The following is a 53,115-nucleotide window of genomic DNA, read 5'->3' as shown; positions in this document are numbered from 1 at the left end:
GGCGGGTCAAGTGCGCCCCGCACATGCAACGCCACATTGCATGCCACCCCCACTTCGGTATAGGGCGCAGCCATGCGCACGGCCGAAATTCACCGCAACACTGCGGAAACGCAGATCGACGTGACCGTCAATCTCGACGGAACGGGCATCTATACCGTCTCCACCGGCATAGGCTTTCTCGATCACATGATCGAGCAGCTGTCGCGCCATTCGCTGATCGACATGACGGTCAGCACGGTAGGCGACCTGCATGTCGACCAGCACCACACGACCGAGGATACGGCAATCGCCATCGGCGAGGCCGTGGCAAAGGCCTTGGGCGACAAGCGCGGCATCACCCGTTATGGCAGCGTCTATTCGCCGATGGACGAGACGCTTTCGCGCGTGTCGCTCGACATTTCGGGCCGTCCCTGGCTGGTGTTCAACGCACCCTTTACGGTGCAGCGCCTCGGCGAATGGGACACCGAAATGATCGAACACTGGTTCCACAGCTTCGCGCAGGCTGCCGGGATCACGCTGCACGTCGAAAATCTCTATGGCAGCAACAATCACCACATCGTGGAAAGCTGCTTCAAGGGCCTCGCCCGCGCGCTCCGGCAGGCGGTTGAGATCGACCCGCGCAAGGCGGACGCCATCCCGTCCACCAAGGGGATGTTGTGACCGCCCTCGCCCTCATCGATTACGGCGCAGGCAACCTTCATTCGGTCCATAATGCCCTGCGCAAGGCGGGGGCGGAGGATGCCCTCATCACCGCCAACCCTGAGGTGGTGGCGAAGGCTGACCGCATCGTCCTGCCGGGCGTAGGCGCCTTCCGCGCGTGCATGGATGCACTGTCAGCCATTCCCGGCATGATCGGCGCGATGAACGAGGCGGTGGGCCAGCGCGGTACGCCGTTCCTTGGCGTGTGCGTGGGCATGCAATTGCTCGCTGATGCAGGCGAAGAGTTCGGACGGCATGAAGGATTGGGCTGGGTTCCCGGCACGGTTCGGCGGATCGAGCCGACCGATCCCGCGATCAAGGTGCCGCACATGGGCTGGAACAAGGTCGTGCTGAACGACGCTCCGCCCCTGCTGGAGCCGGGCGAGGCCTATTTCCTGCACAGCTATCATTTCGAAGCTGCCGACCCTGCGCATGTCGCCGCCATCACCGATCATGGCGGCCCGCTGGTCGCTGCCGTCGCCCGCGACACGATCATTGGTTGCCAATTCCATCCGGAAAAGAGCCAGACCTATGGCCTTTCCTTCCTCTCCCGCTTTCTCGAGTGGCGTCCCTGACCCGCTTCAACGGATGTTGATATGTCTTTGATCGTCTTTCCCGCAATCGACCTCAAGGGCGGACAGGTCGTCCGCCTGGCCGAGGGCGACATGAACCGCGCCACCGTCTATGGCGACGATCCCGCCGCGCAGGCGCTTATCTTCGCGGAGGCAGGGGCCGAGCATCTGCATGTCGTCGATCTCGATGGCAGCTTCGCAGGCCATGCGGTCAATGCCGAAGCAGTGGAGCGCATCGTCGAAGCCTTCCCCGGCCATGTGCAACTCGGCGGCGGCATCCGCAATCGCGAGGCGGTGGAGCGGTGGTTCGACCTTGGCGTGTCGCGCATAGTCATCGGCACGGCCGCATTAAAGGACCCAGCTTTCGTCAAGGCGGCGGCGCGCGACTTTCCGGGTGGGATCGTGATTGCCGTCGATGCACGGGACGGTTTCGTCGCGACCGATGGCTGGGCCGAAAAGTCCGACATGCCCGTCGCGGACCTCGCCCGCCGGTTCGAGGATGCGGGCGTCGCCAGCCTGCTCTTCACAGACGTGGGCCGCGACGGCTTGCTCAAGGGCTGCAATATCGACGCGACCGTCGAGTTGGCGCGCGGCACGGACATTCCCGTGATCGCGAGCGGCGGCGTGGCGGGGATCGCGGACATTCGCGTACTCAGCTTGCATGCGGATGAAGGCATCGAAGGCGTCATCACCGGCCGCGCGCTTTATGATGGACGGCTGGACCTGAAAGCCGCGCTGGCGATCGCGAAGGCTGCGGCATGATAGTGTCAGCATCCGTTCGTATCGAGCGAAGTCGAGATACGGGTGCAATCGTGGTTCTCGACTGCGCTCGAACCGAACGGGAGAAGGTGCGCCGCTCATGACCGTCTGCACCCGCGTCATCCCTTGTCTGGACGTCGCCAACGGCCGCGTGGTCAAGGGCGTGAATTTCGTTGACCTGCGCGACGCGGGCGACCCAGTGCAACAGGCGCGGGTCTATGACGCGGCTGGCGCGGACGAGCTGTGCTTCCTAGACATCACCGCCACCCATGAGGCGCGCGGCACCATATTGGACGTGGTGCGCCGGACCGCCGAAGTCTGCTTCATGCCCGTCACCGTCGGCGGCGGCGTGCGCAGCCCGGAAGATGCGCGAGCGCTATTGCTCGCGGGCGCCGACAAGGTGGCCGTAAACAGCGCGGCAGTGGCGCGCCCCGAAGTCGTGGCCGACATCGCCGACCGCTTCGGCAGTCAGTGCATTGTCGGATCGGTCGATGCGCGGCGCGTCGGCGACAACCGCTGGGAAATCTTCACCCATGGCGGTCGCAAGCCGACCGGCATCGACGCGGTCGAACATGCGGTAAGGCTGGCGCAACTTGGCGCAGGTGAGTTGCTTGTCACTTCCATGGACGGCGACGGCACGAAGCAGGGCTATGACCTCGCCCTCACCCGCACCATCGCCGACGCGGTGTCCGTTCCCGTCATCGCCAGCGGCGGCGTCGGCACGCTCCAGCATCTGGTCGAAGGCGTGATCGAAGGTCATGCCAGCGCGGTGCTAGCCGCCTCCATCTTCCACTTCGGCCAGCATACCGTAGCCGAAGCGCACCAGGCGCTTGCCGCTGCGGGCGTGCCCGTCCGTTCGCGATGAACAACTTTTCATTGACGCATTTGGCGGTGAAGGCTTGATGGACGGCATGCGCTCAACACTCTTCGATCTTGAAAAGACCATCCGGCAACGGCGGACAGCTGACCCGTCCCAGTCCTATGTGGCGAAGCTGACCGCACGAGGCCGGGGCAAGATCGCGCAGAAGGTCGGCGAAGAAGCCGTGGAGACGGTCATCGCCGCCATGGCATCCGACCATGAAGGTGTGATAGGCGAAAGCGCGGATTTGCTGTTCCACCTGATGGTTCTCCTGGCGGACCTCGACATTCCGCTGGACGTCGTGCTCGATGAACTGGACCGCCGAGAAGGCGTATCCGGGATCGCGGAAAAAGCTGCCCGCCCGCGAGATTGATACACAGCCGGAAAGAAATCCTCCCATCGGCGTTTCCTGATCTGCCTCAAGGCAAACAGGGAGGATAACGGCTTATGGTAAGGACGATCGCGGGCGGCATATTGGGCGGCTTCGCTCTTTTCGTGATCCGCTTCCTCTTTTGGCAGACGCCGCTAAGCGCTCTTGCCTTTCACCGCACGGGTGAAGCCCCCGGCGCGAACCTTCAGGCGGCACTGGCGCAGTCTCTGACGCAGACCGGAACCGGGGTCTATATCGTCCCCGATCCGGCGACCGCGCAGGGCACGATCCTGTATGGCAAGGGGCCAATCGCGACCGTCTTTTACAACAATAGCGGCTTTCCGGTGACGGACAGTGCCGCGCTGATCGGCGGGCTCGTCCTGGCCCTGATCACCGGGGTTCTCATCGCCCTCGCGCTGAGATTCGCGGCGGCGGACTTCGGCCACCGCGCGCGCATCGCGTTGCTCTCTGCGCTAGCGGCCGTGTTGTGGCTGGACATAGGCCAGGCCGTCTTCAATCACGCCCATTGGGGATATAGTTTCTACCTCGCCTTCAGCGACTTCATCGCGCTGGCCGCCGCCGGACTTATCGCGGCTCGGCTAATCGTGACGGCTCCTGTCGCATCGGCAAACGCTACGACGATGCACTAAGGCCCCGACCTCGCCTCCTCCGCCAGCCGGATCATGCAGGCGGCGTGACGCTCTGCCACCGCCATCCTGTCCTCGCCATAACCCCCACCCATGGTGCTGGCGAGCGGGATGCCCCGGTTACGCGCTTCCCGCATGACTGTGCGGTCACGCACTTCCAACCCCGCATCGCTCAGCGCCAATCGCCCCAGCCTGTCGTCGGCATGCGGATCGACCCCCGCCTGATACAGAATGAGGTCCGGGCCGAAGCTATCCAGCGTCTGGGGCAGCACTTCCATGAGCGCCGCGAGATAATCCGCGTCGCCCACGCCGTCGGGGAGCGCCACGTCCAGCGACGACCGCATCTTGCGCACGGGGAAATTTTTCTCCGCATGGACGGACAGGGTGAAGACGTCGTCCCGCCCCTCCATCAACTGCGCGGTGCCATCGCCCTGATGCACGTCGAGATCGAGAATCAACACCCGCCGCGCATCCCCTTCCCCGATCAGGCGATTCGCGGCGATGGCCAGGTCATTGAATACGCAGTAACCCGCCCCGCTGTCGTAAAGGGCATGATGACTGCCGCCAGCCGCGTTGGCGGCATAGCCATGAACCATCGCCAGCTTTGCCGCGGCCCAGGTTCCACCGGGAGACAGCATGGACCGCCGCATTACCCGTTCATTCACCGCAAAACCGATCCGCCGTTCCTTTTCAGGTGGGACATTCAGACTGGCTATCTGTTCGACATAGGCGGCATCATGCACGGCCTCGATCCAGTGGCGGGGCATGGCTGTGGGTTCATGGACGGTAAAGGCGGCGCCACTTACCCTAAGTGCTTCCATAACCAGCCCATATTTATCAAAACGAAAGCGGCTGCCGCCTGTGGCAGGGGAAACATAGGCAGGATGGTGAACGACATGGAGCATCATCTTTTTTCCGCGATCTCGAGTTTGAACGATGAGGGCTTTGCGCTATCTGGTCCAGCATGAACCGTCCCAATTTGATCCGTTTCAGCCTCAGCTCCCTCATGGGCCTTGCCGCGACACCCGTGTTCGCGCAGCCGCCTGCGGTTGTGCCGACGCTGCCCGCGCCCGCTCCGCCAGTCATCGCGCCGCCCGCCGTGGTGACGCCGCCGCCAGTGCCGATTCCGGTTCCATCGGCCGCGCAACAGGCTTGGCTGAACAACTGGCTGAAGGGCGGCGCTGAACAGGGACTGATGGCCCGCAGCAAGGCGACCGGCGTCCTGAGTGGCGACGCGTTGGTCACCGCCGTTCTGGACAGGGCCAAGGCGCTCAGCACCGGCAGGGTCGATACCGCCGACTTCCTCAATATCTGGGCTTTGCGCCCGGCAGCGGTCGATCAACGCCCCGGCCTTGCCCGCGCCATTGCCGAAGACCGCCTGCCGCAATGGGCGGCCGGCCTGACGCCGCCCTATTCTGGTTATGATGGCCTGCGCCGGGGTCTTGCCAATTATGAGCAAATCCGTGACGCCGGGGGCTGGCCGGTTCTCGGCGCGAAATCCGCGCCCGACGCGGTGCGCAAACGCCTCGCCATAGAGGACAAGAGCGTTCAGCCCGGCGAGAAGCTGTCCGACGCGCTTCAGCGGGCGCAGCGCCGCTATGGGTTGAACCCCACCGGCCTGCTGGACGCCCGCACGCTCAAAGAACTCAATGTTCCGGTGGAGGACCGCATCGCCGCCATCATGGCGAATATGGAACGCTGGCGTTGGATGCCGCGCCAGTTGCCGGTCAACCGCGTGCAGGTGAATATTGCCGCCGCCGTGCTCACCCTCTTCGAAGGCGACCAGCCCGTCACCTCGATGCGGGCGGTCACCGGATCGCCGGACAATGCGACGCCGATGCTGACATCCAGCATCCATTCGATCGTCGTCAATCCGCCATGGAATGTCCCCGCCTCCATCGCGAAAAAGGAATTGTGGCCAAAGGGTCGCGCCGCCCTGCTGCGCCAGGGCTACAAGATCGTCGGCACGCCCGAGACCGGGGAGCGGATCGTTCAGCCAGCGGGTCCCGGCAGCGCGCTCGGACGGTTGAAGTTCGACTTCAACAATCCCTTCGCCGTCTATCTGCACGACACGCCCGCGCGCGCGAAATTCTCAAGCTATGACCGGCTCGCCAGCCATGGCTGCATCCGGCTTGAAAAGCCCGTTCCGCTCGCGGAACTGATGGTGCAAAGCGACCCCAATCTCGCTGGCAAAGTGCAGTCACTGATCGACACTGGGAAGACCCAGCGCGTGCAATTGCCCAAGGAAGTCGCCGTTTACCTGCTCTACTGGACCGCCTTTGCCAGCAGCAACGGCACAATGAATTTCCGGTCTGATCCCTATGGCTGGGACAAGCTGCTCGCCCAGAAGATCGAGGCATCCAGCCGTCGGCTCGATCCCACTGCCGCCCCCGCGCCCACCATCGCATCGAAGGACTAAGACCCCATGCGCAAGATTGCCCTCGCCGCCCTCGCTGGCGCGCTCGCCCTCTCCGCCTGCGGGAAGAAGGAAGACGAAACACCCGCAACCAACAATCTGGTCGAGCCGCCGGTTGAAAATGTGATCATCGAGGAACCGGAAGCCCCGCTGCCGCCAGCCAATAATGCCGCCGCGCCGGAACCTGCACCGCCGCCAAGCATTTCCGAGCAGCAGCAGATCCAGGACGACGCCGAAGCGACTGGCATGACCGCACGGCTGGACCCGTCGGCCGAGGGAAGCAATTCGACCAATTGAGCCGAAGGCTGGCCGCCTTCCGACGAACGGCGGCCGCCCATTTGCGCCCTGCTCTTTAAGCGGGCGCAGAGCTTTGCTATATTGCGATTCATGGATCGCCGCAGTTTTACGAAGGCCGCTTTAAGCGGAATCGCCCTTTCATTCCTAGCAGATGGCGCCGGACGCGCCGCCCTGACGGCCACCCCACAGCCTTCCGCGCCGGTGCCGCCGCCCGTAACCCCGCATCCGGTTACGCCTTTGGCAAGTCAGCCCTATGCGCGGCTGCTGGACCGGGCAAAGGCGGCGCTGGACGAGCATGCGCATATGTTCGAGCTGCGCGACCGGGTCGCGCTGGCCGATTTCAACGCCCCTTCGCGTGAGTTGCGCTTCCACATCGTCGATCTCGTCGGCGGTCATTCCAGCTCCTATCTGGTGGCGCATGGCCGGGGGTCCGATCCGGGACATTCCGGTTGGCTCCAGACTTTCTCCAACGAGCCCAATTCGCTCGCCAGTTCGGCGGGCGCGTACAAGACCGGACAAATTTACGAAGGGCAGCACGGCCGCGCCATGCGACTGGCAGGCCTCGATTCGCAGAACAACAATGCCGAGATGCGCGCCATCGTGATCCACGGCGCCGACTATGTGAGCGAAGACCATATCGCTTCATGGGGCAAGATCGGCCGCAGCGAAGGCTGCTTCGCCGTCGCCCGCCACATGTTGCCGCAGCTGCTGGGGCTGCTTGGCCCGGGCCGCATGGTTTATGCGAACAAGCTCACGGCGATGGGGGCTTGAAGAGCCGCGCACGCGCTCTAATTAATCAGCTTTTCCTCACCCGTTCGCCCTGAGCCTGTCGAAGGGCTTTATTTCTTTTAAGAAAGTGGAGGGCTTCGACAAGCTCAGCCCGAACGGATTAAAAGGTGGTGCCGGTTAAATCCAACTCTGATCTACCGCGCCACCAACTCGCAGAAGCGTCGGGCCATGGCGAACTCATCCCGCCGTCTGGCTGATCGGGCAGCGGCTTCGGCATCCTCGCCCCACTGTTCGACTTCCCAGGCCTCATCTATTTCCGACGCGGTCCAGATCGCATCTGCATCATGCCCGCCCTCGACGATCGCCAGGCCGCAGACCAGCGAACCCGACAGGGTCACGAGCGTGGACAATCCCGCTAGCGTGAAAGGATCATAGGCTTTCACCGCAGCATCCAGCCGCTCCAAAGTCTCAGGCGGCTGATCGACCGGAATGATGCCTTGGGTCACGCGAAAGGTGACGTCATAACGCCGCCGCGCCCAGTCCAGCAGCGGGTCCCACGCCGCCGCCTCCCGCGACACCAGTTCCGCAGGCCCTTCGGCACGGTAACAGAGCAGGTCGCTGGTCCCATAATTGGCGATGCCCGAAGCGAAGCTCTCGCGATTGGGCGCGATCTGGTCGATGGCCCCGTTGGCAAGGCCGGTGAAAGGCATCGAGCGCGGATCGACCGTATCACCCTGCCCGCGCCATTCCTCAGCCACAGCCTCCGCCAACCCCGCGGTCGGCAGGGCCAGCGCCGCACGCGCGGGCGTCCGCACGGGACGCCCGTCCAACTGGATCTCATGCCCAGCCTCGCCGGAAATCACCGCGACATCCTTGTAAAAGCGCCTCATTGCGGCGGCCTCCGAAACAGGGCCAGCAGCAGACGCGGCACGATGATGAACTGGAACAGGCCGACCAGCACGAATATCATGCCCATCGCCTTGGCCTTGCTGCCCTGCACCCAGCTGAAACGCTCCATCAGGATGAGGAAGCCGAACATCACGAGCAGGGCACCCGAAAGGCGGAACATGCCAAGCGCGAAGTGACGCTGGCGCGCGACCTTTTCAGGATCGACGGGAGGGGGAGGAGGAAAGTCGGTCATGCTGCGCGGATATGGTTCCTGAGTTCATCGCTGTCCATCGCCACGGCATGCGCGCCAGCCGCAATGAGATCGGCGGGCAGGTGATAGCCCCAGCCGACCCCCAACGCCCTCGTTCCGGCGCTCAGCGCCATGTCGATGTCATAGCTGGTGTCGCCGATCATCACCGTCGTCTCCGGACTCGCGCCCGCTTCCGCCATGGCGGTCAGCAGCATGGACGGATGCGGCTTGGACGGATGCCGGTCGGCAGTCTGAAGCGTCACGAAATGCGCATCGATGCCATGATGCGCCAGGCAGAGGTTCAGCCCCCGATCCGACTTGCCCGTCGCCACGCCCAGCAGCCATCCGTCGGCATCCAGTTCCCGGATCAACTCGGCTATCCCCGGATAGAGCGGATCCGACACCGCATTGTCGCGGCGCATCTGCTGGAAAGCGCGCTTGTAGCTTTCCGACAGATGGTCGTGGAAATCCGCCTCCGCTTCCGGCAGCAGTCGCGCGATCGCCAACGGCAGCGACAGGCCGACCACGGACAGGATCGTAGTCCGGTCAGGCGCAGCCAGCTTCTCGCCTTCAAACGCCAGCGTCATGGCGGCGCAGATGCTGTGCTGGCTATCGACCAGAGTGCCGTCGCAATCGAAAACGGCAAGGCGGTTGCTCATTTCTTGCGGGGACTCCCGCTACCGCCCGATCCGCGCGACCGCCGTTCACCACGACGCTCCTTGCGCACTTGCTTGGCATGGGCGCGCGCCGCCTTCTTCTCATCCTCGCGGGTTGGCGCGCGAGCGATCTCCTCGTCCAGCGGCAGGTCACCCGCGTTGATGTCGAAGCCCAGTGAGATCAGGCTCGCCGCGAAATGCTCGGGCAGGTCGGCGCGCACATCGACGCGGCCACCATCGGGATGATCGACACGGATGCGGCGGGCGTGCAGGTGCATCTTCCGACTGATCGAGCCGGACAGGAACGCTTCCTTGCCGCCATATTTGCCGTCGCCGACAATCGGATGCCCGATAGCCGCCATATGCACGCGCAACTGGTGCGTGCGGCCCGTATGCGGTTGCAGCTCGACCCAGGCAGCGCGGTTTCCCGCGCGTTCGATCACGCGATAGCGCGAACGAGCGGGCAGGCCCTCTTCCTCATCGACATGCATCTTCTCGCCGCCGGTGCCGGGCTGCTTGGCGATGGGCAGTTCGATCATGCCGTCATTGATCGAAGGCACGCCCATGACGATCGCCCAATAGACCTTGCGCGCGGTGCGGCTGGAAAAAGCCTTGGCGAAATAGGCTGCCGACCGCGCCGTGCGGGCGACCAGCAACGCGCCGGAGGTGTCCTTGTCCAACCGATGGACCAGCTTGGGCCGCTGATCCAGCTCATATTCCAAGGCGTCGAGCAGGCCGTCGACATGCTCGTCAGTCTTGGTGCCGCCCTGCGTCGCCAAGCCCGGCGGCTTGTTGATAACGATCGCCTGCGCGTCGCGATGGATCACCATATTCTGTGCGAAACTGATCTGATCTTCGCTCAATTCCGGCCGGACGCGGCGCGGCTTGGCGGTCTCGACAGCTTTCGGTTCGGCGGGAGGAACGCGGATCAGCTGGCCCTCGGCCACGCGATCGCCCGGTGCGGCGCGCGCGCCATCGACCCGCAACTGGCCCGTGCGAGACCAGCGCGACACGCTGTTGAACCCGATGTCGGGCAAATGCCGTTGGAACCAGCGATCCAGCCGGATGCCATCATCATCCGCACCCACGCGGAACTGACGCACGTCCAGCGAAACGCCTTTTCCCGCAGCAGCAGCCTTCGGCGCAGCAGCCTTCGGCGTTGCGGCCTTGGCCGGAGCAGGCTTGGCGGCAGTTTTCGCCGGTGACTTGTGCGCATCAGGCTTGCGCGCCCGCGCAGCCTTTGCGCCACCACGGGCGCGGCCGGGCGCGCCACCGCCGGGCTTGCCCCCGCGCGAGGGACCGGAAGGCTTGCCGGGAGGACGCCCCTTCATGCCACGCTCCGCATCATGCCAAGGCCAAGGACCAGCGCGCCAACAGCGGCGATCACTGACAGGGCGGCATAGCTCATCGCCATGCCCAGCTGCCCGCGCTCGATCATCAGCACGGTCTCCAGACTGAAGGAAGAAAAGGTTGTGAAGCCGCCTAGGAGCCCAACCGCCAGCAACAGGCGCAGGGCTTCACCCGACGCACTGCCGAACCGCGCCAGCCAACCCGCAAGCAGACCCATGGCAAAACCGCCCAGCACGTTCGCGGCAAAGGTGCCCCAGGGCCATTGCAAACCCGGCAGCATGTGACCGGCAAAGCGGCCCAGCTGGTAGCGCGCCAGCGCGCCAACCGCGCCGCCGCCCATGACAAGGAGGATATTGTTCATCCCGCCCGCCCTAGAGGCAAATCGCAGTAAAGAAAATGGCGGCGCGCGCCTTTCTGGCGCTTACCGTCCCTTGTCGGCGATTATATCGACATTCGTCCGCCCGCCCGACGCATCGGTGAAGACGAGCAGGAAAGCGGCGCCGTCGTCCGCGCGCGTGCCGCCGAGCACATGATCCCCGCCCATCACCTTGTATTCGGCGTCAAATCCGGAACGCCGCGCCTGCGTATAATAATAATCCATGACGTTCTGGCGGGGCACCGGCGTCACAAAAGTGGCCGCACGCAGCGTGCAACCATTTTTGTCCGCGCCCGCCGCCTCCGTCAGTTCAGCGCCCGGGTAAACGCCGAAGGGATCGGGCAGTCGGCTGGCCCACTGCATGCCATAGGCCAGCTGCTTGCGGCAGAAGACATTGCCGCCGGGCTTGTCCTGATCCTGCGCGGCGGCGGCCAGCGCAGCCGCCGGTTCCTTACCCTCACCTGCTGTTGGAGCAGGGGTCGCGAGCAGCTTGCCGCCCGCCAGCTTCACCGATTCGGCCAGTGCCTTGGCCGCGTCGCCACTAAGCTTCGGCAGACCCGCGATGGCAGAGCGTCCGGATTGACCCGTCAATTTGGGATCGACCGTGATCTTCCCTCCCAATGCTTCCTGCAAAGCCGGGTCCACCGCATTGTTGGTCAGCTGGGCGTCGAGGGCGTTGAGATCAGCCTCCTTGTCCCCCTTCCCGCAACTCGCCAACGGCATCGGGAGCAGCACGGCAAGGGCATAGACAGAACGGAAAGGCGGCATGGCTTAACTCCTTTGTAAACAAGAGGTGAATGTCAGGAGTTAATTTTTCGTTAGTGATTTTGGTAAATCGCTAAATTTTCCGATGCCATTAAGATGCGAATGGCATCCGCGCCCATCTTGTCTCCGGGCGGAACAAGGCCCATTTCATCACGATGCTAAACGTCCTCTCGGTCCTGATCGGCCTTTTCGCCCTCCTGCTGATGATCCCGGCTTTCCTGCCGCTTCTGGGGATCGCCAATTGGCTGCTGGTGCCGATCGCACTGTTTGGCGCCGTGATCGGGATATTATCTACCCGTAACAGCGGCCGCAACCTGTGCCTCATCGTCGCGGCGATCGGTGCGTTCCGCCTGTTCCTGGGCGGAGGCATTTTCTGAACCCGCATGATCAGCAGCTAAGGACGGGCCTGATCGCTGCGGTGGCGGCCTATGGCCTCTGGGGCCTGCTGCCCATCTTTTTCAAGCTGCTCCACGCCGTGACCCCGGTAGAGGTCGTGGCGCAGCGGGTCATATGGTCGCTCGTCCTGATCGTCGGCGTACTCGCGGCACGGCGGAATCTGGGCGCGCTTGGGGCAGCATTGCGCGACAGGCGGATCGTCCTGCCCCTCACCGCATCCGCGCTGTTCATCGGCTTCAACTGGCTGGTCTATGTATGGTCGGTCAATAACGGCCACGTCATCGCTGCCAGCCTTGGCTATTTCCTCAATCCACTGGTCAATGTCGCGCTCGGCGTCCTGGTGCTGAAGGAAAGACTGCGGCGTGGGCAGGCCATCGCCATCACGATCGCTGCGGTGGGTGTCGCCATCATGGCGGCGACGGCCTTGACCACCCTGTGGATCAGCGTCGGTCTGGCGGTCAGCTTTGCCCTGTACGGCCTTGTCCGCAAATTGACCCCGGTTGCGCCAATGATTGGCCTGGGCGCGGAAACGCTGCTGCTTGCGCCGCTCGCTCTTGCATATCTGCTATGGCTGTGGGGCCATGGTGGCATCAGCTTTGGGCAGAACAGCTATACCAGCAGCCTTCTCATCTTCTCGGGCGCCTTGACGACGGTGCCGCTGATCCTGTTCGCCATGGCTGCGCAGCGCCTGCCGCTTACGACGCTCGGCCTCATCCAGTATCTCGCGCCCACGCTGCAATTCCTGTGCGGCGTGCTGCTCTATGGCGAGAAACTGACGCAGGGCCAGATGATCAGCTTCGCACTGATCTGGCTGGGCCTTATCCTGTTCGCGACGGACAGCCTCGCGGCCGCCCGCAAGAACAGGCTGGCGGCGGCGTAGGCCGGGACGTTCAGGCGAACTCGGTCGCCTCGAAGCGCACGGCTTCGCCCACCGCTTCATTGGCCAGCGTATCTTCCCACATGACCCGGTTTCCGCGCACGATCGTCCCCACGGCCTTGCCGGTGAGGTCCATGCCTTCAAAGGGCGACCAGTTACAGCGCGAGGAAAGCCAGTCGCTACCCACCGTCCACCGCTTCTTGAGGTCCACCACTGTAAAGTCGGCATCATAGCCAAGCGCGATCCGCCCCTTGCCGACAAGCCCAAACACCCGCTGCGGCCCAGAAGAGGTCAGCTCGATAAACCGCCGCAGCGACAAACGCCCCTCCGCCACATGGTTGAGCAGCAACGGCACCAGCGTCTGGACGCCCGGCATGCCGCTGGGCGATCCGGGATAGGCTTTCGCCTTTTCCTCCACCGTATGCGGCGCATGATCGCTGCCCAGCACATCGGGCACGCCCTGATTGAGCCAGTGCCACAGGCCATCGCGATGCGTCGCCGAGCGGATCGGCGGGTTCATCTGCGCGTAGGTGCCAAGCCGGGGATAGGCATCCTCCGCCGCCAGCGTCAGATGCTGCGGCGTCACTTCGCAGGTCGCAATATCCTTGTGCCCCGCGATATATTCCAGTTCCGCCGGAGTGGTGACATGCAGGATGTGGATGCGCCGCCGTGCCTTGCGAGCCAGGCCGATGATCCGCTTCGTGGCGATCATCGCGCTTTCATCGTCACGCCAGACGGGATGGGAGGAAGGATCGCCCTCCACCCGCAAATCCTTGCGCGCATTCATCCGCGCCTCATCCTCGGCATGGATGGCGACACGCCGCGTGCCGCTTGCCAACACGCGCGACAGCGCCGCGTCATCATCCACCAGCAGGCTGCCGGTCGATGCGCCCATGAAGATCTTCACGCCAGCGGTGCCGGGAATACGCTCCAGTTCCTTCAGCGCTTCGGCATTATCGGCCGTCGCTCCGACATAAAAGGCATGGTCGCACCACATGCGATGGTGAGCGCGGGCCAGCTTGTCATGCACACGTTCAGCGCTGTCCGTATTCGGGTTGGTGTTCGGCATCTCGAACACAGAAGTGATCCCGCCCAGCACGGCGGAGCGGCTACCTGATTCGAGGTCTTCCTTATGTTCAAGGCCCGGCTCGCGGAAATGCACCTGGCTATCGATGCAGCCGGGCAGCACGTCCAGCCCCGTGCAGTCGATCACCTCGCCCGCATCGCCTAGCGAAGACCCGATCGCCACAATCTTGCCGCCGCGCACGCCTACATCGGTCTGCTCGGACCCGCCGGGCGTATGGACGGTGCCGTTCTTCAGGATCAGGTCGAAATTCTGGGACATGATTGCTCGCCGCTTGGATATGGTCGGCGTCTGTCCTACCTAAAGCCGATGACCGGCACCACCCTATCCGACCGCGCGCTACTCAGAATTTCAGGCGAAGAGGCGCGGCCATTCCTGCAAGGCCTGCTCACCCGCGACGTCCTGACGCTCAAGGCGGACGAACCACGCTGGACCGGGCTCCTGACACCGCAGGGCAAGGCACTGTACGACTTCATTCTATGGGCCGATGGCGACGATGTGCTGATCGATTGCGAGGCGGCGCAGGCAGAAGCGCTGGCCAAGCGGCTCACCCTCTACCGCCTGCGCCGTAAGGTGACGATTGCACGGGAGGAAGCACTTGCCGTCCACTGGTCGCTCGCGGCCATTGACAAGCCCCTCGACCCACGCCTCGCTAACCTCGGCCATCGCTGGCTCGCTCCGCCAGCGTCGGACGACGCCTCCGCCGCCTTCCGCGCGCACCGCCTGTCGCTCGGCGTGTTCGAGGGCGCGGGCGAGCTTGGTCAGGACCAGACGCTATGGCTGGAAACCAATGCGGGGGAACTGCGTGGCGTTGACTTCGACAAGGGCTGCTATGTCGGTCAGGAAAACACCGCCCGCATGCATTATCGCAGCAAGGTGAACCGCCGCCTTGTCGCCGTGCCCTTGGCCAACGCTGACGAGAAGCGCCAACGCACCGCCCTCCCCGACCTTAGCCTGTCCATCGAACTGCGCCGCTTAGAAGACATCGATCCCGCGACCCTGCCCCCATGGCTCGCCGCCGTGATCGCGGAGCAAGCCGCCGGATGAAGCGCCTCTTGCTTGCCCTGATCGGGGCTCTCAGCATTGCAGTGCCCGCATGGGCCGATACGCCCTGGACGCTGGTGAAAGCCTATCCTCACGACCCCAAAGCCTTTACCGAGGGCCTCTTCTTCCACGACGGCGCCCTCTACGAAAGCACCGGCCTTGAAGGCCAATCGGAAATCCGCAAAGTCTCGCTTGAGGACGGCAAAGTCCTCGAAAGCCGTACCCTCGCCCCCCAATATTTCGGCGAAGGCATCGTCAACTGGAAGGACCGGCTGATCAGCCTGACCTGGCGCCATCGTCAGGGCTTCGTCTGGAAACTCAACGGTTTCTCGCCCATTTCCCAGTTTCGCTATGAAGGCGAAGGCTGGGGCCTGACCCAGGACGGCCACAGCCTGATCATGAGCGATGGCACATCGCAGCTTCGCTTCCTCGATCCCGAAACACTTGGCGAGACGCGCCGCATCACCGTCACGTTCAACGGCCGTCCGATCGAGCGTCTGAACGAACTGGAATATGTGAAGGGCGAGCTATGGGCGAACATCTGGTATGACACGCGCATCGCCCGGATCGATCCCGCAACCGGCAATGTCATCGACTGGATCGACATAGCCCCCCTCATCCGGGAAAGCGGCGTCGCTGATAGCGAAGCTGTGCCCAACGGCATCGCCTATGATCAAAAGCGCGACCGCATCTTTGTTACGGGCAAATATTGGCCAAAGCTGTTCGAGATACGCCTGAAAGCCAAGTAACGACGAGCGCTAACTAGCCTTCTTGCGCCGCGTCTCCCAACCCTTCTTCGCCGCCGCAGATCGATCCGCCGCCGACCGCCCAGCCGAAGCGGCGCCACCCTTTCGCCCGCCCTTGCGCGAGGAAACATGCGTATCAGGCTTCCCCCGCCCCGACCCGGACTTGTTTCCGCCACCTGATTCCTTGTTCACCGTCGCCCAGGCCCGCCGCTCCGCCTCCTTGCGGGAAACGCCGCGATCCTCATAGCCTTCCTCGATATGTTCAGCCTTACGCTTTTGCTTGTCAGTATAACTGTCCTTGTCGCCACGAGGCATGATCGATCTCCTGTCAGCAGCCCCCTCACCGCCCTCCAACGATCATCCGGCCATCGCGTTCACAACGCTGCGCTTGCGTCACGAAACCCGCGGAACGGAAGCTGATGGGCGGGCGTTCCCCGGCTATGGAACAGCGCACCCTTATCGAACGGCTGGCCCGCCATCTCGCCGCGCATGAGCCCGATCAGTGGCAGGCGCACGTAGCCGACGCGGCCAGCATCCTCGCCATCATGAAAGACCCTGACCCTGCCATGCGCGAGGCAGGTGACGAAGCCCAATGGCGCGCGATGATCAACGCCGCGCTTCGGGAAAGGTGGGCCGTCACCACTCACCCGGGGGGCGATCATGCCGAACCCGGCACCGACGAAGAAGGCGAATTTTCCCTTCACCCCCAGGGCGTCACCCAGGACCGTGCCGACTGGGTCCATGTTCATGACAGGCAGGAGAAATCATCATGAAGGGGTTGTTGAAGCTGGCATTTCTCGGCGGGCTGGGCGCCGTAGCGTGGCGTAGCTGGAAGGACCGGAAGGCCTCAGCCGAAATTGACGATCGCGCGCCGGTCGGATCGTCGGGAATCATCCGGGATGCCGGCCCCGCAGAACAGCATATCGCGCCAAGCGACTGGGACATGATCGACGAGCAGGTGGACGAATCCTTCCCGGCAAGCGACCCGCCCGGCAATTATCGCGGCGTCGCCTGACCTGCTCTGACCGCCGCAGTTGCCCCTGCCCCGCCCCGCCTCTATGAGACGGGGCCATAAAAGGCCGCGCGTCGGCATGACCTAAATAAGGGGAAATCCAGCAAATGCCTTCGGGTCTCATCGCGCTGCTCGACGACGTAGCGGGAATAGCCAAGCTCACAGCCACGTCTCTGGACGATGTCGCCGCAGCCGCGGGTAAGGCCGGGTCGAAGGCGGCCGGGGTCGTCATTGACGATGCGGCGGTGACGCCCCGCTACGTCATGGGCCTGACGCCCGATCGTGAGCTTCCGATTATCTGGAAGATCGCGCGCGGGTCGCTGCGCAACAAGCTGCTCTTCCTGCTGCCCGCCGCGCTGCTGCTGAGCGCCTTCGCCCCTTGGCTTCTCCCACCATTGCTGATGCTCGGCGGCGCATTCCTCTGCTTTGAGGCCGTCGAAAAGCTGCTGGAGGCAATTCAGGGCGGGCATGACGTCGCGCAGGAAGCGCTCACCACCCACAGTTCGCAGGAGCTGGAGGATCAGAAGGTCTCGGGCGCCATCCGCACCGACTTCATCCTTTCGGGCGAGATCATGGCGATCGCGCTCGGCACCGTGGCGGCAGAACCGCTTTGGGAACAAGCGCTGATTCTGGTGGTCGTCGCCATCCTCATCACAGCAGGCGTCTATGGCGTCGTCGGTTTCATCGTGAAGATGGACGACATCGGCCTGCACCTCGCCGAACGCTCCTCATCAACGACGCGCGCTGTGGGACGCGGGCTGGTCCATGCCATGCCCATCCTGATGAAGATCCTGTCCGTGGTCGGTACAGCCGCCATGTTGTGGGTCGGCGGCGGCCTGATCGTTCACGGGTTGCATGAGTTCCACTGGGATCTGATCCCCGGCGCCATCCACCATGTTGCCCAAAGCGTGGCGGCCACCGCACCCGCCATCGGGCCTTTCCTGGATTGGACCGTAACCGCGATCGGTGGAGCCATCGTCGGGCTCGTGATCGGCGGGATCATCGTCGCAGTGTTGCACCTTTTCAAAAAGCATTGAAGCACGCGGCACGCCGGACATTCGGCCAATGCAGACCTTAAAAATGCCCCAACTCCATTCACCCTGGCGTGCAGAGGCAGTCGCCCTACTCGCCCTCGCCCTGCCGATGATCGCGGGCAATGTCGCATGGGCAGGGATAGCCGCGACCGATCTATTGCTGATCGGCCGTCTGGGCGCGCAAAGCGTGGCGGCGGGCGCGCTCGCCATCAACCTGTTCCAGGCCCTGCTCATATTCGGCATGGGCCTTGTCACAGCCGCCGCACCACTGATCGCCAATGAGCGTGGCCGCCGCCGCCATTCCGTCCGCGACGTTCGCCGCACGGTCCAACAGACGCTGCGCGCCGCCTTTTTCTTCGTACTGCCCGCCTGGGCACTGCTCTGGCATAGCGAAGCCATTCTCCTCATCATGGGTCAGCAGCCCGACCTTGCCTATCAGGCCGGGGTCATGATGCGCGGGCTGCAATGGGCGCTGCTTCCTTTCCTCGCCTTCTCGACACTGCGCAATTTCATGTCGGCTCTGGAGCGGCCGATCTGGGCCGTGGTCGTCATGCTGCTTGCGATACCCTTCAACCTCTTGGCGGGCTGGGTCCTGATCTTTGGTAAGCTGGGCATGCCAGCCCTTGGCCTACTGGGAGCGGGCATTGCCAGCACCCTCTCCTCCTGTTTCCTTTTCTTGATCCTTCTGGCGGTGATCCTGATCGACCGGCGCTTCCGCCGCTATCGGGTGATGGGCCGCTTCTGGATAGGTGACAGGGACCGGCATCGCGCCGTCTGGGCGCTGGGCCTGCCGATCGCGATCACTGTGGGTTTTGAAACAACCGTCTTCAACGCCTCGGCCCTACTCATGGGCCTCATCGGCCGCGATTCCCTCGCCGCGCATGCCGTCGCGATTCAGATCGCCGCGCTTCTCTTCATGGTGCCCATGGGAATTGGTCAGGCCGCCACGGTACGAGTCGGCCTCGCTCAGGGACGCGGCGATGCTGCCGAAATCGGACGCGCGGGCTGGCTCGCCCTCCTGCTGGGCTTTGGGTTTGCATTCGCCGCCGCCATCCTGCTTATCACCGTGCCCCGTCTGCTGATCGGCGCCTTCCTAGACCTGAACGATCCCGCAAACACTCGAACGGCGGCGCTGGCCGTCAGCTTCCTCGCCGTGGCCGCGCTGTTTCAACTGGTGGATGCCACACAGGCGGTCGCCGCCGGTGTTTTACGCGGCCTGCACGATACGAAGGTGCCGATGATCTTCGCGCTGATCGGCTACTGGATCATCGGCGTGGGCGTGGGAACCGTCCTGGCATTCCCGCTCGGAATGAACGGCCTCGGCATATGGCTGGGCCTCGCCAGCGGCCTTGGTGCGGTTGCGCTGCTGCTACTCATCCGCTGGGCGATGCGGGAACGGCTGGGCCTCGTCAGCTCATCCTGAAAAGCGCCCGGATGCACTTTGCGTCGATATTGCGGCGCACAAAGCAATTGAAGACAGCCTGCGAATCGGTAATGACGAAAATCATGACTGCCCCGACGACCATTTTCGAAGCCATCGCGCTTCAGAAATGCCTGAAGGCGACCTACAATAAATTGGTCGTCAAGCTGGCGCCCCACATCCTTTACACGCGCCATGATGAGATGTTCATCGACGCCGTGACGGTGGAACGCGAAGGCGGTCCGCCACGCGAACTGAAGCTTGGCACATTCAAGCTGGCGGGCCTCAACGACGTCACCGTGCTCGATGAGACGTTCGAGGCGATGTACGGCCTCTATAATGAGACCGACGACAAATATAAGGGCGTGACCCTCTTCGCCGTCGCGCCCGAAAGCGCAGCCGCCTGAGAACCGAGGGAGCGGTCCGGGCGGGCCGCTCCTTTCATTTCTTCAGCCGATAGCCGGTACGGAATACCCATCCGATAACCGCCAGGCACACCGCCAGCATCGCGGCGATGAACAGCAGGCTGAACTCGATCCCCACATCGCCCCGGCCGAAAAAGGTCCAGCGGAATCCCGACACCAGATAGACGATCGGGTTGAACAGCGTCACCGTGCGCCACGGCTCGGGCAGCATATGCACCGAATAGAAAGCGCCACCCAGAAAGGTCATGGGCATGATCAGCAGCAGCGGGATAACCTGCAATTGCTCAAAACTCTGCGCCCAGATGCCCAGTATGAATCCGAACAGGCAGAAGCTGACCGCGATCAGCACCATGAACGCCACCATGGCAACCGGATGCTCGACATGGACATCGACGAACAGATGCGCCGTCACGAATATGATCATGCCCACGCTCAACGCCTTGGTCGCCGCCGCGCCGACATAGGCGATCACCGTTTCCGTCGCCGATACGGGCGCTGAAAGCAGCTCGTAAATGGTGCCCGCGAATTTGGGCATATAGATGCCGAAGCTCGCGTTGAAGATGCTTTCGGTGAACATCGACATCATGATGAGCCCGGGCACGATGAACGCCGCATAATCGATGCCGTCAATCTGCGTCATCCGCGACCCGATCGCGCCGCCAAACACCACGAAATAGAGCGAAGTCGTGATCACCGGCACCAGCAACCCGGTCAGCAATGTGCGGCTGAACCGGTGCAGTTCAAATTTGTAGATCGACCAGATCGCCCGATAATTAAACCCGCTCATGCCGCCTTCTCCTGATGGACCAGGCTGACGAAAATATCCTCTAGGCTGCTCTGCTGCGTGTTGAGGTCCTTATAGCCGATGCCCAGGTCGCCCAGCGTCCGCAACAGTGACGACACGCCGGTACGCTCGGCGCGCGTGTCGAACACATATTCGATCTCATGGCCTTCGGACTTGAGCGACAGATCCCATTGGCTGAGTTCCGCCGGAAGCTGGTGCAGCGGCTGGTTAAGCGCCACGGTCAGGCTCTTCTTGCCCAGCTTCTTCATCAGCGCCGTCTTTTCCTCGACCAGGATCAGCTCCCCATTGTTGATCACGCCCACCCGATCGGCCATTTCCTCGGCCTCCTCGATATAATGGGTGGTCAGGATGATGGTCACCCCGGTCTGCCGCAGCTCGCCGATCAGCTTCCACATGTCCCGGCGCAGCTCAACGTCCACGCCAGCGGTTGGTTCGTCCAGAAACAGCACGCGCGGCTCATGGCTCAGCGCCTTGGCGATCATCACCCGCCGCTTCATACCGCCTGAAAGTTCGAGCATCTTGTTGTTGCGCTTGTCCCAAAGCGACAGGTCGCGCAGCACCTTTTCGATATGGGCATCGTTGCGCGGCTTGCCGAACAGTCCCCGTGAAAAGCGCACCGTGTCGATCACCCGTTCGAACGCGTCGGTATGTAACTCCTGCGGCACCAACCCGATAGCCGAGCGCGATCCGCGATAGTCGCGTACGATGTCATGCCCGGCGACGGTCACTGTCCCACCGCTGGGCCGTACATTGCCGCAGATGATGGAGATCATCGTCGTCTTGCCCGCGCCATTAGGGCCTAGCAGGGCGAAAATCTCGCCCTCCTCAATCTCCAGATCGATGCCCTTAAGTGCCTGAAAACCCGATGCGTAGCTTTTCGTCAGCCCGGAAACGGTAATGATGGACGCCATGCGCGCAAAAGCCCCTTTTTATCTGCACGCCAAGATAGGGGCGCCGGGTTCAAGCGCAACCGGCCTATTCGCCCTGGCGATGAAAGCGGAACACTGTTGCGGGCGGAAAATTGCGAACCGTCTGTCCCACGCGCGCGACTTCCAGGTCCAGCGCATGCAGCACGTCACGACTGACCGGCGGCCGCGTTGAATAGGTGAACTGGATAAAGCTGCCGCCCGGCCGCAGCATGCGGAACGCTTCGGACAGAATGTCGGCATGCACATGGCGGTCCATCGCCAGCAGCGGAAGGCCGCTTATCACCGTCTGATATTGCCCCGGCTCACCTGCCGCCGCCGTCGATACGATCTGCGCTGGCGTTTCCAGCACCGACACATGCGGAAAGTGCCGCCGCAACCCGCGCGCGAACGCGGGATTGATCTCCACCACCTCCAGCTTTTCCGGCGGCAGGCCCGTCTGCAGGATCGCGCGGGTGAACACGCCAGTCCCGCCGCCCAATTCCATCACCCGGCCATCCAGCGGGTCGATATGCGCCACCATCAACCGCGCAAGATAGCGACTGCTCGGCACCACCGAAGCGGTTTGGCGCGGCTTCTTCACCCAGGCGGCCAGGAAATCCAGATATTCCGTCGCCCGCGCCCGGAATTCGCTCCGGGGCATGGCGACTGCCCGGCCACGTTTGGACTTATCATGCATGAGCGAAAGGTGACCAGGAACATGTCATCGCGACTCCCCTTAGCGAGCCTGACGCGCGCCGTCGATTGGGTTTAACATGTCTTTAGATGGCAAATTTTTCACTTGTGCGGCACTCGCCGCGATTCTGGCCGTAGCCGACCCAGGTGCTCCCCAGAGCAGACATGCAAGATCATCCTGAAGGTGATCGGCTCAACATCCTGCCTCAGATTATAAATGTAAAAATAATCTTATATAATCAACCGTTTACCTCGTTGCCGCAGGTTCATGCAACCTCCTCCAATATTAGCGGGTTCAGCAGCAAATCATTGTTTCGGAGGAGAATTATGCGCAAAGCCATTATCGCCCTGTCGGCCCTTTCGATGGCCATCCCCGTGTCCATGGCGGTCCCGACCGATGGGGCCAGCGCCCGGAAGCATCACCACTATCGCGAATGGCGTGGCCGCGACGGACGGACATATTGCCGCAAATCGGACGGAACGACCGGCCTTATCGTCGGCGGCGTAGGCGGTGCACTGCTCGGCCGCGCGATCGACACCCGCGGCGATCGCGCTACCGGCACGATCCTGGGCGCTGCTGGCGGCGCGCTGCTGGGCAAGGAAATCGACAGCAAGCGCCGCTGCCGCTAATCTGCGACAAATAAAGGGGCGGCTCCCGACTGGAAGCCGCCCTTTGCACATCCCTAAAGTACCGCCACTTACTCTGAGGAGGCTCCGCGAGCCTCATCGACCTTAAACGCAACCGGTCGGCCGCCAGACACGCCGGACACCTTGCCGTTCTTGATCGCCAGGTTAAACGCAACGGCATCCGGATAACGGCGGCCCGACACGAGCCGACCCGTCTTTGTATCCTTCACCTGATAGACATAGGTGTAGCCTTCGTGGGTGAAGCGCTGCTTGCCTTCTTCCGCATGGGCGGGGGCAAGGGCAGCGGCAGCGGCAGCGGCAGCGGCGACAGTGCCGACTGCACCGGTAAGAATGAATTTCGACAGCATTCGCATAGGTTTTCTCCTTGTGAATGCCGATCAAACACCTCTGCATTTCTGTTCTGTTGGTGTCGAACCTATGGGCCAGACACATGCGCGCAATCGCAAAAGGCGGATCACCAGTTGCGCCTGGCGCAACCGGCCATGCATCAAGCCTTCGACATCGCCACGATGTGACGGAACTGCGCCTCGGTCAGAGGGCACACCGACAGGCGCGATTGCCGCAGCATCACCATGTCGGCCAGCGCCGGGTCCGCCTTCATCGCCTTCAGCGTGACGGGCTTTTTCAGCTTTTCCTTGGGTGCGACATGCACCGCGATCCACTTGCCGCTTTCGTCGGTGCTGTCGGGCGCGGCCTCCTCGACAATCTCCATGATGCCGACCGCTTCAACGCCGATATTGCTGTGGTAAAAGAAGGACAGGTCGCCCTTGCGCATAGCCTTCATGTGAAGCTGGGCGGCATGGTTGCGAACACCATCCCACTCGGCCTTCCCTTTCCTGACCAGGTCGTCATAGGAAAAGGCATCGGGTTCCGATTTCATGAGCCAATAGTTCATGATCGCCTCCTTGCATCAGCCGCTTGGGCCGATCAAGGATCGGACGGCGCCAATTGACAGAAGGAAAGCCGAAACTTGCCGCACGCACCGCTGGAACAGGTTCCACTGCTGTCCCTCACCGCGATGGCAAAACCGGATTTTGCAACGGCGCTCGGCGATTCGTTCCGGCAATTCGGCTTCGCCATGGTGAAGGACCACGGCATGGACGCCGCCCTGATCAACGATGGCTGGAGGCTCGCCCGCGCCTTCTTTGGCCTACCTGATGATGTGAAGCGCCGCTACGATGCCAGCAGCAACGGCGGCCAGCGGGGCTACACGGCGTTCGGCCGGGAAATCGCCAAGGGCGCGAGCGAGAATGACCTCAAGGAATTCTGGCATGTCGGCCGCGACCTACCCGCAGGACACCCCTTGGGCGCCACCATGCCGCCAAACATCTGGCCCGAAGAAATACCGGAATTTCAATCCACTTTAAGCCGTCTTTATGCAGAGTTCGACCGCATAGGCGCCCAGCTTCTTGCCGCGATCGCCCTCTATCTCGACTTGCCCGAACATTGGTTCGACGAAGCCACCGAAAACGGCAATTCGATCCTGCGCCTGCTCCACTACCCGCCTGTTTCGCCCGAAGCCCCCGGCATCCGCGCAGGCGCGCATGAGGACATCAACCTCATCACCCTGCTACTCGGCGCCGAGGAAGGCGGCCTGGAGATGAAGGACCGCCAGGGCAATTGGCTCCCCGTCATACCTCCACCCGGCGCGCTGGCAATCAATGTCGGCGACATGCTCCAGCGCCTGACCAACTACCGCCTGCGATCAACCAGCCACCGCGTCGTCAATCCTCCGCCGGAACGGCGCGGCGTCGCGCGCTATTCCATGCCCTTCTTCCTGCACCTGAGTCCGGATTTCCTGATCGAACCGCTGCCGCAATGCGTGGATGCAGACCATCCCCGCCGCGATCCGCCCATCACCGCGCACGACTATCTGACCGAGCGCCTGCGCGAGATCGGACTGGTGAAGGGCTGAACGCCCGTCAGCTCACTTACGCCACCGACCCAGCGTAATGCCGATTTCCTCACCCTTCTCGCTCAGCGCCAGCTTGATGATCTTCACCTCGACATGCAGCACCTTGTCATCCTGAAGGAAGATGGTGTCGATGATATGGTCGGCCACGGCCTCGATCAGCGTGAAATGCTGCCCTTCCGGCAACGCGCTGGTAGCGGCATGCTTCAGGTCCATGTAATTTTTCGAACGGGATAGCGGCGTATCCAGCTCATAATGATCGGCGACCTTCAACCGCGCGCGGATGGATATGCGCAGCGGCTGCGGCAAATGGGTTTCTTCCGAATAGATGCCCGTCAGGACATCGACGTCCAGATGATTGACCTCCAGCGTCAGAAAATCGTCAAATCCGCGGTCCATGGCTTTCCTGCTGCTGGCGATGGCCAGAATAGACTTTAATTTTGCGGAACAGGCGTTAATCCCGCCGCTCCGGCGCGGTCCATGCGCCATTGACGGCGGATCGGCAAGACGTGTCTCATATTGTGCCCCTCAACATCGTGGCGGAAGAGGCGATTGAGCAACTGCTCGACGCCGCCTTTGGCCCCGACAGGCACGGCCGCACCGCCTATCTGATCCGCGACGGCATGCCCTGGGTGCCTGAGCTGTCCTTCGGCATGATGGATGAACATGGCGAGCTGGCCGGTTCGCTCCAAAGCTGGCCGGTGGCGCTCACCCATGCCGACGGAACGCAGACGCCGCTCATCATGGTCGGCCCTGTCGCTGTGTCCCCCACCCTCCAACGCACCGGCCACGGCCGCGCGCTCATGGATGCGGTCGTCAATGCCGCTCGCGCCCACCATAGCGATCCGCTGATGATGATCGGCGATCCTGAATATTATGGCCGCTTCTGGGGCTTTTCCGCTGCATCCACGGGCGGCTGGACCTGCCCCGGCCCCTATGAGGCGCGGCGGCTGCTCGCTCTTTCGGTCGATGGAGCCGCGATCGGCGGCGAAGGGATGCTTGGACCGCGAATCACCGTGCCACTGTGATTTCCCTTTTGCCTTCGGCGCCGCGCGATCCTATCTCGACGCCATGCCGATGGACCCGACACCTGATCTTGCCAGCCTGTCCCTGGCCGACATAGCCCGTCTGGCCGAGGAAAAGCGGCTGCCGCCCGTCGAAAAGTGGAACCCCGACCATTGCGGCGACAGCGAAATGCGCATCGCCCGCGACGGCACATGGTTTCATCAGGGCTCGCCGATCGGCCGCGAGGCCATGGTGCGCCTCTTCTCGACGATCCTGCGGCGTGAAAAGGACGGCTCTTATGTGCTTGTAACACCGGCAGAAAAGCTATCGATCGAAGTCGAGGATGCCCCCTTCCTCGCCGTCGAGCTGAAGAGCGAGAGTGAAGGCCGCAACCGCGCTCTCGCCTTTCGCCTCAACACAGGCGACCTCATCCCCGCAGGCCCCGAAAACCCGCTCGTCATCCGGGAAACGGCCGATGGCCCGCATCCCTATCTCCACGTACGTGGCGGGCTTGAGGCACTGGTCAACCGCAGCGTCTATTATGAATTGATGAACCTCGCGCTGGACGAAGCAAGCGACCCGGTCGGCCTCTGGAGCAATGGCGCCTTCTACCCATTGGACGGCTCCGCATGACCTTGGCAGACCGGATCCGCGCCGCGCTTGCCGAGGGACATGCGCGCGAAGTCGGGATCACGCCGTCGGACACACGCGATCCCCGCATCGACGGCGAACTCGTTCTTGCGCCCGCCGCCGTGCTCGTCGCCATCACTGACCGACCGGAACCCGGCCTCATCCTCACCGAACGTGCGGCTTCCCTGCGCAAGCATGCGGGGCAGATCGCTTTTCCGGGCGGTCGCGTCGATCGGGAAGACGCCAGCGAGATCGCCGGAGCGCTGCGGGAGGCGCACGAAGAAATCGGGCTGCCCCCTGACATCGTGGATGTCATCGGCACGACCGACCGCTACCACACCTTCACCGGCTTCGACATCGTGCCCGTGCTGGGCGTCATCCCGCCCGACCTGCCTCTTATGCCGCAAGCGAACGAGGTCGCCGATTGGTTTGAACTGCCCCTCTCTTTTGCGCTCGACCCCGCGAACCGGATCAAACATGCCGTGCAGTTTGAAGGAGTTGAGCGGCACTATTATGAAATAATGTGGAATAACCATCGTATCTGGGGCATCACCGCCGCGATACTCGCCAACCTGTCGCGGAGGCTTGATCTTGACCGCCTATTTGCCTGACGCCGACTGGCGCCACCGGCCCGGCCTTGACGGCCTGCTCGCCGCGCTGGGGGCGGAACAGGGTCTTGCCCGCTATGTCGGCGGCGCGGTGCGCGACGGCCTGCTGGGACTTCCCGTCAATGATCTGGACATCGCCACAGCGCTGGAGCCGCAAGACGTCGTCGAGCGCCTGAAAGCCGCGGGGATCAAGGCCGTGCCCACCGGCATAGACCATGGCACTATCACGGCGGTCATCGCGGGCTGGCCGGTCGAAATCACCACCCTGCGCCGCGACGTCAGCACGGACGGCCGCCGCGCGACCATCGCCTACACCACTGATTGGCGGGAAGATGCTGCCCGTCGCGATTTCACCATCAATGCGCTGTACGCCGATCCCTATACCCATGAAGTGACGGACTTTTTCGGCGGCGTTGATGACCTGGCAGCAGGCCGCGTCCGCTTCATCGGCAGCGCGGCCGAGCGGATCGCGGAGGATCATCTACGAATCCTGCGCTATTTCCGCTTCCTCGCCCGTTTCGGTCGCGACACACCGGATGAGCAAGCTTATGCCGCCTGCCGCACTGCCGCCAACAGCCTGATGGCTCTGTCGCGCGAGCGTATCGCTGATGAGCTAATGAAGCTGCTCGCTCTCCCCGATCCTTTCGCCTCGCTCCAATTGATGATCGAAGGCGGCATCCTCGCTCCCGTTCTTCCGGAGATCGACAAGGACGGACTTGCTCGATTGGGGCAGTTGATCGCGCGTGAAGCCGACGCTGGCATTCCGTACGCAGCACTGCGCCGCCTGGCAGCCCTGCTCCCCCCTGACGCGCGCACCGCTGATGCCGTGGGTGCCCGTCTCAAACTGTCCAACAAGGCACGAAAACGCCTCGTCCTCGCGCTGGAGCCCCATAAGGCTGCCCCATCGCTCAAGGCGCTCGCCTTCACCATCGGCGTCGAAGGTGCAATCGATCGCATCCTGCTCGATCCCATGGCACCCCTCGACAGCATCGCCTCGCTCGAAGGCTGGACCCCGCCGCAACTCCCGATCGGCGGAGGCGCCTTGATCGCGCGCGGCCTTCCGCCCGGCCCCGAAGTCGCCAAGGCTCTGGGCGAGGTGCAGCGTATCTGGGTAGAAGAAGGTTTCCCGGAAGCGAGCCGGGTTGACCAGATCGCGGATCAGACCGTTTCGAAATTCCAGCGCGCGCGCCAATAATCGAACGCGTCATTTTCGGGCATGGGGCGCGCGAAGTAAAAGCCCTGCCCGTGGCTGCACCCCATGGATTGTAGCGCATGAGCCAGTTCCTGCGTCTCAACCCCTTCGGCGGTGACATGCAGGTTCAACGATTCGGCGAGCGACAGGATGGTGCGGACGATCGCCTGCTTGTCCTTGTCGTCCAGCATGTTGGTCACAAAGCTGCGATCGATCTTCAAAATGTCGATCGGCAGGCTGTGCAAGCTGGCAAGGTTGGAATAGCCCGTGCCGAAATCGTCCATGGCGATCGGCATTTGCAGGTCCTTCAACGCGACCAGCAGTTTCCGCGCCTTGTCCGGATCGGCGATGATCGCGCTTTCCGTCAGTTCGACGGTCAGCCGCTTGCCCGACACGCCTGAATAGCGCAACGCTTCCTCGAACATCGACGCCACATCATCCCGCGCCATCTGGATCGGCGACAGGTTCACATTGACCCCGACCGGCATTGCCTGTCCGAATTTCGCGTCCCACCGGCTCAGCGCCTGCGCCGCCTCATAGGCCGCCCAACGGCCGAGAGGCGTGATGAGGCCGCTTTCCTCGGCCACGGCAATGAATTCGCACGGGGAAACATGGCCCAGTTCGGGGTCATTCCACCGGGCGAGCGCTTCAAATCCGGTAATCTCCCCCGTCTGCAACTGGATGAGCGGCTGATATGCCAATGTAAGCTCACCCTGTGTCAACGCGGTGCGCAGGCGGCTCTCAATGGAAAAACGCCGCTGCGCTTCCTTCAGCACGCCGTTGCGGTAGATTTCCACCTTGCCGCTACGCTTGGCGATCTTCACCGCCGCCTGCGCCTTGCGGACCACATCGTCGGGGTCATCGTCCAGGCTGGTCGACAGAGCACATCCGATCGCGCAATCCACACGGATCTGTAGATCACTGAGGCGGATCGGCGAGCTGAGCGCGTCCCTGACCCTCTGAACGATCTGAAGGCAGTCTGACAAACCCTTGTTAAGTCGTGCGAAGATCGCAAAGTCATTGCCGCCGATTCGCGCCAGAACATCGCCCTGCCGCAGGCTCGACTTCAAACGCTTGGCAACCGTGATCAGCAGTTCGTCGCCCGCCATCGGCCCCAGCGATTCGTTAACCCGGCTAAATCGGCTGAGATCGATCGCGATGATCCCGAACTGCGAATTGCTCGGCCATGGAGAATTGCGCAGCCGGTCATCGATCTCTTCGCCAAAACCCGTCCGGTTCGGCAGCGCGGTCAGCCCGTCGGACAACAGCTCGCGACGCAGATTCCGTTCGGTCACGCGATCGCTAGTGCGGTCCAGCGCTGTGAAGAGAATGAGGTGCGCCGCTTCGTCTGTCGAAGGGAGCAGTCCGGCGGTGCAGGAGAAATATTCCGGCCCCAAAGGACCATCACGCCGCAATTCAAACGTGGCGGAGACGCTTTCCGAAAGCGCAACCTCGATGATCCGTTCGCGCCAGTCCTTGCAATAGGGCAACTCGGCGCCGGTATCGCCCCTGTCCAGGAAGCTGTGATAAAAAGTCTTGTTAACAGCAACGATCGACAAGTCGTTGTCTTTAAAGCACAACATGGCTGCGGCGTGGGGCACCGCCTCCAACCAATGCTCCATCTCCGCCAGGCAGCGCAGATGCGTGCGCTCGAACCTCGCGAGGAGGTTGTCGTCCAGCCTTTGATCTGGCCGAATACGCGCTGGCACGGTTTTCATGCCACCGGATTAGATACCAGTGGTAAATTTTCAGGAAATGACCCGATGTAATTTCAAGTAGATATGCGGCTTGTTACGCGATCGTCAAAATCGGTTGTCTCGCGGGAAGCCGACCGGCGGCATCCGCCCGGCCGCCCCACGCGCCACGCGCCACGGCGTCATGTCAGCCTCGGTTCGGGTGCGCCCGCTTCCTCCGCCCATCGCCCAGCTCAGGCCCTCGCTCATACGGAACGTGACGGCATCCGAGAGGCCGCCATCGCGATAACGCTGCATCTGCACGCCCTGCCCGCGCGACATGCGCGGCATTTCGACCAGCGGGAACACCAGCAGCTTGCGATTCTCACCGACCACGGCGACGCTGTCAGCCTCTGCCCCAATGACGTGGACCACCGTCAGGCGAGAGCCCGGCCGCACATTGACCACCTGCTTGCCCTTGCGCGTCTCGGCAATGACATCCGCGACCGCCGCGACAAAGCCCCTGCCGTCCGACGCCGCCAACAACAATTCACTTCCTGTCTTCGCAGGAAACAGCGTCACGATGTCGCCCTGATCATCCATATCGACCAGCGACCGCACCGGATCGCCAAATCCGCGGCCGCCCGGCAACTTGTCCGCCCCCAGCGTAAATATGCGCCCGCTCGCCGTCGCCAGCAGCAGCTTGTCGGTCGTCTGCGCATGGAAAGCGATTTTCGGCCCGTCGCCTTCCTTGAACTTCAACGTGTCCGCCGAAGAAAGGTCGCGATGACCGCTCATCGCCCGTATCCAGCCGCGCTCCGACAGGATCACGGTGATCGGCTCGCGCTCGATCATCGCCTCCAAAGGAATTTCACGCGCGGGCGCCGCTTCCTCCACCAAAGTCCGCCGCCTGCCGATATCGCTCTCTGGCGAATAGCGCTTGCGTAGCTCAACCAGATCCTTCTTCAACCGGTTGCGCTGACGAGTGGGGCTCTCGACCAGCTTGGTCAGCTCATCCCGCTCCTTAAGCAGCTCCGCATGCTCGCGCCGCAGCTCCATCTCCTCCAGCTTGCGCAAGGAACGCAGCCGCATGTTGAGGATGGCTTCGGCCTGCCGGTCGTTCAGCCCAAACTCCTCCATCATCACTGCCTTGGGTTCATCCTCTGTCCGGATGATCTCGATCACCCGGTCGAGGTTCAGATAAGCGATGATATAGCCGTCGAGCAGTTCGACCCGCGCGGCGATCTTGTCCAGCCGATGCTGCGCGCGCCGCACCAGCACGTCAATCTGGTGCTTCAGCCACTCGATCAACACCGGCTTCAGCCCCAGAACGCGCGGCGTCCGGCTCGCGTCTAGCACGTTGAGGTTCAGCGGAAAGCGGTTCTCCAGGTCAGTCAGCCGGAACAGGCTGTCCATCAGCACATCGGAATCGACCGTCCGCGCACGCGGTTCCAGGACAATGCGGATCTCCGCGTCGCTCTCGTCCCGCACATCCGCCAATATCGGCAGCTTCTTGTCGTTGATCAGCGCCGCGATCTGCTCGATCAGCTTCGACTTCTGCACTTGGAAAGGGATTTGCGTGACCACCGCCACCCATGTCCCGCGCCCACCATCTTCCTTGTGCCAGCGCGCGCGCGTACGGAAAGACCCTCGCCCCGTCGCATAAGCCTCGGAAATGATAGCAGCATTGTCCACCAGCACGCCGCCCGTCGGAAAGTCCGGCCCGCGCACGATCTGCATCAGCTCCGCATGTTCAGCATCCGGATTCTCGATCAGCAGGCTCGCCGCATCGATCAACTCGGACACGTTATGCGGCGGAATGCTGGTCGCCATGCCGACCGCGATGCCGCTTGCGCCATTTGCCAGCAGGTTGGGGAAAAGGCCCGGAAAGACCTCCGGCTCTTCATCCTCGCCATTATAGGTAGGCCTGAACTCGACCGTTCCCTCGTCCAGCCCGGCCATCAGGTCGGCCGCCGCCTGCGTCAGCCGCGCCTCGGTATAGCGCATGGCCGCCGCGTTATCGCCGTCGATATTGCCGAAATTCCCCTGCCCATCGACCAGAGGCGTGCGCAGCGAGAAATCCTGCGCCAATCGCACCATGGCATCATAGACCGACGTATCGCCATGCGGGTGATATTTGCCGATCACGTCGCCCACGACGCGCGCACATTTCTTGTAGGACGTCGTGTTACGCGCCGGATTGGCGACCAGCACATCCGGCGACGCCCCGCCCGGCTCCATCTTCAGCAGCCGCATCGCCCACAGCAGACGCCGATGCACCGGCTTCAATCCATCGCGCAGGTCCGGCAGCGACCGCGCCGTGATCGTGGAAAGCGCATAGACGAGGTAGCGCTGGGACAGCGCTTCGTCGAACGGGTGATCCTTGATAGCGTCGAACGGGTCGCGAAAATCGGTCATCGGGATCGGAATAGCAGCGCAACGACAAAACGGAAACGGGGATTACAGCCCCGAAAAATTCACCTCCTTCGCCTCCGGGGCTTGCACATTCGCCGCCAGGCGCCAATTTGCGCCCGTGTCCGATTCCAACCCACCTCCTGTCATCACCCTCCCGCCGCCGCCTGCCTCGCTGCTGACCGGCGCGGCGCTGTTTCTCGACTTTGACGGCACCCTCGCGCCGATCGCCGCCACACCCGACGGCGTGGTCGTGGATGGCGATCTGCTCACCCTCCTGGGCGAACTGCGCGATGTGCTGCAAGGCCGTCTGGCAATCGTCAGCGGCCGGTCGATCGTCACCTTGCGCGATCTCGGCTTCGCCAACTTCCTGCTCGCCGGAACGCACGGGCTGGAATTCGCTCAACCCGGCGAACAGGTCGAAGCCGCCCCTCGTCGCCCGGCGGTCGATGATGCCGAAGCGGCCTTCCACAGCTTTGCGGAGGGTAAGCCCGGCATATTGGTCGAACGCAAATCGATCAGCGTCGGCCTGCACTTCCGTGGCGCCCCTCAATGGGGCAAGCAGGCGGGCGAACTGGCCAGCGAGCTCGCTGCCAAACTTGGTCTCGCCGTGCAACCGGGCAAGATGCTGTTCGAACTGCGCCCCGGCGGCGCGGACAAGGGCAGCGCGGTCCACACGCTGATGGCCCGCACTCCCATGGCGGGGGGGCGTCCGCTCTTCATCGGCGACGATGTCACGGATGAGGAAGGCTTTGCCGCCGCCACCGAACTGGGCGGCGCGGGCATTCTGGTTGGCCCGCCCCGGACGACACTCGCCGCATTCTCTTTGGAACAGGTTGCCGCCGTCAGGCATTATCTCGCGCGGGGGGTCGTCAGGCCCGGCTGAGCCATGGCTGGCGCCCCCTCCGCTCGAATAAGCCAGGGGGGCAGACCGATAGTCAGGACCAGTACAACGCATTCCGCCGGAAACGAACGCACTCTCGATCTCTGGCCCATCGGCAATTGCCAGGCATCCGCGCTGGTCGATCGCGCAGGGCGGATGATATGGGCGTGCGTGCCCCGCGTGGACGGGGACCCCGTCTTTTCCGCTCTTCTCGACGACAAGAACTGGGACGCCCCGGAAGCGCGCGGTTTCTGGGCGATCGAGCTGGAAAATTGCGTCAGCGTCGAACAACATTATATCCGCAACACGCCCATCCTCGTGACCCGCCTGACCGACGATCACGGCAATGCCATAGAGCTTTACGACTTCTGCCCGCGCCATCGCCATATGGGCCGCATGTACCGCCCGGTGGCATTCGCGCGGATCGTCAGGCCTGTGGCAGGCAGCCCCCGCATCCGCGTGCGGCTTCGCCCGACCACGTCCTGGAATTCGGAAAGCGTGCCGATCAGCTACGGCTCAAACCATATCCGCCTCGTCCTGTCCTATATGGCGATGCGCATGTCGACCAACGCGCCCATCGGCCTCATTTCCCAGGAAAGCTGGTTCCGGCTCGAACATGACATGCACTTCTTCCTCGGGCCGGACGAAAGCTTTTCGGATGCGCTTCGCCCAGAAGTGGAGCGCATGCTGGACGACACCATCCATGAATGGCAGGTCTGGGTGCGCGGCCTCGCCATTCCCGCCGAATGGCAGGAAGCGGTCATTCGCTCGGCCATCACGCTCAAGCTTTGCCAGCATGAGGAAACCGGCGCGATCGTCGCGGCGCTGACCACCAGCATTCCGGAACATGCCGATTCAGGCCGCAACTGGGATTACCGCTACTGCTGGATACGCGATGCTTATTATACCGTGGAGGCACTGAACCGCCTCGGCGCGCTCGACGTGTTGGAAAGCTACCTCGTCTACCTCCGCAACATCGTCGACGGCGCAAAGGGCGGCCATATCCAGCCGCTCTATGACGTGCGCGGCAACGCCACGCTGGAGGAGCGCGAGGCGCAGAACCTTCCGGGCTATCGCGGCATGGGGCCGGTTCGCGTAGGCAACGCCGCCTACTCCCAGATTCAGCATGACGCCTATGGCCAGATCGTCCTGTCATCGGTTCAGGGCTTCATCGACCAGCGCCTGCTCCGCATGGCGGGCATGTCCGACTTCGAATCCTTGGAAGCAGTCGGCGAACGCGCATGGTCGGTCTATGACCAGCCCGACGCTGGCCTGTGGGAACTGCGCACCCGCGCCCATGTGCACAGCTACAGCGCCGTCATGTGCTGGGCCGCCTGCGACCGCCTCGCCCATGCCGCCGCCGCGCTGGACCTGCCCGAGCGGGAGGTTTATTGGCGCGAACGGGCCGAAATCATGAAGGCGCGCATCCTGCAATCGGCCTGGCGCATTGGCAGCAACGCCATCTCCGCCAATTTCGAGGATGACGCCCGCGACGCCTCGCTGCTTCAGCTTCTGGACCTGCGCTTCCTGACTGCCGACAATCCGATGTTCGTCGGTACGCTGAAGGCGCTCGAAAAGGACCTTCGGCGCGGCAACGACATGCTGCGCTACAGCGCGCCCGACGATTTTGGCGAGCCCGTCACCGCCTTCAACGTCTGCACCTTCTGGCTGATCGAAGCCTTGCATCGCACCGGCCGCACGGAAGAAGCGCGGCTGTTGTTTGAAGAAATGCTGTCCCGCCGCACCGCCGCCGGGCTGCTGTCGGAGGATATCGATCCCGCGACAGGGGAATTATGGGGCAATTATCCCCAGACCTACTCATTGGTCGGCATCATCAATTGCGCCGTTCTGCTGAGCAAGCCGTGGAGCGTGATGCGATGAGCCGCCTGATAGTCATTTCCAACCGAGTCAGCAGACCCAACAAATCCGGCAATCAGGGCGGCCTTGCCGTCGCCTTGTCGCAAGCGCTGCGGGAAAGCCGGGGCATCTGGGTAGGCTGGTCCGGCGAAATCACCGAAAATTTCACCGGCCATATCGGCTTTTCCGAAGATGAAGGCGTCAAGACGGCAACGATCGACCTCGAAGAGCAGGACGTCGACGAATATTATAACGGCTATGCCAACAAGACGCTTTGGCCGCTTTTCCATTTCCGCATCGATCTGGCCGAATATGCTCGCGATTTCGAAGGCGGCTATAACCGGGTAAACCACCGCTTCGCCGACACGACCAGCCCCCTGATCGAGCCCGAAGACATCATCTGGGTGCAGGATTATCACATGATCCCGCTCGGCCAGATGTTGCGGGACAAGGGGCATAACAACCGGATGGGCTTCTTCCTCCACATCCCATGGCCGCCCACCCGTCTGCTTGTGTCGCTGCCCCACCATACCAAGCTGGTGCAGACCCTGTTCGCCTATGACGTCATCGGTTTTCATACCGAAGAATGGCTCGAATCCTTCCGCCACTATGTGGAGCGGGAGATGAACGGGACGGTAAATGGCGACTTCGTCACGCTGGGTGACCGCACGATCCAGGCGATCGCCTGCCCCATCGGCATCAACGCGCAGGAATTTTCCCAGGCCGCCGTCAGCGAGCCCGCGAAAAAGATGTTCGAACAGGTCCGCCGATCGTTGCAGGATCGCTCCATGATCGTGGGCGTAGACCGGCTCGACTACAGCAAAGGGCTGGAGGAAAGATTCAGCGGCTATGCCCGCTTCCTCAAGGACCATCCCGAACATCATCGTAAGGTGGTCCTGACGCAGATCGCCCCGCCGTCACGGGGGGAAGTGGAAAGCTATCAACACATCCGATCGACGCTCGACGCCACCGCCGGGCGCATCAACGGCGAATATAGCGACGTGGACTGGACCCCGATCCGTTACGTGAACCAGGGCTATCCGCGCGACAAGCTGGCGGGCATCTACCGCGCCGCACGGATCGGCCTCGTCACCCCGCTGCGCGACGGCATGAACCTCGTCGCCAAGGAATATGTCGCCGCGCAGGACCCGACCGACCCCGGCGTCCTCATCCTCTCCCGCTTCGCTGGCGCCGCGACCCAGCTCAAGGACGCGCTCCTCATCAACCCCTACAGCCCAGAGGAGATGTCCGACGCGATCAACCGCGCCCTCGCCATGCCGCTCGATGAACGCAAGCGCCGCTGGCGTTCGATGATGGACTGCGTCGAGGAACAGGACATCAGCTGGTGGCGCCGCTGCTTCACCGAACGGCTGACGGCGGTCCACCGCGACGATGAGCAAACAGCCGACGTCGAAATCGCACACTGAGCCGACCCCGCCGAACGAAGCCATTGGACCCACGACAGTTCGCCGCCAGATCAGCGCGCTAATTGCACCCCCGCCTGCTTTGGTCTATGGGCCAGCCCAGCAGCCCCGGCACCCGCTGATCCTCTTCGATTCGCGTTGCCGGGGCACATTCTTTTCTTGGGAAGACAGGAACGCGCATGGCCCGTCGCCGCCAGATATACGAAGGCAAGGCAAAGATCCTTTATGAAGGCCCTGAGCCCGGCACGATCATCCAATATTTCAAAGATGACGCGACCGCCTTCAACGCGCAGAAGAAGGGCACGATTTCCGGCAAGGGCGTGCTCAACAACCGCATTTCCGAGCATATCTTCACCCTGCTCGGCCAGATCGGCGTGCCGACCCACTTCATCCGCCGCCTCAACATGCGCGAGCAGTTGGTCCGCCAAGTCGAGATCGTGCCGATCGAGGTCGTGGTGCGCAATGTCGCCGCTGGATCGCTCAGCAAGAAGCTGGGGATCGAGGAAGGCACGCAGCTGCCCCGCACGCTGATCGAATATTGCTACAAGGATGACGCGCTGGGCGACCCGCTCGTGTCCGAAGAACATATCGCCTGCTTCGGCTGGGCCACGCAGGAAGAGATGCACGACATCGCCGACATGGCGATCCGCATCAACGACTTCATGTGCGGCCTGTTCGCCGCCATCGGCATCCGCCTTGTCGACTTCAAGCTGGAGTTCGGCCGCTTGTGGGACGGCGACTATAGCCGCGTCATCCTGGCCGATGAAATCAGCCCCGACGGCTGCCGCCTGTGGGACATGAACACCGGCGAAAAGCTGGACAAGGACCGCTTCCGCCGCGACCTTGGCGGCGAAGTCGAAGCCTATCAGGAAGTCGCCCGCCGGTTGGGGCTGCTGCCCGAAGGCGCGGACACGACGGTGCTCGACCTCGACACCCACCGCAAGAAGCGCAGCAAAGACTGACCGTTTCAAATCCTCCCCATCGCAGATGGGGAGGGGGACCGCCAAAGGCGGTGGAGGGGAAAACCCCCTACCCCACCACCGCATCCACCATCAGCTTCATCCCCAACAGCACCATCAACACATAGATCAGCGTATAGAATCGCGCCGGATCAACCTTGAGCCAGTACAACCCCCGCATAGGTCGCTCCAATGGCCACCGGCGCCAGCATCGCCGTCGCCATCAAATTGGCCCGCGTAAACTGCCCCAACGCCGCATAAGCGGGCACCTTGATCCAGTTCATCATGGCAAAAGCGATGGCGGTGGTGCCGATCAGCACGTCACGCGCCAGACGCTTGGGCATCACCCACATCTGAAATGGCGGCGCGCCCGCATGGGCGATCTGGCTGGTAAAGCCGCTCGCGACGCCCAACAACGTCCCGACCCAGTTCGGCGAACTGGACGGCAAAACAACCTTCCCGCCCCGTTCAACCCACAGCCTCTGCGCGCCAAAAAGCGTCGAAATGAAACCCAGCGCCCCCAGCACAGCAGTCTCCGGCACTCGCGCAGCGAACAGGTAACCCAGCCCCACGCCGACAACCATGCCCGGCATCATCACCTTCAATATGTGCCGATCCCAGCTATGCCGGAACGACCACACGCTCACCGCATCTTGTAATATGAGGATAGGCAGCATGATCGCCGCCGCCCGCACCGGATCGATGCCCAGCGCCATGATCGGCATGGCCAGCGCCCCTGCCCCGGCAAAACCACCCTTGGCGAGGCCAGAAAGGATCACCGCCACGATCGCGCATGCATAATAGAGATAATCGCCGCTCATCGCCCCGCCCTAAAGCAGAGGACCGCCGAAGCGAACAGCTTTTCCAGTTAAGCTCAGGCGCTTGCCCGATATCCGATCAGGACACCGAAGGCGAAGGTAGCAAGCAGCGCCAGCTGAACACGCCCATGCGGACCGTCATAGCCGACGATCTGCTGCCCAAAGGCGAAAAGCCCCACAAACATCGCCAGTGCAAGACCAGCCATATTCAAAACCCTCTATCCCGTCCCGCGACCATGGCGCTGTCTCGCTAATAAAGGGATAATGCCTTGCTTGGCGCGGCGCAGGGGACTAGGGGGTGCGCCATAGCAATCCACGGAGTTTTTGGCCTCATGAAAGCCCGCATCTTCGTCACCCTAAAGGGCGGGGTTCTCGACCCGCAGGGCAAGGCGATTCACCACGCACTCGACGGTCTGGGCTTCTCGGGCGTCAATGACGTGCGCGCGGGCAAGCTCATTGAGCTCGACCTTGCCGATGGCACCAGCGACGATGATATCGATGCCATGTGCCGCAAGCTGCTCGCCAACACGGTGATCGAAAACTACCGCATCGAAAAGGTGGCCTGAGCCATGAAGAGCGCCGTCATCGTCTTCCCCGGCAGCAATTGCGACCGCGACCTCGCCGTGGCTTTCGAGGCGGTGATCGGTGAAAAGCCGATCATGGTCTGGCATCGCGACACCGAATTGCCCGAAGGAATCGACCTGATCGGCGTGCCCGGCGGCTTCTCCTATGGCGACTATCTCCGCTCCGGCGCAATGGCGGCGCGATCGCCCGTCATGCAGGCCGTCGCGAAGGCGGCCGAGCGCGGCACCTATGTGCTCGGCATCTGCAACGGCTTCCAGGTACTGACCGAAAGCGGCCTGCTCCCCGGCGCCCTGCTGCGCAACGCAGGCGGCCATTTCGTCTGCCGCGATGTCGCGTTGACCGTCGAGAACGCCCAGAGCGCCTTTACCAGCCGCTATGCCGCTGGAGAGACAGTGACCTATCCCGTCGCCCATCATGACGGCAACTACTTCGCCGACGCCGCCACGCTCGACCGCCTCGAAGGGGAAGGCCGCGTTGCGTTACGCTATGCCGAAGCCGTCAACGGCTCCGCCCGCAACATCGCCGGCATCCTCAATGAAGCTGGCAATGTACTGGGCATGATGCCCCACCCCGAACGCGTAATCGAACCCGCCCACGGCAAAACAGACGGCCGCCGCCTGTTCGAAGGTCTGGTAGAGGGACTAATGGCCCGCGCCTGACCCGGCGCGCGCTACCCTCCTCCACGCCCAGGTCCCTGATCCAACCACCCAACACCCGTCATCCCAGCGCACGCTGGGATCTCAGGAGGCCGGGCAGAACGCCATCAACTTACGCTGGCAACGAGATTGGGACTGTCGCCTTACGACCAGTTCACGCCCTTCTGACGCGGCGACCGCCTGCTTCAAAGCGGTCACGTTTCAAGACCGCGATGATCTTCTCGTAAGCACGAGCGAGGGCATCATGTTGCTGCCGGTCCATCTCGCAGATTGCACCTGCCGCACTACATTCTGCCAGTTGTTGTCGGCGTTGTAAGTTTATGATTTGCTGCATTACCGTGACCTGTAGGATGCAGGAGGTTGGCGCGAGACGTGAGCGGCCGAGCGCTTAATCTCGCCGGTAAGAATCTTATTCTTTAACAACAGGCGAACTTGTTCGGCGTCCCTTCCGTCAAGCAAAACCACTCTCGAACCACCCGACGCCAAGGTTTCTATCGTTGAAATGCGAAAACTGTGCGTGGCGCAAATCTTCTCGATCTCAGCCACGCTCGCCGTCGTGTTGACAACCCGACTCATGAATGTTGTCCTTCGCCGCCAAACGGATATGGGGCAAAAGCTTTTCCACTATTCACCGGGCCTGATCTGTAAGGATAGTCATGTGCACGAATGCGCCGGGCATAGCTCCCGGCACGAAATCGATGAGCGGAACGCGCAAAAATACACGTTGCCTCCTGCTCTTTTAAAAGCTCGATTTGTTCATTTTCCAGTAGATTATTCAGGTCTTCCATGGGCACACCTCAGCAGGCAAGCGGGAGCGCGATGGTCTCTCTGTCAATACGAAGGCTTGCGGGCTGATTTCGCTCGATTACTCCTCCTAGCAGAATATTTTTACTTTGTCGCATCATTTGCGAAAGGCTATTCGATAGCATAATCCCTTACAGTCGGCCCGCTCCATACAAGCCATCCCCCTCCCGCAAGCGTTCAAACGAGACAAGTGACTCGTTTGAAGGGCTAGGGTGGGCGCGAGCGAAGCGAGCTTTCCGCGTCAGCCCCCTCAACATGCCAACGTTGCGCTACTACAGCCCCCTCACGAACGCAGGCAGATGCGCTACGCCGCTAGGATTTGGCCCCGCCATATACAGCGCCATGACAGTCCCCAGCGCAATCGCCACACCATAAGGGATCGGCCCGCCCGGCGCGAAGATCGACAGTGAAGACCCTTCCCGCACCGCTTTCGGCACCATCCGCCGCCCAGCGATCATCAGCAACGCCAGCACGCCGCCACCGACCGTCACATAAACAAACCAGGGCAGCGCCGCGCCCCAATCGAACCACAGCGCGCAGGCCGCCAGCAGCTTGATGTCGCCCCCGCCCATCCATCGCATCGCGAACATCAGGCATCCGAGCGCAAACACGGCCAAAAACAGCGTGCCATTCTGCCAAATGTCATTTTCCCATCCTGCCAAGGCGACCCAAGGCACGAACAGCCCCATGACCAGCAGTGGAAAGATGTTGGATATCCGCAACCGCGCAATATCCTCGATCGCCGCGCCCAATAAAACCAACGACAGCGCAATCAGGACAAGGTCCTTCGTCATGGCCTTGCCCCCATGCCAGCTAAAGCCGCAGTCGCCTCCGGCTGAAAACTCTCCGATTCCGTGACCGCGCGGCTCAGATAAGCCCGCGCCTTCACCGCATCCCCCATGCGCAACGCCACCTGCCCCGCGTCGCTCAGCCGCTTGGCCCAGCTATTGGCGTCATCGGCGGCGCGCCTTTCTATATCGCGTCCGGCCATGACCTGCGCGGCATCGCTATGCGCGATGAGGCGCGCGTCGTCCGGCGCCATGTCCCGCGCCTTGTCGAATATGGCGATCGCCTTGTCCGCCTGTCCCTGCGCCATCAGCGAAAGCCCATAATTGTTCAGCACTTGCACCGGCCTGTCAGTAAACTGAAAGGCCCGCTCATAGGCTGCGGCACTCAGCGCCCAAGACTTTGCCTTGTCATAAGCGACACCCAGCGCGTTCCAGGCCCGCCAGCGCGATGCACACTGATCGACGGCGCGGCGCAGCGCTTCCGCCGCCTGATCCGCCCGGCCCAACCGCAGCCTTGCGATGCCCAGTCCTTCATCGACCCGGCAATCCGCCGTTGCTGTCTGGCCGATTGCGGAAAAGCGCGCCTCCGCCTCCGCATCCTGCCCCTTGGCCAGAGCCATTTGTGCCACCGCGATGTCGATACTCCGCTTGTCCTGCGCCTGCGCCACGTCGCGCCATTGGCTCAGCATCAACTCGGCCTGTACGATCCGCCCGCCTTCGATCGCGTCATCGATCAATCGGTCATAGTCGAGAATCGCTGTGGGCGCGGGTTCGGGAGCTACCGGATCGGGGGAAACCGCCGCAGCCGCCAGCAGCAGCAGGATGCTCATCCCCGGCCTCCGCTCCACGCCCATAGCTTCTGGAACAGGCTGTCGGGCTCATCCCCACCCGCCATCGTCGCGCAAAGGCCCGACGCTTTAACACCAGAGCCATCCTTGGGCTCACCACACCCTGCCGCCGTCACTTGCACAGGCATCGGCCGGGTCGTGATCGGCGCCGCCAACGACCGCGAGAGGGAGATGGCTGGCGCCACGCCAGCCCCGTCCGCCACGGTCACGATCGCGGTATTCAGTTGCGCGATGGCCCGCCCCGGCAGCGGGGCCTGTGCAACGCCCGCCGACACTGTGCGCAACCGCACCTCGCCCATCGAAACCCGCTCCAGCTCCAGCCCGGCCGCCCGCACAGGTGCCGCCGGACGCTTGCCACCGTCCATCGCGATCTGCGCCAGCGTCGGGCGGCGCGCGCCGCCGGGTTGCACGCCCTGCCCGATTTCCGCCAGCAAGGCGTTCGCTTCTCCCTGCAAACCCTGCGCCTTCAGGCTTCGCGCGAAATTGCGATGAATGCGCTCGTCCATGGGAGCGCGTGCCAGGGCCAGTTCGAAATAGTCCCGCGCCAGATCATGCCGCCCTATCGCCGCATAACTGATCGCAACGCCGTTCAGCGCGTTCGCATCGGCCGGGTCCTGCCGCATCGCCCGCCGGTAAGCATCCAGCGCCAGCGCATATTCCCCCCGCGAAAACAGCAACTGCCCCCGCGCGATGGCTTCTTTCCCCGTCGCCGCCGCCTCAACGTTCACCGGCCGGATCGCTACCTCCCGGTTGGCCGAACTGCATGCCGCGCTCGCCAGCATCAGCGATATCGCCACTGCCTGTCTCATCATGCCCCGTCCCCCCTCTTGGTTTCCGCTACCGGGTCATCACCGGCAGGATTTCCCTCACCACCCGCACCACAGCAGGCAGCATCAGCACCCCGATCATCACCGGCAGCATGCAGGCGACCAGCGGCACGGATAGCAACACCGGCAGCCGGTGCGCCTTCTCCTCCGCCCGCATCCGCCGCTTCTCGCGCATTTCCGCCGCATAGACGCGCAACGTCTGCCCCACGCTCGATCCCAACTGGTCCGACTGGATCAGCAGCGTTGCAAAGGACCGGATTTCGTCCACGTCCACATCATCCGCCATCCGCCGCAGAGCGTCCGCCCGGCTCATCCCCGCGCGCAGTTCCAGCACGACCTTGCCCAGCGCCTGCGACACCAGCGGGTGCGAGATAGCCAGCTCGCGCCCCACCCGATCCATCGCCGCTTCCAGCCCCAGCCCCGCCTCGACGCACACCAGCATCAGGTCCAGCGCATCGGGAAACCCGTGGACGATCGCCTCCTGCCGCCGCGCCGCCTTGGCCGAAATGAAGAGGTTCGGCAGATACAGCCCCAGCACCGCAACGGCGGTCGCCATGAAATACAGCTTCACCGGACTCGGCGGCTCGGGCTTGTTGAGCGACATCAGCACCAGCACCGCAGGCAGCGCCAGCGTCAGCACCAGCCGAATGAAGGTAAATATCTTCGGCGCCTCGGGCGAAGGATAGCCCGCCGCGATCAACCGCTTGCGCAGACTGTCATTCTTCGTATCGGCCAGCGAAATGCCCAGCTTTTCGATCCGATCGACCAGCTTCTTCCATTCGCTGTTGTTGCGCTCATTACGCAGCGATTGCCCACCGCCCTGCACAGCGCCGCCCGCATCGCTGACGACATCCAGTCGGCTCCGCACCCTCGACGTCCGCGCGACCGCCTCCGTCACGCCATAGACAATGGCCACGATCGCGACGAACAGCAGGATCAGCAACACCGGCCGAAGCTGTGAAATGAGGGCGAAGTCCAGCATCAGGTCACACTTTCAAATCAACCATGCGGCGTATCGTGACGAAGCCGATGATGTAGAGGATGATGAGCCCGGAAAAGCCGAAGATGAACATCGGGTCCTGCGCGATATCCAGGTAGAAGGCGGGGTTGAGCAGGAACAGCGCCACGAACGCCAGGATCGGCAATGCCGTCAGCATCACCGCCGTCATCCGCCCTTCGGAACTCAGCGCCCGCACCTTCAGGAACAGGCTCGCCCGCTCACGGATCACCAGCGACAGATTCTCCAATATCTCGGCCAAATTGCCGCCCGTCTCCGCCTGCACCGACAGCGACGTAACGAACATGTGCATCTCGTTCATGTCCCACCGCTCGGCCATGCGTTGCAAAGCATCCCGCAGGTCCGAGCCATAAGTCACCTCATCGACGACGATCCCGAACTCACTGCCGATCGGGTCGCGCATCTCCTTGGTCAGCAGGTCCAGAGCCGCCGCGATCGGATGCCCCGCGCGCAGCCCCCGCACGAAGGTGTCGAGCGCCACCGGAAACTGCTCTTCCATCTTTTTGCGCCGCCGCTGGCTCAACCGGCTCAGCACCATGACCGGCAGCAGCACGCCCAGCGACACGGCGAAAGCCCCCGCCATCACAATCATCCCCGCCGTCATGCCATATCCGGCCACCAGCGCGCCGATCACCACGATCAGGAACAGCACCCCCGTCGCAATCGCCATGAACGTCAACACGACACGCGCAGGCACGCTCAACCCCGCGCCATGCAGCGACCGCACGACGCTCAAAGCCATCCGCCCAAAGACGCTGTCATGGTTGAAGTTCAAGCTGTCGTCATTGCGCCGCAGCTTGGACAGCACAGTGCTGCGCTCGAACCCCGCCGCGATCATCTTCAGCCGCTTGTTGACGACCCGCTCAGTCCCTGCGCGCGCCCGGAACCAGCTATGAAGGCCCTCAATCGTCAGGATCACCGCCGCGAACAGCAGGACCAGAACAAAGGCGCGGATGTAAAGCGGATTGATCATTGCACCACCGCATCAGGACGGAAGAGATCAGCGGGCAGGTGAATGCCCCGGTCGGCCAGCTCGCCCATGAATTTGGGCCGTATGCCGGTCGCCTCGAAATGGCCCCGAACCATGTCATTTTCGTCCCGGCCCGTCATCTTGAAGCGGAAGATTTCCTGCATGGTAATGACCTCGCCCTCCATCCCGGTGATCTCCGAAATGCTCAGCAACCGCCGCCGTCCGTCAGACAGGCGCCCGACCTGCACGATGACGTTCAGCGCCGAAGCAATCTGCGCCCGCGCCGACCGCGGCGAAATATCGATCCCGCTCATGCCGATCATCTGCTCGACACGCGACAGCGCATCGCGCGGCGTATTGGCGTGGACCGTGGTCATCGACCCATCATGCCCCGTATTCATCGCCTGAAGCATATCGAACGCCTCCCCGGCGCGCACTTCGCCCACGATGATACGATCCGGCCGCATACGCAGCGCATTCTTCACCAGATCGCGCTGTGTAACCTCGCCCCGCCCCTCGATATTGGGCGGCCGCGTCTCCAGCCGAACGACATGCCGCTGCTGCAACTGAAGCTCGGCCGAATCCTCGATGGTCACGATCCGCTCGGCCTCATCGATGCTCGCCGACATGGCGTTGAGCAGCGTCGTCTTGCCCGATCCCGTGCCGCCTGAAATCAGCACATTGCGCCGCGAAGCCACCACTGCCGACAGCACCTGCGCCATCGGCGCGGGCACGCTGCCCAGCTCCGAAAGCCGCGCCATGCTGATCGGCACCTTGGCGAACTTACGAATGGACAGCAGCGACCCATCGACCGCCAGCGGCGGCACCACCGCATTGACGCGCGACCCATCCGCCAGACGCGCATCGACAAAGGGCGAAGCCTCGTCCACGCGCCGCCCCACAGCCGCCACGATCTTCTGAATGATGCGCAGCAGATGCTTCTCATCCTTGAAACGCGCCGCCGTCTCCACCAGCCGCCCGCCGCGCTCGACAAAGACGATCTTGTGCCCATTCACCAAAATATCGGTGACGCTATTATCCTTCAGCAGCGGCTCCAACGGCCCCAGCCCCAACAACTCGTCCAATATGTCGGAAACCAGCCGCTTGCGCTCTTCCAGATTGAGCGCATGCTTCTGCAACGCCAGCTGCTCATGGACGATCTCGCCCACTTCCGCCTCGACCTGCACCCGCGACATATTCTCCAGCGCCGACAGGTTGATCAGGTCGATCAGCTTCTGATGCAGCGCGACCTTCAGCTCGGTATGCCGGTCCTCTTCCCAATGGACCAGCTCGGTATCGGTCGGCCCCACCTCATCGCGAGGATCACCAAAGCGGCTGTCGCCCTTCCGGATCTGCCACATCACCCTTTCTCCGCCTGACGCCGCGCTTCGACCGCCTGCATCGTGCAATCGACGATATCCTGCATGTCCTTGCAAATACGGCTGCGCGCCTTCAATTCCTGGATCAGCACCCCCTGATCCAGCGCAGAGCTGACCAGCGGGAAATCGTTCGCGATGCTAAGGTTCACCGGATGATCCAGCGCCGCCGCAGCATCCTCCAGCCCGATCGCGCGGAACAGCTTCTTCTCGACCCGATTAGCGATCACATGAATGCGCGAAGGTTCGATATCCTGATCGCGCAGCAGAACGATCTGCCGCCGCGCCTGCCGCAGGCTCGCGATCGTCAACTCGCACACCAGGAAGATGACCTCCGACCGCGCGACCAGCGACATGGACCAGTTCGTCCAGTTGCCCGGCAGGTCCAGATAGATCGTATCATAATTGCGCTGCGCCAGTTCGATCACGCGGAACACCTGATCGGCATTCACGGCCTCCAGCGGCATGATGTCCGTCGGCGCCGTCACGACATGCAGCCCGGTCGGCGTCTCGACGGTGACAGAAGCCAGCAGCTCACGGTCCACCCGATTGCCACCCTGCAACAGGTCCGCCAGCGTCAACGGCGACGTGATGCTCAGGAACGTCCCCGCATTGCCGAACTGCACATCGAAATCGAACAGGCAAACCCGCTCTCCCGTCTGTTTGGCGTTGCGCGCATGCAGGCTGGCCGCCTGTGTAGCGATCGTCGTCGCGCCCACGCCGCCAACGCTCTTGATGATCGACACCAGCGCGCCCGTCTTGACGTCACGCCCGCCCTTGGCCGCGATCTCTCCCCGCAGCTGGTCGATGATCGATGACAGCTCGCTCGCCTGCAAAGGCAGCGCCACCACATCGTTGATCCCGCTCCGCAGCAAAGCCCGCACCAACGGAATCTCCGCATTACGCACGGCGGCCACGACCAGCAGCGACGGATGAGCCGCCCGCAAAGCCGCCAGCCGCCGCGTCGACGCATCGTCATCCGGCTGCACCTCCAGGATAACGGCCTTCGCCTCCGCCACCAACGACTGCGGCAACGGCGCCCCGGCAGGCAACATGGACAAGGTCAAAGACTGCCCGCTCAGCTGATCCCCAAGAATATCGGAAGCCGCCACCTCCTGCTCCGAAAGGATCAGATGAATCCCCTCATCCCCCACATTGAGTGTCCAGCTCTCGGCCGCTTCCGCTGTGTTCGTCACGATGCCCAAGATCTTGTTCCTCAATTTGATACCGTGCCCTGGCCGTCTTCCATGGTGAGGGCGGCGCTGAAGCTGGGTAGAGAGATAGTGCCGTTGAAAAGTGAAAGGAGGATTGGACGGAAGGTTAAGGTGTTGGGGCGAATACTGACTCTTATCAGAGGCGAAACATCCGACCCATTCGGATCACCTGCATAACCTAGCCCAGAATAGTCATAATCTATCTGGACCGCACTGGATGTGATCTGCGGCATGAATCGCTGCATACGGGCTACAATGTTGTTAAAGGCAGTGAGCGCCGATGCATTGTTGCTGACAAGGGTTCCAGGACAAGTCGCGCCAGTCTTGCACGAACAACTGACCGCCCCACCCGTGACGAGACAGCTTGCTCCACCAAAGGACGATTCTGGAATTGGGTCTCCCTGTGAAAGCCCCCCACCGACGACGAAACTATATGAGGCAAGGCCGTTTGGGATCATGTCCGTTGCGACGGCGTAGCGCGCGCCCATCTGAGTCGCCTTCTCGGCCTCGTTCCATGTCCACATCAGGCGCCCGACATCAATAATGCCCAGCAGGAAGATCAGCAGCAGCGGTAATATCAAGGCAAACTCAGCGGCCGAGGCGCCCTTTTTGTCACGGATCAGGAGAGCTACAAGTCGCATCACAATCCCTGCACCGTAGCCTCGGATTCCGATACCAGATTCAATGTCGAACTGGTGAAGCCGAGATTGTTGAACAATGATCTATAGGGCACAGTTGCCGACACCTTTACCTTGGGTAGATCTGCCATACCCTTGTATATGCCTGAATAATTCCCACCAGAAATAGTCGTGCAGCTCAATGTAACGGACACTGTCGCGGGCGTCGTCCAGTTTACCAGCCGCGCTGCGCCCCCATTAGCTATCTGACCCGTGCGGGTTATGTTTCGGGTCTTATCGACAACGTCGGTGGCAACGGAACTGGGACAGGAGAAATCGGCAAACGGGCGCCGAGCGGCGTACCGCGCTCCATCGCGTACCGCCTTTGCCACGACATGCTCGCTCAGGAAATAATTGCCGAGTTCGAAGGAGCCGAACATCAGGATGATGAGCATCGGCGTAACCAGCGCCATTTCAGCGGCGGCCGCAGCGCGGGTGCAAATTATAAGACGGGCGAGAAGAACGCGCATCATCTCCATTACTCGATCAGATAAGGCACAGAACGCTGGATGACCTGCGCCTGCGTCTGGCCGTTGGCTCCAGCCGAGGTTTCAGCAATCGGCTCTACGTAAACGTCACCCGCGCTGGTCCGCGCCCTGTTGTAGGATGGCTCGACAAGGAAGGCATCAATCCATTCTTCGACGGGAACGCCGGTCGAATTGCCCCGGACATTATTGGCCGTGCAATTGACGACTGCTACCGATATGCGCCGCCGATCGACTATTGTTCCTCCTGGAACTGAGCCTGTTCCATAACCTTGTGCCGAACTGCATACCGGCGCGCCATAGGCAGTCAAAGCGCTCGCTCCATTACCCGACGCCGTGCGCGGCCCCAGAATGGTTGCGCCGCCGATCGACTGACCACGATGAGCTATTTCCCAAGCATAGACATTATAACGGCTTGCATAATTAGCTGCTGTGACCGCCACCGATGTCGATAAGCCGGTGTTGTCGCGCCAGTCAGTCGATGACCAATTATAATTGGTTCGGAAATAGGCGTCCCGGTCCCAGTTGCCATCGCCGATTGGACCTGAGCAATAGCCGGTCGCAGAAGAAGGCGCCGCGTGACACATATCGCGCGGATGCCCCATGGCCAGTGGCGTGGTGGTTATAGGCAGAGCCGTCGTAGCCGAAGAAGGCAGATATTGCCCGGCTGCGTCAACCTCCTGCCATCCCTGATTATGGAAGCCGCAGGCATTGTTGCCGTTGGCATTGGCAGGGCGAACGAAATCCTTGAGCGAATTGATAGATGCGGGGCAGGTCCCCCCCGTGGGGCAAGATACATTGCTGTCATAAATGTCGAAACGAGTATTGACAGCATCGGTGACACTGACCGTAGCCCCGGGCTTGGTATCGACGCCGGTCGCCTCGACGCAATCCCCAGGCGGCGACGTCCACCCCAACGCCTCGCGCAGGCCCGGCGCTCCATTGCTGCCGCCCCCGGTGTCGAGATAACCAAAGTTGCCCGGCACCCATGCTCCGCCGCCATTGCCGACAGAGACCAGCTTCAATCCCTTGCCAATAAACTGCGACACATCAAATGAGGTGTTCCCGCCCGTTTCTTGAGGGTTGCAGATCATCACCGGCGGCACCTTGCAGATTGCCTGACCGACCCCGGCATAGGCCGTGGCCGAAAGCGCTCCGGACGAAAACACCGAAACTATGGGCGTCAACGCAAAGAAAGCCGTACGCGAGTTGACGGTGACTTCGACGAAGTTTGCGTTTGCGTCGGTCAGCGTGCCTGTGTCGCTACGATCCTTGTTCGTGTAGAATTTGATGAAGCCCGTACGGTCGCAAGTGCCTTCATTCGCAATGGTGACCGCCAACCCGGCGCTGTCGTTCGCGAAGCGAGTGTCATTGCGGATCAGCCCGCTGGCCGCGCTAGCTGCGCGACTGCAAGCATTCCCCTTACCATCCAACTGCGTCGCCGCCGCCAGCGCCGCCTGATCAGCGGCCGTCTGCAGCTCCGAATCCAAACTCGCCATCCGCGCATAATCGAAAGCAATCCCACCCGCCGCGATCAACCCGAAAAGCGACAGGGCCACAGTCGGCGCCACCGCACCGCTGGTTGACCTTAGCAGGCTGTTCCGACGGGCAGACATGGATCGAAGCCCTCCCCGCTTACCGGCCGCCCGAGCCGCCACCGCCGCCGCCAGACCCGCCACCGGTGCCGGAGGTCGTGCTGATCGTCGCGGGCTTCTTCACCTTGTCGGTGCGATAGCGTTCCACCGCCGCCGCGCTGCGCTTGCCCTCGCCCCCTTCGACGAGCGTGCCTTCATAGCGCGGCTCCGGGTTGATCACCTGCAGCGCATAGTTATTCCGCACCGCCCCGCCAAAGGTCGGGTCGTTCGCCGTGCATCCCGCCAGCGCCGGTACGGCAAGCATCGCGGCCAGGGACAGTCTGCGCATGGTCTCACTCCCGCTCATAGTTCATACCCGCTCTGGCTTGCCCCCGCCGGAGCCGGAGCCGGAGCAGCCGCCGCCGGAGCAGCAGGAGCAGGCACGGCCTGGCGCTTTTCCGGAGGCATCGCGTCGGGATTAAGCGGATTGATCCCCACCGCCTTGTCCGTCCGCCCCATCAGGAACAGGTCCAGTTCGTTGGGATTGCCCACCCGGTCGGTCGGCAGGCTCACATCCTCCGCCCGCATCGGCTTCACCAGCCGGGGCGTCACGATCATGACCAGCTCGGTCTGCTGCTTCTGAAAGCCGGTCGATCGGAACAGCGATCCAATGATCGGGATCGAACCCAATATCGGCAACTGCCGCACCGTATCCTGAAAGTCGTTGCGCAGCAGCCCGGCAATGGCAAAGGACTGCCCATCGCGCAGCTCCACCACCGTCTTGGCCCGCCGCGTCAGCAGCCCCGGCACCACGAGTCCATTGATCGACACGGACGCCGAAGGGTCGATCGAACTCACTTCCGGCTCGACCACCAGGTTGATGATCCCGTCGCTCAACACCGTAGGCGTAAAGCCCAGGCTGACACCGAACGGTTTGAACTCGACGGTAATGCCATTATTGCCACCGCCGCCCCCACCGCCGCCATTCTGCACGACCGGGATCGGAAACTCACCGCCCGCCAGGAACGACGCCGTCTCACCGGAAAGCGCCACCAGCGTCGGTTCCGCCAATGTCTTGACCAGCCCCTTCCTCTCCAGCGCATCCAGCGCGGAAAACAGGTTCAGGCTGCCAATCTTATAGGCCCACGTCCCGACACCGAACGCATCGGACAAGCCGTCCAGCTTGATCGTGGGAATGCGGTCATTATTGGTCGGGATGATCGAATCCCCGGCCAGATTGCCGATGCTGCCCGCCGTCCGATTGCCCGTGAAGCTGTGGTTCAGCCCGATCTGCTTCGCCGCCTGCCGGTTCACCTCCGAAAAGCGCACTTCCAGCATCACCTGCTGCGAAGCCCCGACCGACAGCATGTTGACGACCTTCTCGTCACCGCCCGCATAAGTCCTGGCGACCTGCACCGCCCGGTCCACCGCCGAAGCGCTCGACACCGTGCCGGTAAGCACCACCGCATCATTGGAGATACGCGCGCCGATCTGCTCGCCGGGGATCAACTCCGCCAGCTGCCGCTTCAGCGTCACGACATCCGGCCCCACCGCCACATCGACCACGGCGATCAACATGTTGCGGCTGTCATAGAGGGTAAGGCTCGTCGTCCCCACCTTCTTGCCCAGTACATAGAGCGACCGGTTGGTCAGCGGCAATATGTCCGCGACGTCCTGATTACCCACCAGCGCCTTGGAAAAAGCGCGATCAACCGTCAGCACCTGGCTCTTGTTGAGCGGCACGTCCAGCTGCCCTGCATGATCCACATTGCTGGCGGTCAGCGAAGCGATCTGGGCCGGGGCAGATGTCGCCCCCCCTGCGGCCAGCGCCATCCCAAGCGCCAGCGCCGTCATCGACTTAGCGGGAACCATAGCGCTTCACCTCATAGCTGGTGCCGGTCGTGCCGCGCACGATTTCGACCGATGCGGTCGCGGGCAGGGCGGAAACATTTTTCGGAACGCTGCGCCGGGGCGCACGCATTCTCGGCATCGGGGCGGGCGCGAAGCCAGCCTCCGCGATCCGGGCGCGCGGGCCGGAAAAACCCCCGACATAGGCGCCGTCACGCAAATCCTCGATCCCCACCGTCTGCACGGCCGGGTTGGGCTGGTCCGTCACATTGCGCAGCACCAGCGTCAGCTGGCCGACCTGCTGGCCCAGGACCAGCTTCTGCGCATCGACCTGATTGACCTCCAGCGTCGCGGTCTTGCCGACCGCCGGGTCCTTTGAGCTGTCATTGGCATTCTGGTCGATGGCGATGATACGGGTGTTCTGCAGCAGCACGTCGGTGATCTGCTGGCTCCCGCCGCCCATGGCATCCTGCGCCGTGCGCGTGACGAAGACATCGACCGTATCACCCGGCAGCACGAAGCCGCCAGCTGCCGCCACATCGCTCACGCGAACCGCGACCGCACGCATTTCGGGCCGCAGCACACCGGACATGGTGGCACGGCCCCCTTCTGCGGACAGCTTGGATGTCAGGACCGGCTCACCCGGCTCGATCTGGCGCAGCACGACGCGCTGCTTGCCAAGGGAGGTGAGCTGAACCGGATCGCGGAAAGCGCCAGGCGGCACCGAAGCCGCGGGCCAATCGACCACCCTGATTTTTTCCGGAGTGACCGCCGTGCCAAAGGCCAGAGGCATTGATGCGACGACGACCTTGACCATGCCCCCTTGAGCGGCGGCCTGCTCCTGATCCCGCTCCGCGCGGCTCAGATAGCTATTGGCGATGAACACCGCCGCCAGGCCCAGCAAGATCGCGAAGCCAAGGATTATTAGAGATCTGCGCTGCCCCACGACAACTCCCCCCGGAATTGGAAATTATTCGAGACCGGCCAGCCAACTGGCCGGCCGGTTCCCACATTGTCAATCAACAGGTCGTATTGCTCGGCGCTGCGATGCAATTCGAAGACTTGTTCATCGCGTTTCCGATCGCGCCACCCAGGCCAAATGCCGCAAGCGCGATACCTGTGCCGACGATGGCGAGGATCAACGCATACTCAGCGGCCGAGGCCCCGCTCTGGTCATTCCAGAGAGTTTTGAAGAAAGTCATATATGCCTCCCCGGCTCAGCAAGTGCCGTTGGCGTTCTTGATGCAGTTCGAAGCCTTATTCATCGAATTGCCAATTGCGCCGCCCAGTCCAACTGCGGCCAACGCAATGCCAGTACCCACGATCGCGAGGATCAAGGCATATTCC

The 53,115-nt window shown here is 62.7% G+C and carries 64 protein-coding genes and 1 pseudogene (1 of these 65 running past the window's edge); 30 read left to right on the top strand and 35 right to left on the bottom strand.

Annotated features, from left to right (window positions below; genetic code table 11):
* The first annotated feature begins 72 nt into the window (after positions 1–72).
* The 6 genes from hisB to ACZ5TB_RS03180 all read left to right on the top strand — a co-directional run bounded on the left by hisB (position 73) and on the right by ACZ5TB_RS03180 (position 3,909).
* Entirely contained in the window at positions 73–660 is a 588-nt protein-coding gene (gene hisB, locus ACZ5TB_RS03205) for an imidazoleglycerol-phosphate dehydratase HisB (RefSeq protein ID WP_196225873.1), read from the top strand.
* Positions 657–1,274, top strand: coding sequence for an imidazole glycerol phosphate synthase subunit HisH (gene hisH / locus ACZ5TB_RS03200; protein WP_464779338.1), 618 nt, complete (start codon positions 657–659; stop codon positions 1,272–1,274). Before hisB ends, hisH begins: the two co-directional genes overlap by 4 nt.
* Positions 1,275–1,295: 21 nt before the next feature.
* The gene (hisA, locus tag ACZ5TB_RS03195; RefSeq protein WP_464779337.1) at positions 1,296–2,033 is read left to right on the top strand and encodes a 1-(5-phosphoribosyl)-5-[(5-phosphoribosylamino)methylideneamino]imidazole-4-carboxamide isomerase; all 738 of its coding nucleotides are present in this window, start codon (positions 1,296–1,298) and stop codon (positions 2,031–2,033) included.
* Between the two features lie 97 nt (positions 2,034–2,130).
* Positions 2,131–2,895 (top strand): imidazole glycerol phosphate synthase subunit HisF, encoded by a 765-nt coding sequence (gene hisF / locus ACZ5TB_RS03190; protein ID WP_464791983.1) that lies wholly within the window; start codon positions 2,131–2,133, stop codon positions 2,893–2,895.
* 46 nt (positions 2,896–2,941) lie between these two features.
* Entirely contained in the window at positions 2,942–3,262 is a 321-nt protein-coding gene (locus tag ACZ5TB_RS03185) for a phosphoribosyl-ATP diphosphatase (protein WP_464791982.1), read from the top strand.
* A gap of 74 nt (positions 3,263–3,336) precedes the next feature.
* A complete protein-coding gene (locus tag ACZ5TB_RS03180) occupies positions 3,337–3,909 on the top strand; it encodes a hypothetical protein (protein ID WP_464791981.1) in 573 nt (190 codons plus the stop codon).
* Here ACZ5TB_RS03180 and ACZ5TB_RS03175 read toward each other — a convergent pair.
* Positions 3,906–4,811, bottom strand: a complete 906-nt coding sequence (locus ACZ5TB_RS03175; RefSeq protein WP_464792474.1) for a histone deacetylase family protein — start codon at positions 4,809–4,811, stop codon at positions 3,906–3,908. The genes ACZ5TB_RS03180 and ACZ5TB_RS03175 overlap by 4 nt on opposite strands.
* 59 nt (positions 4,812–4,870) lie before the next feature.
* Here ACZ5TB_RS03175 and ACZ5TB_RS03170 point away from each other — a divergent pair, with 59 nt between their 5' ends.
* The 3 genes from ACZ5TB_RS03170 (at position 4,871) to ACZ5TB_RS03160 (ending at position 7,390) form a co-directional block, all read left to right on the top strand.
* A complete protein-coding gene (locus tag ACZ5TB_RS03170; protein WP_464791980.1) occupies positions 4,871–6,325 on the top strand; it encodes a L,D-transpeptidase family protein in 1,455 nt (484 codons plus the stop codon).
* 6 nt (positions 6,326–6,331) lie between these two features.
* Positions 6,332–6,619 (top strand): hypothetical protein, encoded by a 288-nt coding sequence (locus ACZ5TB_RS03165; RefSeq protein WP_464791979.1) that lies wholly within the window; start codon positions 6,332–6,334, stop codon positions 6,617–6,619.
* Between the two features lie 90 nt (positions 6,620–6,709).
* The gene (locus tag ACZ5TB_RS03160) at positions 6,710–7,390 is read left to right on the top strand and encodes a murein L,D-transpeptidase catalytic domain-containing protein (RefSeq protein WP_464791978.1); all 681 of its coding nucleotides are present in this window, start codon (positions 6,710–6,712) and stop codon (positions 7,388–7,390) included.
* Between the two features lie 152 nt (positions 7,391–7,542).
* On the opposite strand, the gene ACZ5TB_RS03155 is transcribed toward ACZ5TB_RS03160, so the two are convergent.
* Genes ACZ5TB_RS03155 through ACZ5TB_RS03130 form a run of 6 tightly spaced genes read right to left on the bottom strand, consistent with a single transcriptional unit; the run spans position 7,543 to position 11,636 of the window.
* Positions 7,543–8,238: an ATP12 family chaperone protein gene (locus tag ACZ5TB_RS03155; protein ID WP_464791977.1), complete on the bottom strand. Its 696-nt coding sequence runs from the start codon at positions 8,236–8,238 to the stop codon at positions 7,543–7,545.
* Positions 8,235–8,489 carry a hypothetical protein gene (locus ACZ5TB_RS03150; protein ID WP_464791976.1) on the bottom strand — a complete coding sequence of 85 codons (255 nt, stop codon included), beginning with the start codon at positions 8,487–8,489 and terminating at the stop codon, positions 8,235–8,237. The genes ACZ5TB_RS03155 and ACZ5TB_RS03150 overlap by 4 nt, the downstream gene beginning before the upstream one ends.
* Positions 8,486–9,145 carry an HAD-IA family hydrolase gene (locus tag ACZ5TB_RS03145; RefSeq protein WP_464791975.1) on the bottom strand — a complete coding sequence of 220 codons (660 nt, stop codon included), beginning with the start codon at positions 9,143–9,145 and terminating at the stop codon, positions 8,486–8,488. The genes ACZ5TB_RS03150 and ACZ5TB_RS03145 overlap by 4 nt, the downstream gene beginning before the upstream one ends.
* The gene (locus ACZ5TB_RS03140; RefSeq protein WP_464779328.1) at positions 9,142–10,473 is read right to left on the bottom strand and encodes an RluA family pseudouridine synthase; all 1,332 of its coding nucleotides are present in this window, start codon (positions 10,471–10,473) and stop codon (positions 9,142–9,144) included. The genes ACZ5TB_RS03145 and ACZ5TB_RS03140 overlap by 4 nt, the downstream gene beginning before the upstream one ends.
* Positions 10,470–10,853, bottom strand: a complete 384-nt coding sequence (gene crcB / locus ACZ5TB_RS03135) for a fluoride efflux transporter CrcB (RefSeq protein ID WP_464779327.1) — start codon at positions 10,851–10,853, stop codon at positions 10,470–10,472. The genes ACZ5TB_RS03140 and crcB overlap by 4 nt, the downstream gene beginning before the upstream one ends.
* 60 nt (positions 10,854–10,913) lie before the next feature.
* Complete coding sequence (locus ACZ5TB_RS03130) at positions 10,914–11,636, bottom strand: hypothetical protein (RefSeq protein ID WP_464791974.1); 723 nt, start codon at positions 11,634–11,636, stop codon at positions 10,914–10,916.
* Between the two features lie 152 nt (positions 11,637–11,788).
* Here ACZ5TB_RS03130 and ACZ5TB_RS03125 point away from each other — a divergent pair, with 152 nt between their 5' ends.
* Both ACZ5TB_RS03125 and rarD read left to right on the top strand, forming a co-directional pair.
* The gene (locus tag ACZ5TB_RS03125) at positions 11,789–12,010 is read left to right on the top strand and encodes a hypothetical protein (protein ID WP_196225858.1); all 222 of its coding nucleotides are present in this window, start codon (positions 11,789–11,791) and stop codon (positions 12,008–12,010) included.
* Between the two features lie 41 nt (positions 12,011–12,051).
* Complete coding sequence (gene rarD / locus ACZ5TB_RS03120) at positions 12,052–12,909, top strand: EamA family transporter RarD (protein WP_464791973.1); 858 nt, start codon at positions 12,052–12,054, stop codon at positions 12,907–12,909.
* Positions 12,910–12,919: 10 nt separating this feature from the next.
* Here rarD and ACZ5TB_RS03115 read toward each other — a convergent pair whose 3' ends face one another.
* Positions 12,920–14,251, bottom strand: coding sequence for a dihydroorotase (locus ACZ5TB_RS03115; RefSeq protein WP_464791972.1), 1,332 nt, complete (start codon positions 14,249–14,251; stop codon positions 12,920–12,922).
* A 48-nt stretch (positions 14,252–14,299) separates the two neighbouring features.
* Between ACZ5TB_RS03115 and ygfZ the strand changes: the two genes are divergently transcribed.
* Both ygfZ and ACZ5TB_RS03105 read left to right on the top strand, forming a co-directional pair.
* Complete coding sequence (gene ygfZ, locus ACZ5TB_RS03110; RefSeq protein ID WP_464791971.1) at positions 14,300–15,037, top strand: CAF17-like 4Fe-4S cluster assembly/insertion protein YgfZ; 738 nt, start codon at positions 14,300–14,302, stop codon at positions 15,035–15,037.
* The gene (locus ACZ5TB_RS03105; protein ID WP_464791970.1) at positions 15,034–15,783 is read left to right on the top strand and encodes a glutaminyl-peptide cyclotransferase; all 750 of its coding nucleotides are present in this window, start codon (positions 15,034–15,036) and stop codon (positions 15,781–15,783) included. Before ygfZ ends, ACZ5TB_RS03105 begins: the two co-directional genes overlap by 4 nt.
* A 9-nt stretch (positions 15,784–15,792) precedes the next feature.
* Here the strand turns inward: ACZ5TB_RS03105 and ACZ5TB_RS03100 are convergent, their stop codons facing one another.
* Entirely contained in the window at positions 15,793–16,095 is a 303-nt protein-coding gene (locus ACZ5TB_RS03100) for a plasmid stabilization protein (RefSeq protein ID WP_464791969.1), read from the bottom strand.
* Positions 16,096–16,220: 125 nt separating this feature from the next.
* On the opposite strand from ACZ5TB_RS03100, the gene ACZ5TB_RS03095 reads away from it, so the two are divergent.
* The 5 genes from ACZ5TB_RS03095 (at position 16,221) to ACZ5TB_RS03075 (ending at position 19,653) form a co-directional block, all read left to right on the top strand.
* Positions 16,221–16,553 (top strand): hypothetical protein, encoded by a 333-nt coding sequence (locus ACZ5TB_RS03095; RefSeq protein ID WP_464779949.1) that lies wholly within the window; start codon positions 16,221–16,223, stop codon positions 16,551–16,553.
* Positions 16,550–16,795: a hypothetical protein gene (locus tag ACZ5TB_RS03090; RefSeq protein ID WP_464791968.1), complete on the top strand. Its 246-nt coding sequence runs from the start codon at positions 16,550–16,552 to the stop codon at positions 16,793–16,795. Before ACZ5TB_RS03095 ends, ACZ5TB_RS03090 begins: the two co-directional genes overlap by 4 nt.
* Positions 16,796–16,899: 104 nt before the next feature.
* Positions 16,900–17,829, top strand: a complete 930-nt coding sequence (locus ACZ5TB_RS03085) for a DUF808 domain-containing protein (RefSeq protein ID WP_464791967.1) — start codon at positions 16,900–16,902, stop codon at positions 17,827–17,829.
* 28 nt (positions 17,830–17,857) lie between these two features.
* Positions 17,858–19,249, top strand: a complete 1,392-nt coding sequence (locus tag ACZ5TB_RS03080; RefSeq protein ID WP_464791966.1) for an MATE family efflux transporter — start codon at positions 17,858–17,860, stop codon at positions 19,247–19,249.
* A gap of 83 nt (positions 19,250–19,332) precedes the next feature.
* Positions 19,333–19,653 carry a hypothetical protein gene (locus ACZ5TB_RS03075; protein ID WP_449473214.1) on the top strand — a complete coding sequence of 107 codons (321 nt, stop codon included), beginning with the start codon at positions 19,333–19,335 and terminating at the stop codon, positions 19,651–19,653.
* 34 nt (positions 19,654–19,687) lie between these two features.
* Here the strand turns inward: ACZ5TB_RS03075 and ACZ5TB_RS03070 are convergent, their stop codons facing one another.
* From ACZ5TB_RS03070 to ACZ5TB_RS03060, 3 genes are all read right to left on the bottom strand, one after another.
* Positions 19,688–20,458, bottom strand: a complete 771-nt coding sequence (locus ACZ5TB_RS03070) for an ABC transporter permease (protein ID WP_464791965.1) — start codon at positions 20,456–20,458, stop codon at positions 19,688–19,690.
* Positions 20,455–21,387 (bottom strand): ABC transporter ATP-binding protein, encoded by a 933-nt coding sequence (locus tag ACZ5TB_RS03065; protein ID WP_464791964.1) that lies wholly within the window; start codon positions 21,385–21,387, stop codon positions 20,455–20,457. The genes ACZ5TB_RS03070 and ACZ5TB_RS03065 overlap by 4 nt, the downstream gene beginning before the upstream one ends.
* A 64-nt stretch (positions 21,388–21,451) precedes the next feature.
* Positions 21,452–22,081, bottom strand: a complete 630-nt coding sequence (locus ACZ5TB_RS03060) for a class I SAM-dependent methyltransferase (protein ID WP_464772497.1) — start codon at positions 22,079–22,081, stop codon at positions 21,452–21,454.
* A gap of 323 nt (positions 22,082–22,404) precedes the next feature.
* Between ACZ5TB_RS03060 and ACZ5TB_RS03055 the strand changes: the two genes are divergently transcribed.
* Entirely contained in the window at positions 22,405–22,707 is a 303-nt protein-coding gene (locus tag ACZ5TB_RS03055; protein WP_464779314.1) for a glycine zipper 2TM domain-containing protein, read from the top strand.
* A gap of 68 nt (positions 22,708–22,775) precedes the next feature.
* On the opposite strand, the gene ACZ5TB_RS03050 is transcribed toward ACZ5TB_RS03055, so the two are convergent.
* Together ACZ5TB_RS03050 and ACZ5TB_RS03045 are read right to left on the bottom strand one after the other, a co-directional pair.
* A complete protein-coding gene (locus tag ACZ5TB_RS03050; protein ID WP_464791963.1) occupies positions 22,776–23,078 on the bottom strand; it encodes a hypothetical protein in 303 nt (100 codons plus the stop codon).
* 134 nt (positions 23,079–23,212) lie between these two features.
* On the bottom strand, positions 23,213–23,620 hold the full coding sequence (locus ACZ5TB_RS03045) for an EVE domain-containing protein (protein ID WP_464791962.1): 408 nt from the start codon (positions 23,618–23,620) through the stop codon (positions 23,213–23,215).
* Positions 23,621–23,743: 123 nt separating this feature from the next.
* Here ACZ5TB_RS03045 and ACZ5TB_RS03040 point away from each other — a divergent pair, with 123 nt between their 5' ends.
* Complete coding sequence (locus tag ACZ5TB_RS03040) at positions 23,744–24,640, top strand: isopenicillin N synthase family dioxygenase (protein WP_464792473.1); 897 nt, start codon at positions 23,744–23,746, stop codon at positions 24,638–24,640.
* Between the two features lie 12 nt (positions 24,641–24,652).
* On the opposite strand, the gene ACZ5TB_RS03035 is transcribed toward ACZ5TB_RS03040, so the two are convergent.
* A complete protein-coding gene (locus ACZ5TB_RS03035; RefSeq protein WP_464788538.1) occupies positions 24,653–25,036 on the bottom strand; it encodes a dihydroneopterin aldolase in 384 nt (127 codons plus the stop codon).
* Between the two features lie 110 nt (positions 25,037–25,146).
* Between ACZ5TB_RS03035 and ACZ5TB_RS03030 the strand changes: the two genes are divergently transcribed.
* From ACZ5TB_RS03030 to ACZ5TB_RS03015, 4 genes are read left to right on the top strand one after another with little or no spacing between them, the layout of a single operon-like run.
* The gene (locus ACZ5TB_RS03030; protein WP_464791961.1) at positions 25,147–25,665 is read left to right on the top strand and encodes a GNAT family N-acetyltransferase; all 519 of its coding nucleotides are present in this window, start codon (positions 25,147–25,149) and stop codon (positions 25,663–25,665) included.
* Between the two features lie 43 nt (positions 25,666–25,708).
* Positions 25,709–26,275 (top strand): DUF1285 domain-containing protein, encoded by a 567-nt coding sequence (locus ACZ5TB_RS03025; RefSeq protein ID WP_464791960.1) that lies wholly within the window; start codon positions 25,709–25,711, stop codon positions 26,273–26,275.
* Positions 26,272–26,883, top strand: a complete 612-nt coding sequence (locus ACZ5TB_RS03020; RefSeq protein WP_464779310.1) for a CoA pyrophosphatase — start codon at positions 26,272–26,274, stop codon at positions 26,881–26,883. Before ACZ5TB_RS03025 ends, ACZ5TB_RS03020 begins: the two co-directional genes overlap by 4 nt.
* A complete protein-coding gene (locus tag ACZ5TB_RS03015) occupies positions 26,864–28,075 on the top strand; it encodes a CCA tRNA nucleotidyltransferase (RefSeq protein ID WP_464779309.1) in 1,212 nt (403 codons plus the stop codon). Before ACZ5TB_RS03020 ends, ACZ5TB_RS03015 begins: the two co-directional genes overlap by 20 nt.
* On the opposite strand, the gene ACZ5TB_RS03010 is transcribed toward ACZ5TB_RS03015, so the two are convergent.
* Together ACZ5TB_RS03010 and parC are read right to left on the bottom strand one after the other, a co-directional pair.
* Positions 28,039–29,655 (bottom strand): putative bifunctional diguanylate cyclase/phosphodiesterase, encoded by a 1,617-nt coding sequence (locus ACZ5TB_RS03010; RefSeq protein ID WP_464792472.1) that lies wholly within the window; start codon positions 29,653–29,655, stop codon positions 28,039–28,041. The two genes, ACZ5TB_RS03015 and ACZ5TB_RS03010, sit on opposite strands and share 37 nt — an antisense overlap.
* Positions 29,656–29,874: 219 nt before the next feature.
* Positions 29,875–32,163, bottom strand: coding sequence for a DNA topoisomerase IV subunit A (gene parC / locus ACZ5TB_RS03005; protein WP_464779307.1), 2,289 nt, complete (start codon positions 32,161–32,163; stop codon positions 29,875–29,877).
* Between the two features lie 115 nt (positions 32,164–32,278).
* On the opposite strand from parC, the gene otsB reads away from it, so the two are divergent.
* The 4 genes from otsB to purC all read left to right on the top strand — a co-directional run bounded on the left by otsB (position 32,279) and on the right by purC (position 37,283).
* A complete protein-coding gene (otsB, locus tag ACZ5TB_RS03000) occupies positions 32,279–33,043 on the top strand; it encodes a trehalose-phosphatase (protein WP_464791959.1) in 765 nt (254 codons plus the stop codon).
* Positions 33,044–33,196: 153 nt separating this feature from the next.
* Positions 33,197–34,921, top strand: coding sequence for a glycoside hydrolase family 15 protein (locus ACZ5TB_RS02995; RefSeq protein ID WP_464791958.1), 1,725 nt, complete (start codon positions 33,197–33,199; stop codon positions 34,919–34,921).
* Positions 34,918–36,324: an alpha,alpha-trehalose-phosphate synthase (UDP-forming) gene (otsA, locus tag ACZ5TB_RS02990; protein ID WP_464791957.1), complete on the top strand. Its 1,407-nt coding sequence runs from the start codon at positions 34,918–34,920 to the stop codon at positions 36,322–36,324. Before ACZ5TB_RS02995 ends, otsA begins: the two co-directional genes overlap by 4 nt.
* A 176-nt stretch (positions 36,325–36,500) precedes the next feature.
* A complete protein-coding gene (gene purC / locus ACZ5TB_RS02985; RefSeq protein ID WP_464791956.1) occupies positions 36,501–37,283 on the top strand; it encodes a phosphoribosylaminoimidazolesuccinocarboxamide synthase in 783 nt (260 codons plus the stop codon).
* 67 nt (positions 37,284–37,350) lie between these two features.
* On the opposite strand, the pseudogene ACZ5TB_RS02980 reads toward purC, so the two are convergent.
* A pseudogene (locus ACZ5TB_RS02980) lies at positions 37,351–38,101 on the bottom strand (sulfite exporter TauE/SafE family protein).
* Positions 38,102–38,154: 53 nt separating this feature from the next.
* Entirely contained in the window at positions 38,155–38,304 is a 150-nt protein-coding gene (locus tag ACZ5TB_RS02975) for a hypothetical protein (protein ID WP_464791955.1), read from the bottom strand.
* A 126-nt stretch (positions 38,305–38,430) separates the two neighbouring features.
* On the opposite strand from ACZ5TB_RS02975, the gene purS reads away from it, so the two are divergent.
* Positions 38,431–38,664 carry a phosphoribosylformylglycinamidine synthase subunit PurS gene (gene purS, locus ACZ5TB_RS02970; RefSeq protein ID WP_097091917.1) on the top strand — a complete coding sequence of 78 codons (234 nt, stop codon included), beginning with the start codon at positions 38,431–38,433 and terminating at the stop codon, positions 38,662–38,664.
* A 3-nt stretch (positions 38,665–38,667) separates the two neighbouring features.
* Complete coding sequence (gene purQ / locus ACZ5TB_RS02965) at positions 38,668–39,342, top strand: phosphoribosylformylglycinamidine synthase subunit PurQ (protein ID WP_464779302.1); 675 nt, start codon at positions 38,668–38,670, stop codon at positions 39,340–39,342.
* A 569-nt stretch (positions 39,343–39,911) separates the two neighbouring features.
* On the opposite strand, the gene ACZ5TB_RS02960 is transcribed toward purQ, so the two are convergent.
* The 16 genes from ACZ5TB_RS02960 to ACZ5TB_RS02885 form a co-directional block, all read right to left on the bottom strand.
* Positions 39,912–40,127 carry a hypothetical protein gene (locus ACZ5TB_RS02960; RefSeq protein ID WP_464791954.1) on the bottom strand — a complete coding sequence of 72 codons (216 nt, stop codon included), beginning with the start codon at positions 40,125–40,127 and terminating at the stop codon, positions 39,912–39,914.
* 288 nt (positions 40,128–40,415) lie between these two features.
* Complete coding sequence (locus ACZ5TB_RS02955; protein ID WP_464791953.1) at positions 40,416–40,937, bottom strand: A24 family peptidase; 522 nt, start codon at positions 40,935–40,937, stop codon at positions 40,416–40,418.
* The gene (locus ACZ5TB_RS02950; RefSeq protein WP_464791952.1) at positions 40,934–41,761 is read right to left on the bottom strand and encodes a tetratricopeptide repeat protein; all 828 of its coding nucleotides are present in this window, start codon (positions 41,759–41,761) and stop codon (positions 40,934–40,936) included. Before ACZ5TB_RS02950 ends, ACZ5TB_RS02955 begins: the two co-directional genes overlap by 4 nt.
* Positions 41,758–42,591 (bottom strand): tetratricopeptide repeat protein, encoded by an 834-nt coding sequence (locus ACZ5TB_RS02945; RefSeq protein ID WP_464791951.1) that lies wholly within the window; start codon positions 42,589–42,591, stop codon positions 41,758–41,760. Before ACZ5TB_RS02945 ends, ACZ5TB_RS02950 begins: the two co-directional genes overlap by 4 nt.
* Before the next feature lie 25 nt (positions 42,592–42,616).
* Positions 42,617–43,588, bottom strand: a complete 972-nt coding sequence (locus ACZ5TB_RS02940) for a type II secretion system F family protein (protein ID WP_464791950.1) — start codon at positions 43,586–43,588, stop codon at positions 42,617–42,619.
* A 4-nt stretch (positions 43,589–43,592) separates the two neighbouring features.
* Positions 43,593–44,597 carry a type II secretion system F family protein gene (locus ACZ5TB_RS02935; protein ID WP_464791949.1) on the bottom strand — a complete coding sequence of 335 codons (1,005 nt, stop codon included), beginning with the start codon at positions 44,595–44,597 and terminating at the stop codon, positions 43,593–43,595.
* On the bottom strand, positions 44,594–45,955 hold the full coding sequence (locus tag ACZ5TB_RS02930) for a CpaF family protein (RefSeq protein WP_464791948.1): 1,362 nt from the start codon (positions 45,953–45,955) through the stop codon (positions 44,594–44,596). Before ACZ5TB_RS02930 ends, ACZ5TB_RS02935 begins: the two co-directional genes overlap by 4 nt.
* Complete coding sequence (locus ACZ5TB_RS02925) at positions 45,955–47,166, bottom strand: AAA family ATPase (RefSeq protein WP_464791947.1); 1,212 nt, start codon at positions 47,164–47,166, stop codon at positions 45,955–45,957. The genes ACZ5TB_RS02930 and ACZ5TB_RS02925 overlap by 1 nt, the downstream gene beginning before the upstream one ends.
* Before the next feature lie 20 nt (positions 47,167–47,186).
* Positions 47,187–47,825, bottom strand: coding sequence for a TadE/TadG family type IV pilus assembly protein (locus tag ACZ5TB_RS02920; protein WP_464791946.1), 639 nt, complete (start codon positions 47,823–47,825; stop codon positions 47,187–47,189).
* Positions 47,825–48,334, bottom strand: coding sequence for a TadE family protein (locus ACZ5TB_RS02915; RefSeq protein ID WP_464791945.1), 510 nt, complete (start codon positions 48,332–48,334; stop codon positions 47,825–47,827). The genes ACZ5TB_RS02920 and ACZ5TB_RS02915 overlap by 1 nt, the downstream gene beginning before the upstream one ends.
* Positions 48,335–48,339: 5 nt before the next feature.
* On the bottom strand, positions 48,340–49,962 hold the full coding sequence (locus tag ACZ5TB_RS02910; RefSeq protein ID WP_464791944.1) for a pilus assembly protein TadG-related protein: 1,623 nt from the start codon (positions 49,960–49,962) through the stop codon (positions 48,340–48,342).
* A gap of 19 nt (positions 49,963–49,981) precedes the next feature.
* Entirely contained in the window at positions 49,982–50,269 is a 288-nt protein-coding gene (locus ACZ5TB_RS02905) for a hypothetical protein (protein WP_464779290.1), read from the bottom strand.
* Positions 50,270–50,283: 14 nt separating this feature from the next.
* Positions 50,284–51,792 carry a type II and III secretion system protein family protein gene (locus ACZ5TB_RS02900; protein WP_464791943.1) on the bottom strand — a complete coding sequence of 503 codons (1,509 nt, stop codon included), beginning with the start codon at positions 51,790–51,792 and terminating at the stop codon, positions 50,284–50,286.
* Entirely contained in the window at positions 51,779–52,714 is a 936-nt protein-coding gene (gene cpaB / locus ACZ5TB_RS02895) for a Flp pilus assembly protein CpaB (protein WP_464791942.1), read from the bottom strand. Before cpaB ends, ACZ5TB_RS02900 begins: the two co-directional genes overlap by 14 nt.
* A gap of 73 nt (positions 52,715–52,787) precedes the next feature.
* Positions 52,788–52,970, bottom strand: coding sequence for a Flp family type IVb pilin (locus ACZ5TB_RS02890; RefSeq protein ID WP_464791941.1), 183 nt, complete (start codon positions 52,968–52,970; stop codon positions 52,788–52,790).
* A 15-nt stretch (positions 52,971–52,985) separates the two neighbouring features.
* Positions 52,986–53,115, bottom strand: the 3' portion of a protein-coding gene (locus ACZ5TB_RS02885) for a Flp family type IVb pilin (RefSeq protein ID WP_464792471.1). 50 nt of this gene lie beyond the right edge of the window; only the last 130 of its 180 coding nucleotides appear in the window; the start codon falls outside the window, past its right edge — the gene reads right to left on this strand; it ends in the stop codon at positions 52,986–52,988.

Source organism: Sphingobium sp. TomTYG74, assembly GCF_055393875.1.
Note: the sequence above shows the minus strand (reverse complement) of the source record. Positions and strands in the feature narration are given on the sequence as shown.

Excerpts from the sequence above, each read along its gene's own strand:
- hisB (WP_196225873.1), top strand. The coding sequence starts at position 73 with ATGCGCACGGCCGAAATTCACCGCAACACTGCGGAAACGCAGATCGAC.
- hisA (WP_464779337.1), top strand. The coding sequence starts at position 1,296 with ATGTCTTTGATCGTCTTTCCCGCAATCGACCTCAAGGGCGGACAGGTC.
- hisF (WP_464791983.1), top strand. The coding sequence starts at position 2,131 with ATGACCGTCTGCACCCGCGTCATCCCTTGTCTGGACGTCGCCAACGGC.
- ACZ5TB_RS03185 (WP_464791982.1), top strand. The coding sequence starts at position 2,942 with ATGCGCTCAACACTCTTCGATCTTGAAAAGACCATCCGGCAACGGCGG.
- ACZ5TB_RS03180 (WP_464791981.1), top strand. The coding sequence starts at position 3,337 with ATGGTAAGGACGATCGCGGGCGGCATATTGGGCGGCTTCGCTCTTTTC.
- ACZ5TB_RS03175 (WP_464792474.1), bottom strand. The coding sequence starts at position 4,811 with ATGCTCCATGTCGTTCACCATCCTGCCTATGTTTCCCCTGCCACAGGC.
- ACZ5TB_RS03170 (WP_464791980.1), top strand. The coding sequence starts at position 4,871 with ATGAACCGTCCCAATTTGATCCGTTTCAGCCTCAGCTCCCTCATGGGC.
- ACZ5TB_RS03165 (WP_464791979.1), top strand. The coding sequence starts at position 6,332 with ATGCGCAAGATTGCCCTCGCCGCCCTCGCTGGCGCGCTCGCCCTCTCC.
- ACZ5TB_RS03160 (WP_464791978.1), top strand. The coding sequence starts at position 6,710 with ATGGATCGCCGCAGTTTTACGAAGGCCGCTTTAAGCGGAATCGCCCTT.
- ACZ5TB_RS03155 (WP_464791977.1), bottom strand. The coding sequence starts at position 8,238 with ATGAGGCGCTTTTACAAGGATGTCGCGGTGATTTCCGGCGAGGCTGGG.
- ACZ5TB_RS03150 (WP_464791976.1), bottom strand. The coding sequence starts at position 8,489 with ATGACCGACTTTCCTCCTCCCCCTCCCGTCGATCCTGAAAAGGTCGCG.
- ACZ5TB_RS03145 (WP_464791975.1), bottom strand. The coding sequence starts at position 9,145 with ATGAGCAACCGCCTTGCCGTTTTCGATTGCGACGGCACTCTGGTCGAT.
- ACZ5TB_RS03140 (WP_464779328.1), bottom strand. The coding sequence starts at position 10,473 with ATGAAGGGGCGTCCTCCCGGCAAGCCTTCCGGTCCCTCGCGCGGGGGC.
- crcB (WP_464779327.1), bottom strand. The coding sequence starts at position 10,853 with ATGAACAATATCCTCCTTGTCATGGGCGGCGGCGCGGTTGGCGCGCTG.
- ACZ5TB_RS03130 (WP_464791974.1), bottom strand. The coding sequence starts at position 11,636 with ATGCCGCCTTTCCGTTCTGTCTATGCCCTTGCCGTGCTGCTCCCGATG.
- ACZ5TB_RS03125 (WP_196225858.1), top strand. The coding sequence starts at position 11,789 with ATGCTAAACGTCCTCTCGGTCCTGATCGGCCTTTTCGCCCTCCTGCTG.
- ACZ5TB_RS03115 (WP_464791972.1), bottom strand. The coding sequence starts at position 14,251 with ATGTCCCAGAATTTCGACCTGATCCTGAAGAACGGCACCGTCCATACG.
- ygfZ (WP_464791971.1), top strand. The coding sequence starts at position 14,300 with ATGACCGGCACCACCCTATCCGACCGCGCGCTACTCAGAATTTCAGGC.
- ACZ5TB_RS03105 (WP_464791970.1), top strand. The coding sequence starts at position 15,034 with ATGAAGCGCCTCTTGCTTGCCCTGATCGGGGCTCTCAGCATTGCAGTG.
- ACZ5TB_RS03100 (WP_464791969.1), bottom strand. The coding sequence starts at position 16,095 with ATGCCTCGTGGCGACAAGGACAGTTATACTGACAAGCAAAAGCGTAAG.
- ACZ5TB_RS03095 (WP_464779949.1), top strand. The coding sequence starts at position 16,221 with ATGGAACAGCGCACCCTTATCGAACGGCTGGCCCGCCATCTCGCCGCG.
- ACZ5TB_RS03090 (WP_464791968.1), top strand. The coding sequence starts at position 16,550 with ATGAAGGGGTTGTTGAAGCTGGCATTTCTCGGCGGGCTGGGCGCCGTA.
- ACZ5TB_RS03085 (WP_464791967.1), top strand. The coding sequence starts at position 16,900 with ATGCCTTCGGGTCTCATCGCGCTGCTCGACGACGTAGCGGGAATAGCC.
- ACZ5TB_RS03080 (WP_464791966.1), top strand. The coding sequence starts at position 17,858 with ATGCAGACCTTAAAAATGCCCCAACTCCATTCACCCTGGCGTGCAGAG.
- ACZ5TB_RS03075 (WP_449473214.1), top strand. The coding sequence starts at position 19,333 with ATGACTGCCCCGACGACCATTTTCGAAGCCATCGCGCTTCAGAAATGC.
- ACZ5TB_RS03070 (WP_464791965.1), bottom strand. The coding sequence starts at position 20,458 with ATGAGCGGGTTTAATTATCGGGCGATCTGGTCGATCTACAAATTTGAA.
- ACZ5TB_RS03065 (WP_464791964.1), bottom strand. The coding sequence starts at position 21,387 with ATGGCGTCCATCATTACCGTTTCCGGGCTGACGAAAAGCTACGCATCG.
- ACZ5TB_RS03060 (WP_464772497.1), bottom strand. The coding sequence starts at position 22,081 with ATGCATGATAAGTCCAAACGTGGCCGGGCAGTCGCCATGCCCCGGAGC.
- ACZ5TB_RS03055 (WP_464779314.1), top strand. The coding sequence starts at position 22,405 with ATGCGCAAAGCCATTATCGCCCTGTCGGCCCTTTCGATGGCCATCCCC.
- ACZ5TB_RS03050 (WP_464791963.1), bottom strand. The coding sequence starts at position 23,078 with ATGCGAATGCTGTCGAAATTCATTCTTACCGGTGCAGTCGGCACTGTC.
- ACZ5TB_RS03045 (WP_464791962.1), bottom strand. The coding sequence starts at position 23,620 with ATGAACTATTGGCTCATGAAATCGGAACCCGATGCCTTTTCCTATGAC.
- ACZ5TB_RS03040 (WP_464792473.1), top strand. The coding sequence starts at position 23,744 with ATGGCAAAACCGGATTTTGCAACGGCGCTCGGCGATTCGTTCCGGCAA.
- ACZ5TB_RS03035 (WP_464788538.1), bottom strand. The coding sequence starts at position 25,036 with ATGGACCGCGGATTTGACGATTTTCTGACGCTGGAGGTCAATCATCTG.
- ACZ5TB_RS03025 (WP_464791960.1), top strand. The coding sequence starts at position 25,709 with ATGCCGATGGACCCGACACCTGATCTTGCCAGCCTGTCCCTGGCCGAC.
- ACZ5TB_RS03020 (WP_464779310.1), top strand. The coding sequence starts at position 26,272 with ATGACCTTGGCAGACCGGATCCGCGCCGCGCTTGCCGAGGGACATGCG.
- ACZ5TB_RS03010 (WP_464792472.1), bottom strand. The coding sequence starts at position 29,655 with ATGTTGTGCTTTAAAGACAACGACTTGTCGATCGTTGCTGTTAACAAG.
- parC (WP_464779307.1), bottom strand. The coding sequence starts at position 32,163 with ATGACCGATTTTCGCGACCCGTTCGACGCTATCAAGGATCACCCGTTC.
- ACZ5TB_RS02995 (WP_464791958.1), top strand. The coding sequence starts at position 33,197 with ATGATATGGGCGTGCGTGCCCCGCGTGGACGGGGACCCCGTCTTTTCC.
- otsA (WP_464791957.1), top strand. The coding sequence starts at position 34,918 with ATGAGCCGCCTGATAGTCATTTCCAACCGAGTCAGCAGACCCAACAAA.
- purC (WP_464791956.1), top strand. The coding sequence starts at position 36,501 with ATGGCCCGTCGCCGCCAGATATACGAAGGCAAGGCAAAGATCCTTTAT.
- ACZ5TB_RS02975 (WP_464791955.1), bottom strand. The coding sequence starts at position 38,304 with ATGGCTGGTCTTGCACTGGCGATGTTTGTGGGGCTTTTCGCCTTTGGG.
- purS (WP_097091917.1), top strand. The coding sequence starts at position 38,431 with ATGAAAGCCCGCATCTTCGTCACCCTAAAGGGCGGGGTTCTCGACCCG.
- purQ (WP_464779302.1), top strand. The coding sequence starts at position 38,668 with ATGAAGAGCGCCGTCATCGTCTTCCCCGGCAGCAATTGCGACCGCGAC.
- ACZ5TB_RS02960 (WP_464791954.1), bottom strand. The coding sequence starts at position 40,127 with ATGGAAGACCTGAATAATCTACTGGAAAATGAACAAATCGAGCTTTTA.
- ACZ5TB_RS02955 (WP_464791953.1), bottom strand. The coding sequence starts at position 40,937 with ATGACGAAGGACCTTGTCCTGATTGCGCTGTCGTTGGTTTTATTGGGC.
- ACZ5TB_RS02950 (WP_464791952.1), bottom strand. The coding sequence starts at position 41,761 with ATGAGCATCCTGCTGCTGCTGGCGGCTGCGGCGGTTTCCCCCGATCCG.
- ACZ5TB_RS02945 (WP_464791951.1), bottom strand. The coding sequence starts at position 42,591 with ATGATGAGACAGGCAGTGGCGATATCGCTGATGCTGGCGAGCGCGGCA.
- ACZ5TB_RS02940 (WP_464791950.1), bottom strand. The coding sequence starts at position 43,588 with ATGCTGGACTTCGCCCTCATTTCACAGCTTCGGCCGGTGTTGCTGATC.
- ACZ5TB_RS02935 (WP_464791949.1), bottom strand. The coding sequence starts at position 44,597 with ATGATCAATCCGCTTTACATCCGCGCCTTTGTTCTGGTCCTGCTGTTC.
- ACZ5TB_RS02930 (WP_464791948.1), bottom strand. The coding sequence starts at position 45,955 with ATGTGGCAGATCCGGAAGGGCGACAGCCGCTTTGGTGATCCTCGCGAT.
- ACZ5TB_RS02920 (WP_464791946.1), bottom strand. The coding sequence starts at position 47,825 with ATGCGACTTGTAGCTCTCCTGATCCGTGACAAAAAGGGCGCCTCGGCC.
- ACZ5TB_RS02915 (WP_464791945.1), bottom strand. The coding sequence starts at position 48,334 with ATGATGCGCGTTCTTCTCGCCCGTCTTATAATTTGCACCCGCGCTGCG.
- ACZ5TB_RS02910 (WP_464791944.1), bottom strand. The coding sequence starts at position 49,962 with ATGTCTGCCCGTCGGAACAGCCTGCTAAGGTCAACCAGCGGTGCGGTG.
- ACZ5TB_RS02905 (WP_464779290.1), bottom strand. The coding sequence starts at position 50,269 with ATGCGCAGACTGTCCCTGGCCGCGATGCTTGCCGTACCGGCGCTGGCG.
- ACZ5TB_RS02900 (WP_464791943.1), bottom strand. The coding sequence starts at position 51,792 with ATGGTTCCCGCTAAGTCGATGACGGCGCTGGCGCTTGGGATGGCGCTG.
- ACZ5TB_RS02890 (WP_464791941.1), bottom strand. The coding sequence starts at position 52,970 with ATGACTTTCTTCAAAACTCTCTGGAATGACCAGAGCGGGGCCTCGGCC.